The following is a 55,325-nucleotide window of genomic DNA, read 5'->3' on the forward strand; positions in this document are numbered from 1 at the left end:
TTCTGGTAGGGCGAGTACGGCAGCGTCGTCTGGTGCAGCACCCCCAGGCGGTTCAGACCCGATACCGTCTCGTCGGCGAGCATGGCCGCGCCGTTGTCGGTCATCAGCGCACGCGGCAGCCCACGCTTCATGAAGGCCTGGGACAGACCATGGACCAGGCTCTGCGCGCTCTCGTCCAGGTACCACTGCAGGTGGCAGACCAGGCGCGAGCGATCGTCCACGATGCCCAGCAGAAAGGGCTTCTCCAAGGTGCCGGCGCGGGTGAGCACGCGGCGCGCGCCGTGGTGGAAGTCCAGGTGCCACAGCGCCGAGACATGATCGAGCTCGAAGCTGCGCACCTCGCGGTGCTCGAGCCGGTCACGCGCGAGCACCGCGCCCGTGCTCGTGCGCTTCGGGGCCGCCTGGCGGAACATCCCCTGGGCCTTGAGGTAGCGGCGCACCGTCGGATAGGACGGCACGGTCAGCCCGCTGTTCTCGAGCGCGATGCGCAGATTGTCCACGTGCAGTTGCGCGGTCCAGCCGGGGTGTTCGCGGTACTGCTGCACCAAGGCGTCGATGACGCCCGGTGACAGGCTTGCGAAGCGCCCCCGGGGGCGTGGTCGGTTACGCAAGGTGGCGATCGGGTCGGCGGCGCTGCGCGCGGCGTAGTACCAGCGCTCGATCGTCGACAGCCCGAAGCGCACGTCCTGGCCGCTGATGGGATGGCGCCAGGTGCGGGCGGCGAGCGTGGCCAGCGCCCCGTGCACCTCGCCCGGCGCGGGCGGTGCGGCCAGCAAGGGGCCGATGATCGAGAAGCGCAACCGCGCCCAGCGATCGCGTTGCGGGGGATCGGTCGGTGTGTTCAAGAGGACTCCCGGTTCGGGCGCACCAGGGTGGTGGCGCCACGGGGAGTGCAGGCTACGAAGCCTCGGGCTCGGTGACGATCTGCATCCTCTGCGGGAACTCAGCGACCCTCGGGCAGCGTGAGCGCGCGCACCGTGAGTGGCGCCAGAAAGCACAGCACACGCGCCAGCGCCTCGGCCGCCTCACCGGCAAAGCGCGCGAGCAGATCGCCCGGCAGTTGCTCGGCCAACACCGGCGGCATGAAGCGGGCACACATCGCCTGCCACAGCGGCGTCTGCAGGAAGTCCTCACGCCACCACCGTCGCCAGCGCTGCAAGGTGCGCAGCGGAACCGCGAGTGCCTCGCACAGCGTCGCCGCCGCTGTGTTCTGCCCGGCATGCCGGGCAGAACACAGCACCACCACCAGGCCCAGATACACGCGCCGGCCCAGGAAACGCACCGACATCGAGGTGGTGCGCCGGCGGCAACGGCTGCAGCAAAAGCTCAGACGGGACGAGAAGGCTTCGCGGATCGCCAGGTTCGGGCAACCACGGGGCTTGCGAGGATAGTTGGCACGATGGAGCACGCCGCCACAGGTACAGCCCGTGGCCTGTGCCTGGGCTGCGAATTCTTCATCGAGGCGAGTCAGAAAGAGGAAAAACGGGCGTGTCTGCAGTTGAACATGGCACACTTGAACGGTCTCTTGGCTTGGTAACCAGAGACTCCCCCGAAGGGTGCGTTTGTTCAAGTTCCCTGAGGGGGATCCCCCCTCCACCATCACGCTGCTTGATCATTCCGCCGGGAAAAGGCATCAGCAGCAGTGACCATGCTCAGGAGGAGCCCCATCAAGGCCAGCGCGGTTGTCCACCCTGCACCATTTCCAGCCCACTTCCCGACCATCTTTTCGATTGAGATCAGGTCTCCCAGGTAGCGCCCAGGCCAGCCGTATTTCCAATGGCCATCCGAGAACCCGAATCGAAAAGAAGAAGCTTCCGTAACGCCCCTATCGCCGTAGTGAGCGAGCCGTCATCCTCCAACCGAAGGACCGCCACGACGAGCCGCCTAGCGGCGCTAAGATTGCGACTACCCGGACTCTCGAGCGCAGCCCGCAAGCGCGACTGGAGGCTACAAGGCCTCCCCGCCGACTCTGTCCGCCCTGAGTTCGATTACGCCTTAACCACCATCTTCGAGCCAAGCGACTCAAGCAGGCGGGCGTTCTGTACCTGAAGCGCCTCAACCTGTCCGGCAAAACGGGCCGTCGTCTCTCGCGCGGTCCTCGCTTCCTTCTCGGACTCGTCGCGCGCCTTCTCCGCAGCAATCACGCGCTCAGCACCGCGCTGCATCTCCTTCTCAACCTCCTTCCGATACTCTCGAAGGGAGCTTTCGGCGGCGACCAAGCGCTCGCGGAGTTGCGCAAGCTCTACTGCCTGGCGCTGCGACTCGATCTGCTTCTCAGCCAGCTGCGCTTTGAGCGTATCGCGCTCGCCGCTCATCTGCTCAAGGCTGGCCTCCAAGTCGTCGACGGTCTGCGCCGCATCGGCGAGCTCGAGTTCGGCTTGGGCACGCTGCGCGTCCGCAGAACGGATCACCTCCGCCACTCGCCGCTCTGCGGCTTTCACCGCCCGGCTGTTGAGATCGACCGCCAACTCGGAGACGCGTCGGCTGAGCGCGTCGGCGACCTGAGCGACAGTCTCGGCAACCTCGATCGGCAACTCAGCAACCGACTCGGCCTCCGCGATCCGCTTGCTGGCCACGTGCTCTTCCCAAACCTGCCGCAGACGCCGCACGTTGCCGCCACCGACCTCCTTCCGAAGCGCGAAAACAGTGACTTTGCTGCCCGTGGCTTCGATGGCCTCACCGGCAGCGATGATGGCTTCAGCGGTGTACTCAGCAGGACGCATGATGGAATCTCCCAGATATAAGACGCACCTTAACACAAATAAACTAACTAATAAACAAACCTACTAACAAATTAAAACCTAAAGGACCTTAGCGTCCTGGCGACGGGGATAAACGGCGGCTCATGGCGCACGAAGACGGGTTCCTCATCTGGTAGCAGTCTCGAGAGGAATTGGGTCGAACGGAGAGGACCTCGACGGCCAGACTTCTACGAGTGGCAACGAGGGCACTGAGCCAATAAGCGAGTGGTTGAATCAGCTCCCTCGTTCCTCACGTTGCCGAGCGGCTTCCCCACCGGATGCACCGCGAGCGCCGCCCCGGGACCGGCCTCACCAGCGCCTGTATCTGGTCTGCCTCAGTCGCCCCGTTCAACCACGCCCAGTAATCCCCCGGCGCCAAGATCACCGGCATGCGGTCGTGCAGTGGCCGCATCGCCGCGTTGGCCTCGGTGGTGACGATCGTGAACGTGTCGAGCTCTTCGCTGTCGGCCGGCCTCATCCAGCGTTCCCACAGCGCGGCGAAAGCGAAGAACTCGCTCCCGACCGGATGGATGTAAAACGCCTGCTTGCCGCCAGCGACTTGCTGCCACTCGTAGAAGCCGCTCGCCGGTGGGCCGCTGGCGCACCACCGGCAGCGACTGCATCGACGCCGCGTTCCAGCGCGGCTCGAAGTCGAAGCCCTCGGGCTCCGCGTCGAAGGCCTCGCGCAGGCGCGAGACCTGGCCGTAAAGCGCATCGCGTCCGCACATTGGCTTTTGCCTCCAGATCGGGCAGCCGACCGCCGCCCCAAACCGAACGGGTTGGGTAAAATTAGACTGTATTTTTTTACAGTCGCAACATGCACGTCAGAGTCGTCGAATTGATGGTGGCCGGGGTGCGCCGCCCGCGTGAGGAGTGCCTTGCCGACCTCGGCACGATCGGCACGTTGAGCATCGGCGACATCCCGATCGGAACCGCCGAGAAGCGGCCTCTGCATGCCGCGCAACTTTGGGAACGATGGGGAACCTCGGCCAAGCGCGGCCTCCTGCCGCCGCTGTTCGATGCCCAGGTGCTGCGGATCACGCCGCGCGGGCTGCTGCTGCGCGGGTTCCAGGTGAGTACGAAGAACGGGCGAGCAGCCACCCAGTACGCACAGGAATGGTGGGCCGTGCCGATCGACAAGCCGTAAGAGAATGGAGGCTCAGACAGGCTCGATCAGCCCCGCCCCTCGTTCCTCACGCTCCCCACCGCCTTCCCCACCGCATACGCCGCGAGCATCGCCTCGGGACACGACCTCACCAGCGCCTGCACCTGCTCGGCCGCCGTCGCCCCGTTCAGCCACGCCCACCAATCCCCCGGCGCCAGGATCACCGGCATCCGGTCGTGCAGCGGCCGCATCGCCGCATTCGCCTCAGTCGTGACGATCGTGAAGGTGTCGATTTCCTCGCCGTCGGCCGGCCGCGTCCAGCGCTCCCACAGCCCGGCGAGCGCGAAGAACTCATCCCCGACCGGATGGATGTAGAACGGCTGCTTCTCGCCCGCGACCTGCTGCCACTCATAGAAACCGTTCGCCGGCACGATGCAGCGCCGGCGGCGGAACGCCGCTCGGAACGAGGGCTTCTCCGCGACCGACTCGCCACGCGCGTTGATCAGCTTCGTGGCAATCGCCTCGTCTTTCGCCCACGACGGCACGAGGCCCCAGCGCAACCGATGGATCACCCGCTCGCCGTTCGGCCGCTGGCGCACCACCGGCAGCCACTGCATCGGCGCGGCGTTCCAGCGCGGCTCGAATTCGAAGCCTTCGGGCGCGGCGTCGAAGGCCTCGCGCAGGCGCGAGACCGGACCGTAGAGGGCGTAACGACCGCACATGCGCGCGCCCTCCCCGGCGGCCTCAGTGCAACGTCCTGCCAGCGGCGCCCTCGCCTTCCTTCACCGGCAGCAAATCCGTGAACCGCCCCTGCACCTCTGTGTAATGCCGGAACTCCGGCGCCCCGATCGTGCGCTTCTTCTTGCTGATCCCCTTCGGCTTGATCGGCACCTGGGCCACCCACACGCCGTGGCGGGTCTCGAGCGACAGGCTCACCACGTCGATCCGCCAGCTCGCCGGGCAGTCGGCCAGCGAGCCGTACTCCTCGAGGATCTCCTCGTAGCGGGCGACCTTGTCGGCACGCAGGCTGTAGGCCTCCATCAGCACGAAGACGAAGTCGGCGTCGAGCTGCTCGGCGAGCAGCTTCACCGCGCGCGCCGCTGCGTCCTTGTCGCTTGGCGAGCGCATGACGAGCGCCGTGGGGATCGTCGCCCCGGTGGTGAAGTTGCCGACGAAGGCCATCGGCGCGAGCGCCTCGCCCTTCTCGAGAAACTCGCGCGCCTTGTCGATCAGCGGCGCGATCGCCGCCCGGTAGCGTTCGGGGAGCTGGCTCATGTCGGGATCCTCGCCGGACTCAGCGCTCGCGGCGCATCTTCACCGCCGCCTCGTATTCGCGATCGAGCCCGGTCCCGGCGTCGCCCTTGGCGTCGAACATCCGGAAACCCACGTGCATGTACGCCAGCAGCGCCAGCCCGGAGAACTCGCCCTCGAGGTTCTGCAGCGTGTAGCGCACCGCCGGTTTGTTGATCTCGAGCCCGTTGCGCCCGAGCAGCGCGATCTCCATCACGATCTGCCCGACCTTCGCCTGGTCGAGCTTGGCGAAGCGCTCCAGCGCCGCCTGCATGTACATCACCGCGTCCATGCGCAGGCCACCGTCGACCGCCGCGCGCATCTCCTCGTGACCGATGCGCGTGAGCGCCTCCTCGGCCATCTCGCCGGCCTGGTGATCGGGGAAGCGCTTGACCACCGCCTTGTACTGCTCGGCCGCTTCCTTCACGTGCGACGGCCCGAGCTCTTCCAGGCACTGCGCGAGCCCGAGCTGCGCCCCCGGATCGGCCGGCGCCAGACTCGCCGCCTGGCGGAAGAACGGCAGCGCCTCGGCCGCCCGGCCGGCGCGCATCAGCACCGCCGCCAGGTTGCGCTTGGCGAAGGCGTTCTCCGGCTCGAGCTTGACCGCGTCGCGCAGCGCGTTGGCCGCCTCATCGGCGCGCCCGGTGCGCGCGAACGCTACCCCGAGCGCGATGAACGCGTTCGCGTGCGTGGGGTCGAGTTCGAGCGCCCGCTGCAGCGGGGCGACCGCCTCTGCCGGTCGCCCCAGTTCGGACAAACACAGCCCGTGGCTGTAGGCGATCTCGGCGTCGTCCAGCATGCCATCGAGCGCCTCGAGCACCGGCAACGCATCCTCCAGGAAGCCGTTTTGCAGCAGCCCCAGCACGTAGGCCTTGGGCTCGCCCCGCGCTCGGGGACCGCGACCACGCGCACGAACGCGTCATCGACCGCCACCACGGCCTGCCAGCCGCGCGCCGCGTAGTCGAGCGCATAGCGCCCGATCACCGCCTGCTCGAACTCGGGCGTGCCGCGCAGCGGCAGGCCCGCCGGATCGATGTCGTCGAGCGGGATCTGGAAGATTTCGGGGGCTTGGCGGGTGGTCATCGGGAGTAGCGTTTCTGAAAGGATGTATGCGGCCGCGATTGTCTCATACGGAAGCCCGCGCCTCGCCCGCAGTACACCGTGCGAACTGACGCCCGAGCAGCGAACGGTCCAGTGCCTCATCAATAGGCAAGGTTCGCACTTCCTTGGCTAGCATCGGATCGCGGCACTTATCCACAAGCCCGCTCACACCTCTATCCCCGATGACTGGGGACAAAACAGCCCACATGTGGCGCTACGCCATCTAGTCACGCGCACCCTTACCACGCCTGCGCAGTGGCTCAAGCAGTCCAACCAGATTGTTGTGGTCAAGCTCATGCATCAGGGCCAGCAACTGCCCGAGCTGCCCGGATGGCAAGCCCTGCCTTGCGAACCACGCGAGATAGTGCCCGGGCAGGTCAGCAATGATCCTGCCCTTGTACTTGCCGAAGGGCATCTCACGGGTGAGCAGCAGTTCAAGCAGTTCAGGGTTCATCGTGCCTCTACCGTTCGACACCAACACGTCCTCGACGCTTATACCGCCCGACCGAGACTGGACCCTAACGCAGATCCCAAGCGGCGGGCGGCAAGTTGTCGGCCAATGATGTCGCTCGAGTCCACTCGGCTATATGCGACAAGAATGACCGGTTGCCGAAATCGCCAATTCACACTACCGACCCAGAGCTGCCGTAGAGCTTTGGGAAAGCTGTCGTTCAACGTTCGAGTTAAGCCTCATTTCTTGCGAGTCGCCTTATGCCGATTGCCACAAGTGGCAATAGCGCCAGCGCCAGAGTTGAAGGTTCGGGTACTTCTCGAAAGAAGAATTCCAGTGTAGTTGTGGCTCGCACGCTGTGAGAAGCGTTGACAGTTCTACTCTCGAAGTAGTAATGCGCCTGAGGCAAATACTCTGGGTATGCCCAATTTGGCAGTTCGTATGCCTCCGTGTACACGAAGTCGCGATCTACCGAAAAATCAGCTCCATCGCCCGGCAGAAATTCAACCTGAGCTAGTTGATAGTCATTCGGGGACCATCCTGTAAAGAATGCGTGCCGAAGTCGAACGCTCTCTGTTGGGTCTGCGCGGGTGCCTTCTACCTGTGTCCGGACACGTACTTCGGTAAGCTGGCCCAGCCCTGGGTTCCAAGGCAAATAGGGTATGTAATGCCAGCGCATTGCCGCGACATCCCCGTAGTAGTCCCAGGGTTCAACTGTCCATTCCGAGTCGAAAGTTTGCTTTACGTAGCCAGCGTAGGCCGGAGCTGCAAATCCCATCAAGGTGAAGAGCAAAACGAGGATGTGTTTGCGCATAGCGGTGATCATGGTTTGGTGAGGCTTCAACGTGCAGCATAACCGGCAAACAAGAAGCGGGGCCTGAGCCCCGCTTCTTGTTTGTCCGTGTTGATGCGTTTGTTAGGCTCTTTGTTTCCGCCGTGCAAACCCCATTCCTGCAAGACCCAACCCCAACAAAGCGATCGAGGCAGGCTCAGGAACCTGGGCGGTGTTGAACTGGAAATTATCAAGAAGGATGCCGTCACCTGCGACATTCTGCACCTGATAAATTTCAACCCGCTTGATTAGGCTGCCAGTTGTGGCGACGGTAAAAAATTCACCAACCCCAACGCCGGAGCCAAAAATTTGTTCGAAATCGAGCAAACTGCCACCAACGAGAGAATCGTAAGCATCTATTCGCAAACCGTTTGACCCGACATCTATTCCGACAACGCTGACGTCGGTGACGCCTGAAGAGAAGGCGGCAACTAAAGGGTTAGAACTAAACCACTGATACGTGCCGGGCACTCTCACACCCAAACCCCCAGAAGTGCCTGGTAAGCTGAAATTGCCAGTCCATTCAGCATTGGAAAACGTGACTCCGAGAGACTGATAAAAATTGCCAACCAAACTTCCGTCTGTACCGTCATCAAAGTTAATTACGGTGGCTTGAGAAGTGAGTGGCAAGAAACCACAGATTATCGCTAGAAGAGCGCTACGTAACATGTTCATTTGGGAATCCACTCAGGGTTTGTTGAAGTGACGCTACTCATCAAGCAAATTATGTGCCATTAGCGTAATGCTCTGATTTGTAATGAGATGGCGCTCTACGCAATAGTGTGGTGTAAAAAAATCCGACACGCTCTTTGCGGACTACTTTGTTTTAGGGCGACTGCCCTGCTGCGTAACATCGTTGCTGCTCCATAACATCAAACATCGACCCACGGCGTAACGCGCTTGCTGCTTGGATGCCCGAGGCATAGACTGTACAAAAAAACAGTCATAACAAGCCATGAAAACCGCCACTGCGCCGTTACCACCGCTGCGTTCGGTCAAGGTTCTGGACCAGTTGCGTGAGCGCATACGCTACTTGCATTACAGCTTACGAACCGAACAGGCGTATGTCCACTGGGTTCGTGCCTTCATCCGTTTCCACGGTGTGCGTCACCCGGCAACCTTGGGCAGCAGCGAAGTCGAGGCATTTCTGTCCTGGCTGGCGAACGAGCGCAAGGTTTCGGTCTCCACGCATCGTCAGGCATTGGCGGCCTTGCTGTTCTTCTACGGCAAGGTGCTGTGCACGGATCTGCCCTGGCTTCAGGAGATCGGAAGACCTCGTCCGTCGCGGCGCTTGCCGGTGGTGCTGACCCCGGATGAAGTGGTTCGCACCCTCGGTTTTCTGGAAGGCGAGCATCGTTTGTTCGCCCAGCTTCTGTATGGAACGGGCATGCGGATCAGTGAGGGTTTGCAACTGCGGGTCAAGGATCTGGATTTCGATCACGGCACGATCATCGTGCGGGAGGGCAAGGGCTCCAAGGATCGGGCCTTGATGTTACCCGAGAGCTTGGCACCCAGCCTGCGCGAGCAGCTGTCGCGTGCACGGGCATGGTGGCTGAAGGACCAGGCCGAGGGCCGCAGCGGCGTTGCGCTTCCCGACGCCCTTGAGCGGAAGTATCCGCGCGCCGGGCATTCCTGGCCGTGGTTCTGGGTTTTTGCGCAGCACACGCATTCGACCGATCCACGGAGCGGTGTCGTGCGTCGCCATCACATGTATGACCAGACCTTTCAGCGCGCCTTCAAACGTGCCGTAGAACAAGCAGGCATCACGAAGCCCGCCACACCGCACACCCTCCGCCACTCGTTCGCGACGGCCTTGCTCCGCAGCGGTTACGACATTCGAACCGTGCAGGATCTGCTCGGCCATTCCGACGTCTCTACGACGATGATTTACACGCATGTGCTGAAAGTTGGCGGTGCCGGAGTGCGCTCACCGCTTGATGCGCTGCCGCCCCTCACTAGTGAGAGGTAGGGCAGCGCAAGTCAATCCTGGCGGATTCACTACCCCTGCGCGAAGGCCATCGGTGCCGCATCGAACGGCCGGTTGCGGAAAGTCCTCCCTGCGTCCGCTGATGGCCGGACCTAGACCTTCGAGCCTACGACCCGCACGCCAGCTTGGCAGATTGCCTGGACCCTCAAGGCCGCGCCACATGCACAGCCACAAGCGCAAGCATGCCCACGGCAAACCCCTCGATGATCCGACGAGCACGTCCATTGACGCCGCCGGATGCTCCCGATGCCGCGACGACGTAGCCCACCATCCCATACACCACGGCGCACAGGGCAACTAAGACCGCTGAGAGTGCAAGCGCTTGCACGGCCACGTCGTCACCGACAGTCATAAAGTTGGGCAGGATGGAGAAGTAGACCATCAAGCCCTTCGGGTTGAGAAAGCTGGTCAGGAAACCCTTGCACAGCGAGGCGGGTCGCGGGCTGGCGTGCAGTGCAAGGTTGCCTGGCTTCAAGGCCGAGCGCAGCATCTGGATGGCGAGATAGCTCAGGTATGCAATGCCGGTCCAGCGCAGTGCCTCGAATAGCCACGGCGAGGTGGCCACCACGGCGGCAACGCCTAGCGCGCCCAGGACCGCGTGCGCGACGTAACCCGCAATCACTCCGACATTGGCGCGCAAGGCGCCCTGAGGCCCGCCGGCGAGACCTGGCAATGAACAGCAGGTCGGGACCGGGTGTGCAGACCAAGGGCAGCACGGTGGCTGCGAAGAGCAGCAACTGCGATGTTCTATAACTTTCGTTTTCGGATTTGCGCCGCACGAGACCGTGCGGTGCGCGCATTCAGCCAGAACGAACGCGAGGCCCCTCGCCTTTGCAGGCGGAGGGGCCTCGCGAGAAGCGGGGCGAACGGAAGAAGCTCAGCGCTTGACGCGTGCGCGCTCGACGATGATGTCCGCCTGCGCCTGGCTCACACCCGGCCCGAGGGTGCCGAACATGGCGCCCCAGCTGTTGATGCTGCCGCCGAGCCGGGTCTTCATGAAGACGTCGATGACCTCGGGCGTCGAGTGGCGCAGCAGTTCGGCGCCTTGCAGCGAGCGGGCGATTGCTTCGGACGCCGGGCGGGCGAAGAACTCGTCCTCCAGCATGGCGTCGAGCACCGGCCCCATCGCACCGACGTAGGCATCGAAGCGCGCATCCTGCCCGCGCACGTCAGCCAGTTCGGCGAACAGGGCGTCGCGGCAGCTCGCGTCCTTTAGCATGGCCCGGCGCACGTCCATGCACATCATGTTTGCCGTGCCTTCCCACACACTGTTGAGCGGCGCTTCGCGGTAGAGACGGGCCATCGGGCCGTCCTCGACGAAGCCGTTGCCGCCGTGGCACTGCAAGGCTTCGTTGGAGACCGCGACCACGCGCGAGCAATTGAAGTATTTCGCCATCGGCGTCGTCACCCGGGCAAAGGCCTTCTTCTGCGGGTCGGCGTCGATGTAATCGGTCGCCTTGGCGATGCGCAGCGCCATCAGGGTGGCGGCCTCCACTTCCACCGCCATGTCGGCCAGCACGTTGGCCATCATGGGGCGCTTGGCCAGGCTGGAACCGAAGCCATTGCGGGTGGTGGCGTGGTTCAGCGCCAGCGTCAGGACCTGGCGCATCAGGCCGGCGGAGCCCACGGCGAAGTCCAGGCGGGTGAGGTGCGAGTGGGAGATGATCTCGCGGATGCCAGCGCCTTCCTGACCCACGCGGATCGCCAGCGTGCCGCTGTACTCGACCTCACTGCCCGCGTTGGAACGGTTGCCTGCCTTGTCCTTGAGTCGCTGGATGAAGAAGCGGTTGTAGCTGCCGTCGGGCAGCGTGCGCGGCAGGAAGAAGCAGGTAACGCCGCCATTGACCTTGGCCAGCGTGAAGAAGCCGTCCGACTGCGGCACGGAGCAGAACCACTTGTGGCCGGTCAGCTCGTACCAGTGCGCGGTGGCGCCGTGGTAGTCGGCGGTGTGCGAGAACGCCGCCGTGGTCTGCGTCTCGCGCAGGTCCGAGCCGCCCTGTTTCTCGGTCATCGCATACCCGATCACCACCGAAGGCTTGTCGCCCACTTCGCGGCGGCTGTTCTCGTAGACCGTGCCCAAGCACTTCTCGGCCCAGATCTTCAGCGCGGGCTCGTGGCTGAACCCCGCGTAGGAGGCATAGGCCATGCCGGTCGGGCAGCCGGTGCCCTGCTCGACCTGGTTCCACAGGTAGGAGAGCACCGCGCGCGCATAGTGCGGATGCTTCTCCTTGCTCGTCCACGACAGGGTCGGCACCTCGTGCTGCCAGGCGAGCGACATCAGCTCGTGCCAGGTCGGGTGGAAATCGACCCAGTCGATACGGTTGCCGAAGCGGTCGTGGGTCTTGAGCTCGGGAATATTGCGGTTGGCCTGTCGCGCCAGCTCCTGCACCGCGTCGTCGCCCGCCAGCTGGCCGATGGCGGCGCAGCGGGAAGCCGCCCACGGCGCTTCGCGCTCGATGGCGGCCTTCAGCACAACGTCGTCGTCGAAGGCGTTGAAGCCGCTCGGCATCGCCGCCTGGTTCTTGACGACGTGGGTCGAATAGCGGTCGGGGCTCGTCTTGAGGACGCTCTGGGCAGGGTTGGGTGCGTTCATGCGTGTCTCCTCTGGTGGGTGTCGAGTGAAGCGATCTTGTCGGGGTAGACCGCGACGGCCGCGCAGCACACTTCGGCGATCTGGCCTGCGAGGGCATGGACGGCCTCGGGACCCTCGCTGCCCGAACGGTCGAAATCGGTGTTGAGCGGCGAGAGTGGGCCGATAAGGCTTTCCATGAAGCCGCCCACGATCACCGTGGCGGCGATGCTGGGGTCCAGGTCGGCGCGGAAGTCACCCGAGGCCTGGCCGTCCTTGACGATGCGCATGATCTGTTTGCTGATGGCGTGGCGATACACCAACCGCGCCTCCTCGATCTCGCGGTCGCAGGGCTCGGCGATCAAGGCGTAGGCCAGGCGCCGGTTGCGCATCGCACGCTCGACGAAGGCCGAGACCGCCACATGCAGGGTCTGATAAGCCGCTTCGGCGTTGTTGGCGATGGCCTCGAGCACATCGACCTCGCGCTGCGACACGACCGACAGCACCTCGACGCACAGGTCCGCCTTGGAGGGGAAGTAGCGGTAAACCGAGCCGGTCGCGATCCCGGCTGCGGAGGCGACGTGACTGATCTGTGCCTCGCTCCAGCCCCCCTCGGAAACCAGCCGGCGGGCAGCGTCCAGGATGCGTTTGCGGTTATCGGCGAGGCGTGCCTCGACGCGTTCGGTCTTGCGATAGGCCATGATGAAGTGAACTTTAATTCAGCGAGTGAACCATAGTTCAGTTCTTTTTGGCGTGCAAGCCCCTGGCGAGGCGTTTGCGTGTGCTCAGGTGCGTGGTGCAGGGAGGCGCGCGAGGAGGGCGTCCATGTAGCGCTCGAAGAGCGTGTCCGGGTTTTGCTTGAACAGGCGGATGCGCCCGGTGTTGTTCAGCACGAGCACACCGACGATGTGCGCGAACACGGCTGTGGTCTCGGCGATGGCCTCGTCGACGCGCAGGCCCAATGCCGTGAGCTGAAGCTCGACGGGGCGCAGGGCCGCCATCAACTGTTCGTTGAGCGTCTGGTTCAGCTCGGGCGTCAGCCCCCGGGGCTTGACCCCATTGAACAGGTAGAAGCCGAGGTCCAGCTCCTTCGGGTTGTCGCGGTAGAACGTGTAGAAGGCGCGGGCCTTGGCCCGCAACAGCTCAGCGGGCGCGCCGGAACGCACATCGGCGGCAGCGACGACCGCGTTCAGGCGTTGCAGGGATTCGCCCAGCAGGGCGCCATAGATCTCTTCCAGATTGGCAAAGTAGCTGTAGATGGCGCCTGGGGTATAGCCCGCCCGCTTGGCGATCTCGCGCAGGCTCGCGCCATCCAGGCCGAGCTCGAAGAACGCAGCTCGCGCAGCATCGAGGATCAGCGTGCGGCGCGCCTCATTGAGCGTGCGTTCGCGGCGCGCGCGCGGTTCGCCCGGCGTCGTGCGAGCGCCGGCTCCTTCGTTACGGGCAATCGTTGACTTAGGCATGACACGAATTCTACACTGGCCTAATAATTGAACACTGTTCAATTTCATAAGCACGCCACCAGAGAGGAGTCGCCATGTCAGCCACGCTCACCAGCGGTTTGATGGACGGTCAGGAGTACCGGGAGTCCCTGAGAAAGTACAAACCCACCGTCTATGTCGATGGACAACGGATCGAGTCCGTCGCCGATGCGCCTTCTCTGCAACCCGGGATCAACGCCCTGGCGGTCACCTACGACTTCGCGCACGACCCGGCGCTGGCGCCGCTGATGCTCGCGAAGCAGTCGGTGTCGGGCAAGACGGTCAACCGGATGCTGCACATTAACGAATCGGCCGGCGACTTGCTCAACAAGCTCGAAGCGATCCGCGTGCTGTGCCAGGAGACGGGCTGCGCGCAGCGTTACCTCGCGCACGACGCCCTCAACGGCATCGGCCAGGCCATGGCCAAGCTGGACGACGCTAAGGGTTCGACGGAGTACCGCGCCAGGTTCGCCTCCTATCTCCAGCGCGTCCAGGATGAGGATCTGACACTGGGCATCGCGATGACCGACGCCAAGGGCGACCGCAGCAAGCGCCCCAGCCAGCAGCTGAACCAGGACGTCTATGTTCATGTGGTTGAGCGCAACACCAAGGGCATCGTGATCACTGGCACCAAGGCCATCGTTACCGGCGCACCATACGTGCATGAGTTCCTGGTCATGCCTTCGCGAAACATGCGCGCCGACGACAAGGATTTCGCGCTGTGCTGTGCCGTGCCAGTCGATGCGCCGGGGGTGACCATCGTCGCCCGGCCGGCCGGACGTCCCGGCGAGAAGCCAGAGCACGGCGCACCGCTCTTCTCACGCAAGTATGGCCAATCGACCGGCGTGGTGATCTTCGACAAGGTCTTCGTGCCGTGGGAGCGGGTGTTCCTCGCCGGGGAATGGGAGTTCTCGGGGGACGTCACCTACAACTACGCGACCCACCACCGCCACAGTTGCATCGCTGCGCGCGCCGGCTTCGGCGATCTGCTGATCGGCGCCGGAGCGCTGATGTGCGAAGCGAACGGCCTCGATCCGGACAAGAAGGCCAACCTGCGCGACCCAATGGTCGAGTTGATCAAGATCACCGAGGGTTTCTACGCCTGCGGCGTGGCGGCGAGCGTCTATGCGGTGCAGGACCCGCACTCAAGAAGCTTCATGCCCGAGCCGGTGTATTCGAACATCGGCAAGCTGCTGCTCTCGACCCAGATCTACGACATGCACCGGCTCGCGCACGAAGTCTCTGGCGGCCTGATCGTCGCCTTGCCCGGCCCCGACGAGGACCACAACCCGGCGACCGCTGCCACGCTTGCCGAAGTGCTGCGCGCCAACCCGAGCGTTCCCTACGACAAGCGGATCGAGGTGTCACGCTTCATCGAGGATCTCACCGCCTCCTACCAGGGGGGCTGGTACTCGCTGATAAGCCTGCACGGCGGCGGCTCGCCGACTGCGCTGAAGCAGGAGATCTGGCGCCACTACCCGGTCGGCAACAAGGTCGAGCTGGTCGAGCGTCTGCTGGATCGCGGCGTGCTGGCTGACGACACGCGGGCGATCAGCAAGAACAAGCAGCCTGGGCGCTGTTGTGACGCCGGGTGCAGTCAGCCGGGCCAGACCTTCATGGTCGATCTGCCGAAAGTGAGCAAGCCCGCGTGATCGACGTTGCCGCCTCAAGGCTTGAAAGCGGAGAGGCGGCAGCGTTCACTCCTGGCGCCACCCTCACGAAATCGGGTCCATGACGGGTTTCGGTGCTAACCGGTCGCTCGAGAGCTTGTGATTTAGCGATCACGAATGACGGCAGCTGGCCGGACTGAGACCTTCACCAGTAATGCGGCAAGACGGACCGCCCCCGAGCGTCTCGACCCGACCCCGTGCTGCCGTTCATTCAACCGAACGACCAATGACAAGTAACAGCATCAAGCCGCCGCCTGCTACGCAACGCTTACGAATAGCTAGCTGGCACGGCGGTAGCACAATTTGAATGTCGATGATGTAGGTCCGGGTAGTGCGGGCGCCCGGGGACTATCACCTTTTGGCGACTGGTTTGCCGCTGGCGCTGCGCTGCCCGAATTGTAGGCCGCCTGCATCTCCTGCCACCTGCTGGCAGTGGAGGGGTAAGGTTAAGAAGTGGCTGACCCGCGAGGCGGATTGAAGCTCATGGCATGCGGTTGCAAACACCCTACTTGGGCTGAAACGCGATGATGCTCATGCCCGCCAGCGTCACCACTACACCGGCGACGTCCCAGGCGGAGGGGCGGATTCCGTCCACCGTCCACAGCCATAGGATGGCGACGCTGATGTACATCCCGCCGTATGCGGCATAGACGCGGCCGGAGGCCGCCTCATGCAGCGTGAGTAACCACGCGAAGGCCGCCAGGCTCACCGCCGCAGGCAGAAGTAGCCAAACCGAGCCCCCCTTCTTGAGCCACAGCCAGGGCAGATAGCAGCCGACGATCTCGGCCATCGCTGTGACGAAGTAAAGTAGCAATGTCCTCACGCGGCTCCTCCGGCAGGGCTTTCCCGAAGCCCGGCGTGGTGATAGATCTCGATCGTTGAGTGGACGATCTCCTCGTGCACCGCCAAGCGGCTCCTCACAGCGTCGGGGGTGCGTGCGCGGTCATGCGTCACCACCGCGATGGCCAGCACCGAGGTGGCCGCGTCGGCGATCACGTGAAGGTAGGCGGATTTGAGCTTGAGGCCGTGATGATCGTGACCGTGTCCGTGTGAGTGGCCGTGATGGTGAGCCTTGCCCGGGATCAGCGCACAAACGACGGTGACGGCCAAGCCCAGGATGGCGACCGCGATGGCCTCCTTGTACTGGATGGGTTGCGGCGACACGATGCGTTCGATCGAACCGATGACCATCATCACTGCCACGCCGAGCAGGAAGATGGCGCTGGCGAAGCCTCCGAGGATCTCGATTTTCCAGGTGCCGAAAGCGAAGCGCGGATCGTTCGCGCAGCGGCATAGGCCAGCGCGGCAGACACGCCGATCGCGAAGGTATGCGGGCTCATATGCCAGCCGTCGGCCAGCAGCGCCATTGAGTTGAACCACCAGCCTGCGGTGATCTCGACAACCATCGCAACGGCAGTGATCCACATCACCACCGAGGTACTGCTTTTGGCAAGCGCATTGCCGCCATCGAAGACGTGATCATGGGTCCAGGTGGACGGGTTCTCGGTGGGCACGGCAAGGCTCACTTGAGGTAGCTGCGCAGGACGCCTATCAGATCCTCGGCACCCTTGTGCGTCGGCATCGTCGGTCATTGCGGAGTCTCCGAGGTGGGTGCTGACAGACACTTAGAACACGTCAGCCATCGGCGCCGCGCACGAAGGCGATCTGGTGCAAGTTCGTGGTGTCGAGCGCACTCTACCTGGCCACGTATCCATGTGACCCCAGCACTCTCGATAGTCAGTGCCGCAAAGAGGCAAAGTTCAGCCCTTTCAGCAATGCGCCTTATCTGTCATGAGGTGCTACCTCCATTTGGCTGCACCCGCACATGGCAAGGCCAACGCTCGTCGTTCCGGCAGCTGACCGCACAAAGGTGGCGCCGCCATGCATTCGCGCGATCGCAGCTACGATCGCCAAGCCGAGCCCGTGATTATGGTCGCGATGTTCGCGGGCCCCATCAACCCGATAAAAGCGGTCGAATAGACGAGGCAAATGCTCCGGGGGGATGACAGGGCCCGTGTTGCTGACAGACAGGCAAATGCGGCCATCTGCGTCCTGCTTGATATCGACCTCGATCACCGATCCGCGCTCTGCAAAACGGGTCGCATTGGCGAGCAGGTTCGAGAGCGCACGCCTAACCAACCCAGCATCGACTGTGCCCATGCCGTCACCGCGTAAGCGCGCAGTCACGCCGGCCTCCTGCATTGACGCTTCGTGGAATTCGATGACCTCGGACACCAGTTCGGCCAGGCTATCCACACGGTGGCGACGGGCGCGCTCCCCGCGATCGGCCCGGGACAAGAACAACATGTCATTGACCAGCCCCGCTAAAAGTTGAAGATCCTCGAGGTTCGATCCGAGCACATCGCGCAGTTCGGCGACATCGCGCTGACGACTCAGAGCTAGCTCGGTCTCACCAATCAAGGTCGCCAGCGGTGTGCGCAGCTCGTGAGCGACATCGGCGTTGAACCCTTCCAGTTGTTGATATGCGCGGTTCAATCGAACCAGGAGCGCGTTGAATTGTGTGACCAACGGCTGAAGCTCCTGTGCCTGGGCGGAGCCGTCAAGCGGCTGTCCAACGCTTTCCGGGCTTAGGGCCGCTGCTTGTCGAGCCAGGTCGCGAACAGGCAAGAGCGCTCTACGAACGAGCCATGCGCCGCCCACTGAGATGGCCGCCGCTCCACCAAGGGCGCTCGCGAGTAGCGTCCAGGCCAACTGCTCCAAAAGCAGCGCGTCGGCGCTGCTGTCGAGCATCAATTCGGCGCGCAGCATGGTTGTGGGCGACCATGGCACGGAGATTTCGAACTCATCCCGCCGCAGGATTGCGCCGGGGCTTGAACGCGCCGGAGTTGCGTACAGAAGAGCGTCAGATCCCTGGATCAGCCGTAACTCGAGGTTGGCATGGCCCACAAAGAAGTCGTCGAGCTTGTGACGCAGGCTCGGCAACGCGTCCCGCGTTGCAATCTCGCCGACGAGATGGCGCACTATGTCCCGCTTGTGCCGCAGTTCGTCCGTCTGCTTGTTGGAGAGATTTAGACTCGCGCCCACGTAAACGATCGAGCAGACCAAGCCGAGCCCCAGCGAGGCCAGCACGGCGAGCCACCACGATAACCAGCAGCTAAGCGAACGCGGATTGCGCATTCTCAGGGCTTCCGGTCCTCAAGGACGTATCCCATGCCGCGCACGGTATGCAACAACTTCTTCTCGAAAGCGTCGTCGATCTTGCCGCGCAACCGGCGCACCGCAACTTCGACCACGTTCGTATTGCTGTCGAAATTCATGTCCCACACCTGCGCTGCAAGCGCGGTACGGGAAAGGACCTGCCCTTGCCGGCGCAGCAGCAACGTCAGCAACGTGAACTCCTTGGCGGTCAGGTCGAGGCGCTGCCCGGATCGTGACGCCTTGCGCCGAACCAGGTCGAGTTCGAGGTCCGCCAAACGGAGCACCGTTGAATCCTGGCTATCCGAGCGCAAGGCACCGCGCCGCAACAAGGCCTGCACGCGAGCGAGCAACTCGGACAGAGCAAACGGCTTCACCAGGTAATCGTCGGCACCCGCCTGCAGGCCTCTGACCCGATCCTCGACCTCGTCCCGCGCGGTCAGCATCAGGACGGGTACGTGTTTGCCCCGACGCAGTTCTTGCAAGACGGCATAGCCATCCAGCCCCGGAAGCATGACGTCGAGGAGGACGAGGTCGTAATGCCCTTCGGTCGCGAGATAGCGGCCATCCGTGCCGCTGTGCGCGACATCCACGATGTAATTGCTTTCGGTGAGCGCCCTGCGTAGGTATTCGGCGAGCTTGGGTTCGTCTTCCACAACCAGAATCTTCATGCAGCGATTATCGCGGAGATGCCGAAACCATCACATTACGAAATCGTAATCTGGCAGTTCGCGATTCGACGAGGATGGACCTTTAAAGTCCGCGACGTGTTCGGTGCAAGGCGACGCCAAGCGGCTTATGCCGAACGCCACCTCTCACGTTGAACGAAGGAGTCTCGTCATGTCGAAAACCCGCACCACTGCCCTTTTTTCGCTTCTTGCTGCCGTCCTTGTCGTTCCTGCGGCTGCGCAAGCCAGCTCGCTGTGGCATCCCGCTCCCGGCGAGCAGGGGTTCACGTTCCATCCGGATCACTCCACGAGCACGAAAACCCGCGCCGAGGTGTTGCGCGAGCTCGAACAGGCAAAGGCCGATGGCAGCTATTTCTACCTGCAGCGTGGCCTCGCGGTGCCCTCGCGTGCTTCCGGACCCGGCAAGACCCGTGCAGAAGTCCTCAAGGAGCTGGTCGACATGACCCCGACAGAGCGCGCGTACATGAATGAACTGTACAGTGGCTCCTGAAGCCACCTATCGGCGCGAGACGTCGGGCCGTCCAGGCGTTTCGCCCAGCAGGTTCTCGTAAAGCGCCGTTTGGTCTGCCCATTGGTACCGTCGCTGTCGACGATAGCAAATCCTTATTGATAGAATCCGCGCCATGCGTCGTTGGCTTGCGATTTTCCTCTTGATCCTGCTGCCTGCCCAACTGAGTTGGGCGGCGGTGGGCGATTACTGCGCGCACGAATCCGGTGCCGCAGCCAATCATTTTGGTCATCACGCGCATCGTCACACCGAAGATGCAAAAGGCAAGGAAAAAGGGGGCTTGACGAAGGGCGCACACACAGACTGCGCATCGTGCCAGGTGGTGGGCTCTTCAGCAGTAACGAGTGAGTCCAGCGCGCTATTCACACAGCATCAGGCATCCCTCCCCATCGGCGTCACACCTGGGTGCTCACTTGCGGAGCATCCCGCAGAGCCCGAACGCCCTAAATGGGCCCGCCCAGCCTGATCGGCAGGGCGGTCGCCTTCATTCCCTCTTGATGTTCCTACCGCTTTGAGCGGTAGCGTCACGCGTCCATTGCGATCGGTCCGATCGCCCTCTGCCGATTCCCCGTGTCTTTCCATCAACGGAGAATTGGATGTTTCAGCAACTTCATCTCAAATGGCTGCCTGCGCTAATGCTCGGCCTTGCCGTCAACGGTGTCTGGGCGCAGCAGCTGACCCCCCCGGCCCCAAGTGCCGCCCTATCCCTCAAGCACGCTTTCGAGGCAGCATGGGCACGCCAGCCTGAAGCGCTGTCGCTCACGACTCAACAGGAAGCGGCGCAGGCGCGCCGCGACAGTGCCAACAGTTGGTTTGTCGAACCGCCCGCCCTTGAGGTAGCCGGTAAGACCGATCAGTTGGACAGCAATCGCGGGAGCCGTGAGTACGAGGTCGGTATCGCGGTTCCGATCTGGCTGTCGGGCGAACGTTCGAGCACTGCAGCCCTCGCCACTGCCGAAATAGCTGCCACGGCGAGCCGGGCTCGCGGCGCGCAGTTGCGCACCGCTGCAGCGGTACGCACAGCATATTGGGATTGGCAACGCGCGCGTGTAGATGTGACGCTGGCGAGGGCGGGTCTCGCGAACGCCCGCGAACTGGCCGCCGACGTGGCCAAGCGCATCAAGGCGGGTGATCTGGCGCGCGCAGATCAGCATCAGGCCGACGGTGTCCAAGCTACAGCTGAAGCCGCCGTCGCCGAGGCAGAAAGCGCCCTTGCAGATGCTGCACAGCAGTTGCGCACGCTCACTGGAATCGGGCCAGAACGCTCATCCGGCGGGGTGTCTGCGCCGGAGCCCGTCCCTTCCGCTGCGACACCGACACAGATTCTTGAGACGGCGCACCCTGCAGTGGCCGAGCTGCGTGATCGGGTCGACGTTGCGCGGCGCACGATGACCCTTGCCAGCGTTCAGGGCCGCGCGAATCCGGAGTTGAGTGTCACGACCACCCGCGAACGCGGCGCATCGGGTGAATCCTGGGAACAGACGGTCACGTTGGGCTTGCGCATTCCGCTTGGTTCCGGTTCGCGCAGCCGGTCCCGCGTTGCAAGCGCCAATGCAGAGGCCATCGAGGCCGAGGCGCAACTGCAGATCGAACTCGAACGACTGCTGGCCGAAACAGAGATGGCGCACCAGCGCGTCGAATCGAGACGGCAGCAGGTCGCCGCTGCTGAACGGCGCTCCGACCTCGCACAGGCTTCACGCGGCTTCTTCGAGAAGGCGTTCCGCCTCGGTGAGGCCGATCTGCCGACCCGTCTGCGCATCGAATTCGAGGCGGCCGAAGCCGAACGCGAGCTCGCTCGCGCGCGTATTGATCTGGCAGCCGCCATCTCGGCCCAGCGCCAAGCGTTGGGCCTGCTTCCCGAATGAATAACAGGATCCCCAAAATGAAATCCACTCATACCCTCGCGGCATGGAGCCTCGCTGCAGTGCTTGCCGGGCTTGCCCCGCAAACGCTGGCCGGTGACGGACACGACCATGGAGAAGCGCCCGCGACCACAGCGGGCCCGGCATTGCCGCGATTTACCGCCGTCTCGGAACTCTTCGAGCTGGTCGGCGTAGTGAATGGCAAGAACGTCACCGTCTATCTTGACCACTTCGCTGACAACAGTCCGGTCAAGGACGCAAAGGTCGATCTGGAACTCGATGGGAAGGCCGTTGCGCTCACGCCCCATGCCGACGGTGAGTTCGGGGCCACGCTCGAGGAGACGCTCAAGCCGGGTGTCGTCTCTGTCACGGCAACGGTGATTGCCGGCCAGGACGCCGATTTGCTCGCTGGTGAGCTCGACTTGCATGAGACCGCCGCCGAGGCGCACGAAGAGGTTGCCGAATTGGACATTAAACCCTACGCAATTGGGGCAGGCGCGGGGGGGCTTGTGCTAGGCCTCATCGGCTGGATTGTGCTTCGCAAGGGGAATTCGCGTAATCGCTCGACTGGAGGTGCCGCATGAAGCTGAGCGTACTGTTTGCTGCGCTGGCGCTGGTATCGGCCAGTGCCTCGTGGAATGCCTTTGCTGGCGAAGGCCATGATCATGGCGATGAAGGTCCAGTTGTGGCAGGAGGCAATGGGCCACAACGGCAAGCCGATGGCAGTGTCTTTCTGCCCAAGCCGGCACAACGCCAGATCGGTGTTCGCACGTTGGTTACGGAAGCCGGCGAATTGCCGCGTACCACCGCGCTGGCCGGCAAGGTGGTCATGGACCCGAATGCCGGCGGAAAGGTGCAGGCCATGGTGGCTGGGCGCCTGGAGGCGGGCCCGCAGGGGTTGCCAAGCGTCGGTCAGGCCGTGAAGAAGGGGGTCGTGCTGGCTTACGTCAGTCCTTCGACGGACCAGATCGAGCGGTCTAACCAGATGGCGCAATTGGCCGAGCTGCACGCGGCCAGGGCCCTTGTGGAAAAGCGCCTCGCGCGTCTGAAGGAACTCGCCGACACGGTACCGCGCAAGGAGATCGAAGCGGCCGAAAGCGAGCTTGCCAGCCTGAAGGCTAGATCGAAAGCGATCGGTGGTGGCCTCAATGCCCGTGATGTCCTGACCGCACCCGTGAGCGGTGTGATCGCATCGACTAACGCCGTGTCAGGCCAGGTGGTCGATGCGCGCGAGCTCGTGTTCGAGATCGTCGACCCGAAGCGGCTGCGCGTCGAGGCGCTCTCCTATGATCCAGAAATGGCGGCGGATGTCGCCTCTGCAAGTCTTGCGGTCGGCGACCAGCGGATCCCGCTCACCTTCATCGGCGCCGCCCGCAGCCTGCGCGAGCAGGCCTTGCCACTCACCTTTGCAGCCGAAGGTGAAGCGCTGGCCTTTCTTGCCGTGGGGCAGCCGGTCGAGGTCTTCGTCCAGTCGCGCAGCACGCAGCAGGGTGTAAGCGTTCCCGCAGCATCGGTGCTGAAGAATTCGGCAAACCAAACCATCGTCTGGGTAAAGACGGCGCCCGAACGTTTCGAGTCCCGGACCGTCACGATCGCGCCGCTGGACGGTGTGAATATTGGGGTGACGTCCGGCCTCGAAGCCGGCGAGCGGGTCGCCTCCCGTGCCGCCACGCTGATCAACCAGATCCGCTGACGGGGAGTCTATCCGATGTTCAAGTGGCTACTCGACAACAGCCTTGGTAACCGGCTGCTGGTGATTATCGCCAGCCTGGTACTGATGGCCTATGGGGCGTTCACGCTTTCGCGAACACCCGTGGACGTATTTCCGGATCTCAACAAGCCGACGGTCACGATCATGACCGAAGCCGGCGGCATGGCGGCGGAGGAGGTCGAGCAACTCATCACCTTTCCGCTCGAGACCACCATGAATGGTTTGCCCGGCGTGGAGTCAGTGCGCTCTACCTCGAGCTCGGGGCTGTCCTTCATCTACGTGACCTTCGACTGGAGTACCGAGATTTTCCGCGCCCGGCAGATGGTGTCGGAACGCCTCTCAGCCATGGAGGAAGGGTTGCCTGAAGACGTGATTCCGCGCATGGGGCCGATCAGCTCGGTCATGGGCGAGATCATGCAGATCGCGATCCCGATCGACACGGCGAAGATCTCGCCGATGCAGGTCCGAGAGTATGCGGACTGGGTTCTTCGTCCGCGCCTGATGGCGATCCCCGGCATCGCGCAAGTCATCCCGATTGGCGGGGAGGTGCGGCAGTTCCAGGTTCAGCCCGACACCCGCCGTATGGCTGAGCTCGGTGTTTCGTTGGAGCAGTTGGAAGGGGCGATTCGAGGCTTCTCGTCGAACACCTCGGGGGGCTTTCTCGAACTGAACGGGCGCGAGTATCTCATCCGCCATCTCGGTCGGACCTCGAGCCTGGAGGATCTGAAGAACCTCGCGATCACTGCGCGAGATGGCCAGCCGATCCTGCTGCGTCAGATCGCATCCGTGACCTTCGCAGCGGCGCCCAAACGGGGGGATGCGGGCTTCGAGGGCAAACCGGCCGTCATTCTCGGCATTCAGAAGCAGCCTACGGCGGACACCATTCACCTGACTCGCTCGATCGAAACCGCGCTCGAAGAGATGAAGATATCGCTCCCGGCCGGGATGGATGCGCCGGAGGTGACCTTCCGGCAGGCGACTTTCATCGAGGCATCGATCAGCACGCTCAAGGGTAAGCTGATTGGCGCATCGGTGTTCGTTGCGGCAATCCTCTTCTTTTTTCTCGGCACCCTGCGCCCGACGATCATCGCGCTCACCGCGATTCCGGTGTCCATCTTCATGACGGCGTTGGTCTTCAAGTATTTCGGGCAGTCGATCAACACGATGACCCTTGGTGGTCTCGCGATTGCGATTGGCGGCTTGGTCGACGATGCGGTTGTGGGCGTAGAGAACGTGCTGCGCCGATTGAAGGAGGACCGCGCAAAGCATCACGACCATCGGCTTCACCCGATCGAACTCGTGGCGCGCGCAACGATGGAAGTGCGCTCGGCCATCCTTTACGCGACGATCATCATCGTGCTGGTGTTCTTGCCGCTGTTCGCGCTGCCTGGCATGGAGGGGCGGCTGTTCGTGCCGCTCGGCGTGGCGTTCATCGTCTCCACGCTCGCCTCGTTGGTCGTCTCGGTGACCGTGACGCCGGTGCTGTCCTTTTACCTGCTTCCCCGGATGAAGTCCCTCGATCACGGTGACACGCGCTTGCTCGCCTGGCTCAAGGCACGTTATCGCGGGGCGTTGCAGGGGGTGCTCGAGCACCCCAGGGCGGCCGTCACAGCGGGTGCGGTTGCGGTGGCAATTGCTGCCGCTGCGGTACCGTTCTTCCCCACGACCTTTCTGCCGCCGTTCAACGAAGGCACCTTGCTGATCGGCATGCGGCTCAACCCGGGCGTTACCCTGGCGGAGTCGACCGCGCTCGCGCAGCAAGCGGAAGTGCTCGTGAAACAGGTTCCCGAAGTGACGCACGTCGGGCGCCGAAGCGGGCGGGCCGAGCTTGACGAGCATGCGGAAGGTGTCCACGTCAGCGAGCTCGATGTGGGGCTGAAACCCGCCGGTGAGCTGAGCCGCTCAATGGGTGAGATCACCGCAGACATCCGGTCGCGACTGGTCAATCTGCCAGCTGCGATCGCGATCGGGCAACCGATCTCACATCGCATCGACCACATGCTGTCGGGCGTGCGCTCGCAGATCGCGATCAAAATCTTCGGCGAGGATCTCGACACCCTGCGCGGTCAGGCTGACCTATTGCGAACGCGGCTTGCCGCCATTCCGGGGCTCGCCGACCTGGAGATCGAGAAGCAAGTGCTCGCGCCGCAGATCAAGGTGCGGATCGACTATGCGGCCGCTGCCCGTTACGGGGTGCCGGCACCGCAGATTCTGGCCGCGCTGCAAAACCTCGTCGAGGGCGAGAAGGTCACCCAGATCGTCGAGGGTGGTCGACGGTTCCCATTGGTCGTTCGCCTACCGGAAACGGCGCGCTCGGTCGACGGGCTGGCTCAGATCCTGATCGAAACGCCGACCGGACATGTGCCCTTGTCGAAGCTGGCGTCGATCGAGGATGGTGACGGTCCGAACCAAGTGAGCCGGGACGACGGTAAGCGCCGCATCGTGCTTTCGGCCAATGCGCAACAGCGTCCGCTATCGGAGGTCGTCGAGGACATCCGTGCCGTCGTGGCCGACCTTAAGTTGCCCGAGGGCTACTTCATCACCCTCGGCGGGCAGTTCCAAGCTCAGGAAGAGGCATCCCGTTTAGTCGGGTTGCTTTCGATCATCTCACTCGTGCTGATGTTCGTCGTGCTTTACAGCCGCTACAAGTCGGTTCGACTCTCGGCGCTCATCATGGCGAACATTCCGCTCGCACTGGTCGGGGCGGTGATTGGACTGTGGATCTCCGGTCAGCCGTTGTCGGTGGCGGCACTCGTCGGCTTCATCACGCTTGCAGGTATTTCGGTGCGAAACGGCATCCTCAAGGTGAGCCATTACCTCAACCTGATGCGTATCGAGGGCGAGAGCTTCGACCACACGATGATCCTGCGGGGCTCGATCGAGCGCCTGTCGCCGGTGCTGATGACCGCACTGGTAACCGCGTTTGCGCTTGCACCGCTGCTGTTCGAGGCCGAGCGCCCGGGTACCGAGATCCTGCATCCGGTGGCCGTGGTGATCTTCTCGGGCCTCATCAGTTCGACCCTGCTGGATACCTTCCTTACCCCTGCAATGTTCTGGCTCTTCGGCCGCCGCGATGCAGAGAGTCTGCTCGACGATCGAAATGCCGAAGCATTCTGACGCTGCTTAACCCGCCTCATGCAAACCAGAAAGGAAAAACCATGAAGTTCTCAAAAGTCGTCGCCCTCGCTGCTCTCGTGTCTGTGGGCCCCACCTTTGCAGCCGACAAGCATGACCATGCTCACGAGCATGAATCGATGCATGGAGGCGTGGTGGTCGAGGTCAAGGATCTCGATCTCGAACTCGTTGCCAAGCCCGAGGTGATCCAGTTGCATCTTCGCGATCACGGCAAGCCTGTTGATGTGGCAAACGGCAGTGCCAAGCTCACGCTGCTGTCTGGCGCAAACAAGCAAGATGTCGAACTCAGGCCTGCAGGTGATCGACTCGAAGCCAAGGGTAGCTTCAAGGTCGGCGCCGGCACCAAGCTGGTCGCGGTTGTCACCCTTCCGGGCAAGCCTTCCACCACGGCACGCTTCACACTGAAGTGACTCCGCCCGACCGCCTGCGGCAACGGCGCGCAGGCGGTCACCTCAGGCGCTCGGCGGTAGCAAGATGAAAGCATTGATTGGGCCAGGACTGGCCTTGGTCGTCGCTGGTGGCTTGACCGGATGTGCGGCCGCCGTCGTGTATGAAGATAAGTACGCGCAGGGCGATGGCTGGCGCAAAGGTACTGTCGTCGAGATCGGCTTGGGCAAAGAGCTTCAACGGCCATCGTTCTATGACTGCAGAGATGAGACAGTCGGAGAGGCAAGTAACGTCACCTACGTGACAATCGCGTTCAAACGCAACGGCCATCCGTATGCGCGGACTGCGAGGCTGCCAGCTGAGCCGAAGTTGCAGGTGGGGGACAAGGTTTACGTGAACTTCAGGGACTGCACGGCAGCGATCCCGAAACGTAGTTCCTGATTTGCTCGGATCGGTCGAGCTCATCTGCGTTTTGTTCTCGGGCAAACCGGAGTCGTGCCTGTAAAGCTCGCCCCCGGTTTGCGGCCGCTGCTATCACGGAAAGCAGGCCAGCGAGCCCGAACGCTTCGATCACCGCTGTAATTTCCCCACTTCCTCGGCCACGAGGCGTGTGAGTTGTTCCGGACCGAAGCTGGGCAGACTGCGTCCGTTGACAAAGAAGGTCGGCGTCTTGCTGACCTGCAACGCGGTCAGATCCTCGATGTCCTGCGCGAGCACGGCCTGGATCTCGGGCGTTTCCATGTCCTGCCGGGCGCGTTCCATGTCCAGGCCGGCCCGAGCGGCTGCTTCGAAGGCGATGCCGATGTTGGGCGCCGCGTGGTCGGCCCACTCGGGCTGTGCGGCCAGCAGCGCCTCGAGCACCGGGGTATAGAGTCCCTGCTTGCGCGCAGCCTCGATCAGTTTCACCACCTGGTCCGAGCCGTGATGGAAGGGTGCATAGCGCAGCGCAAGCCGAACCTTGTCCGGATGCTGGGCCATGATCTGCTTGACGATCGGATAGAAGGCGCGGCAGGTCTCGCAGGCGGGATCGAAGAACTCGACGATGGTGACCGGCGCGTTCTGCGGCCCGATGATCGGGGTATGCATCCGCACGAGGCGGCTTCCTTCCACAGCGATGCGCGTGTCCTGTTCGGCCTGTGTGCGGTCGCGATAGGCATCCATGCCGAAGTAAAAGGCCAGGCCGAGGATCAGCAACACGGCGAGTGCCAGGAGTTTTCGTGTGTTCATTTACGGGTCCTTATCAGATAAATCGTCAAGGCGGCGGCGATGGCGAGGAAGGCCGCCAGCGATAGCCAGGGAATCTGGATGTCGCCAAGGATGACCAGGGCTTGCTGGCTGCACGAGGGGCCAGTGCCGCACGGCACCCACCACTGTGGCACCCAGCCGGCGATCAGTGCGCTGTGATAGGCGGCCAGCGCGAGACCAGCGAGCGCGAATGGGAGCGCATACACCGCACCGCGCCGGTCCTCGGCGAACACGGCCATGCCCAGAATGAGGGCGAGCGGGAACATGGCGATCCGCTGGTACCAGCACAGCACGCAGGGCGTCATGCCCATCACTTCACCGATGAAGAGCGCGCCCAGCGTGGATACCAGAGCCACGGCCCAGGCGGCCATCAGCCACCACCATTGGGTTCGTTTGTCGTGCATCGAGTCGATCTCGAGGGTTGGTTCCCAGGCTTCGGGAGGGGCGGACGCCATAGGCAGTGCCCGGACGTCCGCAATGGAGCACACCGCCGCTACCGTGCGGCGCGCACTCGAAGAAGAGGGGAAGACAGGGGTGGGCTGCCGCTCAGGCAGCGAGGCGCCACTTGGGGCGTTCAGGCTCGGTGACCAGCGCAGACGCGTTGAAGTCCCGCCCGGCGTCGACGAGGACATGGCCCAGTCCTGTCAATGGCAGACGACCCGCATCGAGCAGTGCAGCGCTCGCAAGGATCTGGCAGAAACCGCAGTCGGCGTGAAGTTGCCCTTTCATCCCTTCATCGCCTTCATCCACCTGACAGGTATGTGGATGGTGGTCGCCGTGGCTGGTCGCGAAACCGGCCGATTCCAAGCAGTACGCCTCCAGGCCCGCCGACGCGAACTGAAGCGGAACGAGCAGCAGGAAGAAAATGGCAAGCCAACGGTGCATGGGCGACGATTTTAACCCCAGCCCGTTGGCTGACGGCTCATATCGCGACCATGAACGTACCGGAGCGCTGGCACCCCACATTGTGGTCACTCCGCCACCGAACCGCAGATCATTGCGCATGCTCATCGTGGCACACACAGACATCCCCCCGCGTCGGCGCCTCGAGCTCATGCAGGATGCCGCATTGCGCCGCACGATCGGGTGCACAGCACTGGCTGCGCAGGGCGACGAGTTGGCGCTCGAGCATTTGCAGGGTGTCGAGACGCGCGCGGACACGGGTGAGTTGGGTGTCGATCAACGCGTCGACCTCAGCACAGTCGGTTGTGGGGTCGTCCACGAAGCGCAGCAGCTGCGCGACGTCGGCCAAGGCAATGTCCAGTGCCCGGCAGTGGCGGATGAACGCGAGGCGCTCAAGGTGCCCACCCGCGTAGGCCCGATATCCATTGGGGCTGCGGGAAGGCGCCGGGAGCAGACCGATCCGTTCGTAGTAGCGGATGGTTTCGGCCTCGACGTGCGCGGCCTTGGCCAATTCACCGATCTTCATCGCCTGCATCTCCTCATTGCGACCGCCCAACAGCTTAACCGCTTGACCCTGTAGTGGCTACAGGGTGTGTGATGCACCCCTCGCCCACGTTAAGGAGAAAACCATGGCCGGCTGTTGTTCCCACTCCACCTGCGATGCCAGCGCAGCGAGCCCGCGCTTGCGCCTGGCACTGTGGATTGCATTGATCGTGAATGCGGTGATGTTCCTGGTCGAATTCTTCGCCGGCCTTGCAGTCGGTTCGGTCGCCCTGTGGGCCGACGCCCTCGATTTCGCAGGAGATGCCGCCAACTATGCGCTGTCGCTGACGGTGCTGTCTTGGGGATTGATATGGCGGGCACGCGCGGCCTTGCTCAAGGGCGTGGCGATGGTGCTTTTCGGCGCCGTTGTAATGGCACGCGCCCTGTGGGCCTTCCAGCACGGCGTGACGCCTGAGCCGATCACGATGGGCGTGGTCGGCATCCTCGCACTGCTCGCCAACGCAGGGGTGGCGATGATGTTGTATCGCTTTCGCGCGGGCGACGCGAACATGCGTTCGGTATGGCTGTGCAGCCGCAACGATGCGATCGGCAATCTCGCGGTGATCCTGGCGGCGGCAGGCGTCTTCGGTACCGGAAGCGCGTTGCCGGACCTTGTCGTTGCACTGGTGATGTCCGGGCTCGCGCTGTGGTCGGGGCTTGTCATCGTCGCTCACGCCCGGCGCGACATCGGCGACGCACGACAAGTCCATCAGAAGGGATGAGGACAGCGGAGCGACGTGCTTGAGGCAATGACAGCTTTCGAGGCCCAGCGGCCATCAGGATGGCTGCATTGTGGAGAGGAGGACGGGCAGCTGATGGCCGGACTGAGACTTCCAGTTCACACCTGCGCGGGAGCGCGGCAAGCCGACTGCGGCTGTCTCGACCCGACCCAATCCAGCCGTCGGGCTCTTCGTGGTGCGAACGGCAAGTAACCGAGTGAAGCCGTCACCTCGCATGACATGTTGGGGGACGTGAAATTGGTGCTTCGTTCACGCGTCTGCCGTTCGGTCAAGGCCTTGGACTGACGAAACCCGGCCCGCCAACCCTGACCGTACCCTTTCATTCTTATGACTTAAACGTAATTGCAGGGTCACTGCCCTGTCAGTCGCTGGCTCCTATGATCGAGTCCATGGTTGCTCAAGCATGAGCAGCCAATCTGGACAAGGAGCCCATCATGAAAAAGTCGATCATCGCCGTTCTCGCCGTCTCGGCCATCAGCACCCTTGGATCTTCCGCTGCGTTCGCACACGAAGACTATTCCGAGGGCGGTGCGCTGCACTGGCTCGAGCATGTCCAGGCACGCGCTTCGAGCCCGACTGAGCGAGAGCTGGCCACATATGGCTACGCGAGCAACGCCACGCCCTCCCGCACCGTGATCGTCAATGCGGACACGCGCTACATCAACGTCACGCGGCTCGAGACGGTTGCCCTGAAGGTCGGTGACAAGACGATCAACTGGACCTTCGACACCCTCGGCACAAACAGCTTTCCGCTTTCGAAGGTGGTCCAAGGGGGCGACAAGGTGACTGTCTATCTCGAAGAAAGCCCCCTTTACCGCAGCGGCTCCTGATAGCACCAAGCTTCCCCAGGAACCAAGGCGGGTAAGGCATCGGGCAATCTTCTATGGAAGAGGCCTGATGCAATGTTCAGCAATTATTTGTAGTTGATTCAAGGAGACGAGCATGTTGAAGAAAGCACTGATGGTCGCGGCACTTGGGATTGCCACCACATCGGCCTTCGCGGTCGATGTCGAGCGGGTCGAAAAGTCCATCCCCTTGAAGGATGGCTCGACGGTCTACATCTTCAAGGATGGGAAAATGGGCATGGAGGACAAGATGGGCCGTGCGGTGAGGATGAAACACGGCGAAGTGATGGAGACCAAGGATGGACAGAAGATCATGATGCACGGCGACGAGGTCATGCGTCTCGACAGCATCCTTCGCCACGACACCCGTAACTGATTCGCACGTTTCAGGATGAACTTGCCCCCGGTGTCGATCCCGGGGGCTTTTCTGTCGACCTTTTTCAGGATCGGCGGGTTTGATTGATCAAACTCACTCTGCCCCGCGCGCATGCATGGTGCCCCAAACTCAAAGGCGCCTTGCTTGCAGGCAATGAGGAATCTGCGCGTCGGCATCTCCCTCTACTTCGCAAGCGGCGCTCTGGACCAAACGATCCGTCGAACTACCGCAGGCGAGGAATGAACGCCGGCGTGCGGTCGCGGTATGAGCGATAGGCATCACCGAATGCCTCGATCGCATCGAGTTCTTCCCGGCGGGCGAGCCTGGCGTACACGATCAACAGAACCGGGAACATGATCAGCGTGATCAAGGTCGGCCATTGCAGCAAAAAGCCGAACATGACCGGAACGAAAGCGACGTATTGCGGGTGTCGAATGCGTGCGTACGGGCCACTGTCGGCGACGCGGCGGGTGCGCTGAGCCTCGAGGAGTACGGGCCAGGCCTTTGCCAAGAGCCAGAAGCCACCGACGATGAACACCGTGCTCAAGAGGTGAAACGGGCCGAAGTGCGGGTTACTGCTCCATCCGAACATCACCTCCAAGAGGTGCCCCGAGTCGTGGGCAAAAAAATCGATTCCCGGAAATTTCGAAGACAGCCACCCCGAGAGCAGGTAGATCGTCAACGGAAAGCCGTACATCTCGGTGAAGAGCGCGAGGATGAAGGCCGAGTAAGCGCCCAAGGATCGCCAGTCCTGGCTTGTGCGGGGACGCGTGAAGCTGAATGCGAAGGCGATGAAGAACAGCGAGTTGATGATAACCAGTGACCACAAGCCGTAACTCGACGTCTCATTCATCTCGATCTCCCGTGGCATTACGCATCATGGTTACCTTGGTCTTCAGTCGGCGTGTGTTTTCCCTTGTGGCCGTGACCGTGATGCATGAAGACGTGCATCAGGGGGCACGCAAGCAAGATGAGCCACGGTAGGTAGCCGAGCACATGGAGCCGGTGCTCGGCGATAAGGAGAACGGCCGCCAGTACGACGAAGACCGGAAATACGCGGCGAACCCTTAAGTTCGATTCAGCCCGACCGGATGGACGGGGCTCGGCTTCCGTCTCGGCTTTCATGAGACAGCTCCTTGTGCGCAAACATCGACACGCTGACGCCGGCATGCCTCCCAACGAACGAAGTACCCGTCACGCAGTTCGTCTGCCCAGCTTTCCGTGCGGGCGGATTGAGGTCGATCAGATCCTTTTCCGTCCGAGGCGCAACGCGTTGCCGACCACGGACGCCGAACTGAAGCTCATCGCCAGGGCGGCAATCAGCGGTGAAAGAAGCAGCCCGAACGCTGGATAGAGCACCCCGGCTGCGATCGGCACACCCGCTGCGTTGTACAGGAAGGCGAACACGAGGTTCTGGTGCATGTTGCGCACGGTGGCGACGGAGATGCTGCGTGCGGTGGCGATGCCCCGGAGATCACCCTTGACCAAAGTCAGATGGGCACTGTTCATCGCGACGTCGGTCCCCGTGCCCATCGCGATACCCACATTCGCGCGCGCGAGCGCCGGCGCGTCGTTGATGCCGTCGCCGGCCATGGCGACGATGTGCCCCTCGGCCTGCAGTTTGCCGACGAGCTCATTCTTGTCGGCGGGCTTCACTTCGCCATAGACCTCGTCGATGCCCAGGCGGGCACCGACCGCACGCGCCGTGGTGAGCCCATCGCCCGTGGCCATGATGATCCTGAGCCCGCTCGCCCGCAGCGCATCGAGCGCTTCCGGGGTCGAAGCCTTGATCGGATCTGCAACGGCGATGAGGCCGACGAGCACGCCCTCTGCGGCGAGGTACATCACGCTTGCGCCCTCAAGGCGCAGAGCCTCGGCGCGTTCCGCGAGCCCGCGCCAATCGATGCGCTCATCGTCCATCAGGGCGGTGTTCCCCAGAACCACACGTTGGCCATCGACTGTACCGCGCACGCCGATGCCGGACGAGGACTCGAAAGTCTCGGGCGTGCTGAGCGAGAGACCACGCGCGCGGGCCTCGGCCACGATGGCGTGGGCGAGCGGGTGCTCGCTACCCTGGTCGAGGCTGGCTGCGATGCGAAGCACGTCGGCTTCCGTCCCGCCCGGTGCCGCCACCACACTGTGGAAGGCGGGGCGCCCTTCAGTCAGGGTGCCGGTCTTGTCCACGATCAGCGTGTCGACCTTGCGCAACGACTCGATCGCCGCCGCATCGCGAAACAGCACGCCCTGGGTGGCGGCCTTGCCGGTGGCCACCATCACCGACATCGGCGTGGCCAGGCCCAGTGCGCAGGGGCAGGCGATGATCAGCACCGCTACCGCGTTGATGAGGCCGTAGGCCCAACTCGGCTGGGGTCCGAAGAGTCCCCACACCACGAACGTGGTGAGGGCGATGAGCACGACGACGATGACGAACCAGCCCGCGACGACATCGGCCAGGCGTTGCATCGGCGCGCGCGAACGCTGGGCCTGCGCGACCATCTGCACGATCTGCGACAACATGGTCTGCGCCCCGATCTTCTCGGCGACCATGACCAGGGCGCCGCTGGTGTTGAGCGTGGCGCCGATCACCTTGTCGCCGGGGCGCTTGGTCACCGGGATCGGTTCACCCGTCAGCATTGACTCGTCGACCGCGCTTTCGCCTTCGGCAACGGCGCCATCGACCGGCACCTTTTCACCCGGACGAATGCGCAACCGGTCGCCGGGGTGGACGTGCGTCAACGGGATGTCCTCTTCCGTGCCATCCGCGCGAATACGCCGCGCGGTCTTGGGCGCGAGGCCGAGCAGCGCCTTGATCGCGGCGCCGGTCTCCGAGCGCGCCTTCAGCTCCAGCACCTGGCCGAGCAGCGTCAGCGAGATGATCACCGCTGCTGCCTCGAAATACACCGCCACGTGTTCGCCCATGCGGAAAGAGGCCGGAAACACTTCGGGCGCAACCGTAGCGACGACGCTATATAGATAGGCCGCCCCAACTCCCAGTCCAATCAGCGTCCACATGTTCGGGCTGCGGTTGCCGATCGACTGCGCGCAGCGCACGAAGAACGGCCAACCGGACCACAGCACGACCGGTGTCGCCAGGGCCAGCTCGACCCAGGGGCGCGCCGCACCCAGCATCGGATCGAAGACGCCACCGGACATGGCGATCGCGGTGACGATCACCGTCAGCGGCAGCGTCCACCAGAAGCGGCGGCGCAAGTCGGCGAGCTCGGGATTGTCCTCCTCGTCGAGGCCCGGCATCACCGGCTCGAGCGTCATGCCGCATTTCGGGCAGGTACCGGGCCCAATCTGGCGGATCTCCGGATGCATCGGGCAGGTGTACTCCGTGCCGGGCACCGGTGCGGGCTCCGTTGACGGCTGACTTGTCTCCGGTGCCAGATACCGCGCCGGATCGGTCTCGAACTTGCCTTGGCACTTCGCACTGCAGAACCGGTATTCGTGTCCGGCGTGAATGACCCGATACGGAGAGTCGGGCTTCACGGTCATGCCGCAGACCGGATCGGTATCCTGGCCTGGTGATGCATGATCGTGGCGATGAATGTGGCCAGAATGGCCGCCCTGCGAATGCTCGTGGGTCATGATGCCTCTCCCCGGCGATTGTTGTTATCGAATGCCGACCTTGCGCTGTTCCCCCCGGATGAATGCCGTGACATGAGCGACCTCGTCCGGCGTCAGGCCGGGAACAGGTGCCATGTCGCCGAACTGCCAGTGGTGGGCGCGCACACCGTTCGCCACCGCCAGCTGAAAGGCGATATCGGCGTGATGACTGGGTTCGTAGACCTTATGGAGCATGGGCGGCCCCTTGTCCGAGCCCTTGAGGTCGGTCCCATGGCAAGCGGCACAGTGCTGTGCGTAGAGTCCCTTTCCCTGCCCCGGATTGGGCATCAGCCCCGGAGAGGGCTGCGGGATCTTCCAGCCTTGCGCCGCTGCGCTCGAAATCAAGACGCCCGAAAGCGCCGCAATGACGACGCCACGGCCTAGGCACGCCTCTGTCATCGGCATCTCAGCGCTTCTCCGAGTCGGTGTCGTTACTGTGGTGCCCGCCGTGATGTCCGCCATGGCCAAACAAGTGCATCAGGGGACACAGCAACAGGATCAGATACACCCAGTTGCCCGACACATGCGCCCAGTGTTCGCGCAGCAGGAAGAACAGTGCGATCGCCGCCAGCATCAGGCCAGCGATGACGCCGGGGGAGCGATACCAGGCGACAGATCGAGGGTGTCCAGGATCATGAGCAGGCTTCGTGTTCATGGCTTCATACCTTGCGGGTCGGCGAACGGTGAACGGCTGCGGGCGGCTTCGAGCAGCACGGCGAGAGCGGGGCATCCCGGTGGGCTCGCTCGTTCTCGCGACACCAATTCTTGAAGGATTGCCAGAGGGATTTCAGCCAGGCAAGCATCGCAATGCTCCTCGTCACGTTCAGCGGCGGCCTCGGGAACGGGGCCTTGGAAACAGGCTACGCCCCCGATGCTGTCGCGCCGCTGACCGGTGCATTACAAATTCGACACCGTGACCAGCGCCTGCGCGGGTGCTCGCTTGGCGCTTCGGCGCAGCTCCCACTGCTTGACCAGCGCGTAGAGCGCCGGAATCACCGCCAGCGTCAGCACGGTCGAGGACACCATGCCGCCCACCATCGGCGCGGCGATGCGACTCATCACCTCGCTGCCGGTGCCGGTGCTCCACATGATCGGCAAGAGGCCGGCCATGATCGCCACCACGGTCATCATCTTCGGTCGCACGCGCTCGACCGCGCCCTCCATGATCGCCGCATACAGATCGGCGACGCCGGCCTCGCGGCCTTCCGCCTCCCTGCGCTCGCGAACCTCCTTCCATGCATGATCGAGGTAGATCAGCATGATCACGCCGGTCTCCGCCGCCACCCCGGCGAGCGCGATGAAGCCCACCGCCACCGCCACGCTCATCTGGTAGCCCAGCCACCACATCAGCCACACCCCGCCCACCAGCGCGAAGGGCACCGACAGCATCACGATCAGCGTCTCGGTCAGGCGGCGGAAGTTGAGGTAGAGCAGCACGAAGATGAGTGCGAGGGTCACCGGCACCACGATCTTCATCTTCTCCTTGGCGCGCTCCATGTTCTCGAACTGGCCGCTCCAGGTGGCGTAGTAGCCCTGCGGGAATTCGACATCTTCGGCCACCGCCTGCTGCGCGCGCTTGACGAAGGCGCCGAGGTCGGACTCCCGGGTGTCGACATACACATAGGCCGCAAGCAGCGCGTTCTCGGTACGGATGCCGGGCGCGCCGCGCGTCAGCTTCACCTCGGCCACCTGGCCGAGCGGGATCGGGCCGTTCATGGTCGGCACGAAGACGTCGGACGCGAGCCGCGCCGGGTCGTCGCGCAGGCCGCGCGCATAGCGCACCGACACGCCGTAGCGCTCCAGGCCCTCGACCGTGGTCGTCACCATCTCGCCGCCGAGCGCGGTGGCGATCACGTCCTGCACCATGTCGATGGTGAGCCCGTAGCGCGCGAGCTGATCGCGACGCGGCACGATGTCCACGTAGTAGCCGCCCGCCACGCGCTCGGCGTAGGCGCTGCTCGCGCCCGGCACCTTGCGCACGGCGGCCTCCACCGCCTGCGCCACCTTCTCCAGCGTCTCCAGGTCCGTGCCGAACACCTTGACCCCCACCGGGGTGCGGATGCCGGTGCTGAGCATGTCGATGCGGGCCTTGATCGGCATCGTCCACGAGTTGGCCAGGCCGGGGAACTTGAGCGCTGCGTCCATCTCGGCGATCAGCTTGTCGGTGCTCATCCCCGGGCGCCACTGGTCCTGTGGCTTGAGGTTGATGACGGTCTCGAACATCTCGAGCGGCGCCGGGTCGGTCGCGGTGTTGGCGCGGCCGGCCTTGCCATAGACCGATTCGACCTCTGGGAAGGTCTTGATGATGCGGTTCGTCGTCGCAAGCAGGCGCCCGGCCTCGGTCACCGACATGCCCGGCAGCGCCGCAGGCATGTAGAACAGCGTGCCTTCGTTGAGCGTCGGCATGAACTCCGAGCCGATCTGGCGCGCGGGCACGATGGTGGCGGCCATCGCCAGCACCGCGAGCACGAGCGTGAGGACCTTGAAGCGCAGCACGCCCTGGATGATCGGCCGGTAGAGCCAGATCAGCAGCCGATTCACCGGGTTCTTCGCCTCGGGCAGGATGCGCCCGCGCACGAAGAACAGCATCAGCACCGGCACCAGGGTCACCGACAGCAGCGCGGCACCGGCCATGGCGAAGGTCTTGGTGAAGGCGAGCGGCGAGAACAGCCGGCCCTCCTGGCCTTCGAGCGCGAACACCGGCAGGAAGGACACGGTGATGATCAGCAGCGAGAAGAACAGCGCCGGCCCGACCTCCTTGCAGGCGAGCACGATCGCGGCGCCGCGCGCCTTCTGGTCCGCCCCTGCGGGCAGGCGCTCGATGTGCTTGTGCGCGTTCTCGATCATCACGATCGCCGCGTCCACCATCGCCCCGATCGCGATCGCGATGCCGCCCAGGCTCATGATGTTGGAGCCCAGGCCGAGCGCGCGCATGGCGATGAAGGCGAACAGGATGCCGAGCGGCAGCGTGATGATCGCCACCAGCGCGCTCCTCACATGGAGCAGGAAGATCACGCACACGGCAGCGACGATCAGGCTCTCCTCGAGCAGCGTCCATTGCAGGTTGCCGATCGCACGCTCGATCAGCTCGGAGCGGTCGTAGACCGGCACGATCTCGGCGCCCGCCGGCAGCCCGGGGGCGATCTCGGCGATCTTGGCCTTGACGTTGGCGATCACGTCGAGCGCGTTCTGGCCGAAGCGTGCCATCACGATGCCGGAGGCCACCTCGCCCTCGCCGTTCAGCTCGGCGATGCCGCGCCGCTCGGCGGGCACCAGCTCGACGCGGGCGACGTCGGCCACCCGCACCGGCGTGCCGCGCTCGGCCTTGAGCACGATGCCGGCGATGTCCTCCACGCTTTGCAGGTAGCCCCGGCCGCGCACCATGTATTCCTTCTCGGCCAGTTCCACCACGCGGCCGCCGACGTCGCGATTGGAAGCGCGGATCGCCTGCGCGACCTGATCGAGCGTGATGCCGTAGCCCGCGAGGCGCAGCGGATCGATGGTGACCTGGTACTCGCGCACGAAGCCGCCGATGCTGGCGACCTCGGACACGCCCTGCGCCTTGGTGAGCTGATAGCGCACGTACCAGTCCTGCAGGCTGCGGGTGTCGGCGAGGCTCATGTCCTTGCCCAGCACCGCATATTGATAGACCCAGCCCACGCCGGTGGCGTCCGGCCCGATCTGCGGCGCCACGCCCTGCGGCAGGCGGCTGGCGGCGGTGCTCAGGTACTCGAGCACGCGCGAGCGCGCCCAGTAGATGTCGGTACCGTCCTCGAAGATCACATACACGTAGGACGCGCCGAACATCGAGAAGCCGCGCACCACCTTCGCACGCGGCACCGCCAGCATCGAGGTGGTGAGCGGATAGGTGACCTGATCCTCGACCACCTGCGGCGCCTGGCCGGGGTAGTCGGTGTAGACGATCACCTGCACGTCCGAGAGGTCGGGCAGCGCGTCGAGCGGGGTGTGCTTGACTGCGTAGAGGCCGCCGCCGATCAGGAACAGCGTGGCGAGCAGCACCAGGAAGACGTTGCGCGCGGACCAGTCGATGACGCGATCGAGCAGGCCGGGTGCTGCCGGTCTGGCTGCCGCGTCGGTTGGCACGACGTTCGAAGAGTCTGTCACAGGGGCATGCATCTCAGTGCCCCCCGTGACCGCCGGCGCTCGGTGCAGGCGCAGTGCCTGCAACCGGCTCGATGCCTGTGATGATGTACTCGCCTGGCTCACCCGCCTCGAAGACGAACCGCACCGGCGAGCCTGGGGCGATGCTCTTCACCAGCGCCGGATCGGCAATCTTGAAGTCCATGGTCATCGCCGGCCACTGGAGGGCCGGGATCTCGCCATGCGTCATCGTCACGCTGCCGCCTTCGGCGTCGAGCGCATCGAACGTCCCTTGCGCTTCGTAACGGGTCGGGCTCGCTTGAGCCTGATCGCGGGCATCGGGCTCAACCAGGTTGGAGAGTGCCGCCTTGAGCTGGCTCTCCGAGTCGATCAGGAAGTTGGCCGAAACCACCACGCGATCACCCGCAGTCACGCCGTCGAGCACCTCGACCACATCCCGGCCGCGCTGGCCGAGCTTCACTGGCTGCGGCTTGAAGCGGCCTTCGCCGAGCGCAATCAGCACGACCCGCCGTTCGCCATCGTCGATGATCGCCGAGGTCGGCACGGCGACCCTCGGGGTGGCATCACCTGCCGCCAGCGCGATCTGGGCGAACATGCCTGGGCGCAACAGGCCCTCCGGATTGTCCAGTTCCAGACGCACGCGGGTGCTGCGCGTGGCGGCGTCGAGGGTTGGATAGAGGTAATCGACCCGCGCCGCGAAGCCGCGACCGGGATAGGCCTCGAGCGTCACCTGCGCGCTCTGGCCGACCTGCACGCGGGCGAGATCCTGCTCGAAGACGTCGGCGATGATCCACACCTTCGACAGGTCTGCGATGCGGAACAGTGCCTCGCCCGGCATGAAGCGTCCGCCTTCGATGGCCTCCTTCTCCAGCACCACGCCGCTCGCCGGGGCGTGGAACACCTGGCGCGCGCCGGCCTGGCCGGCCACCTGCAGGTTGCGCAGGCGCGCACGGGTCGCCTCGGCCAGCCGACGGGCGGATTCGCTCGCCAGCGGATCATGGGCCGCGTTCTGGCTGGCCAGGCGCTCGGCAATGCGCAGTTCCTCGCCGGTGGATTGCAGTTCCGGGCTGTAGGCGGTGAACAGTGGCTGGCCCTTCTTCACCGGGTCGCCGACCGCATTCACATGCAGGCGCTCGATCCAGCCCTCGAAGCGCGGTGCCACCACCACCTGCCTGCGCTCGTCGAGCTCAATCCGGCCGCTCGCGCGCACCGCCGAATCCACGGCGCGCAGTTCAACCTCGGCAGTCTTCACCCCCAGGGTCTGGATGCGCGCGGGGCTGACCACCACTGCGCCACTGTCGTCCGGCTGGTCGTCGGCATAGACGGGGATGTAGTCCATGCCCATCGAATCCTTCTTCGGCACGGGCGAGGTGTCGGGCAGGCCCATCGGGTTGCGGTAGTAGAGGATCTTGCGTTCGCCGTCGGCCGGGGCTGCGCTATCGCTTTGCGCCTGGCTTTCGGTGATCAGCGGAACTGGATTTCCAGCATTTTGCAGGTGCGCAATCCAGTACCCCGCACCTATGGCAATCGCCACGCCCGCAGCGATCGCCGTCATTCGAATGGCTGAGCTCACTTCAGATCCCCTGTCAGTTTCTTGATTTCTGTCAGCGCCAGGCGCGTGTCGAGCTCGGTCTTCAAGCGTTGAGTCCGGATGTCGATGAGCTGGCGCTCGGCTTCGATCACGCTGTCGAAGTCGACCTTGCCGCTGCTGAGCGCGGCCTGACTTGCATCCCGGGTGGCCTGGGCCTGCGGCAGCAGCGTATGTTCGAGCAGGCGCAAGGTCTCGCGGCCCTGCGCGTACATCGACCAGGCGATACCCAGTTCGCCGGATGCGCGCGCCTTGGCATCCTCCCGCCGCGCCTCGGCCGCCATCAGCATGTATTCGGCTTCGCGCTCCTTGGCGCGACGGCTGGACTGTTGCAGCGGGATCATCACCTCGAACATCACGTCCCAGGACGACTTACCTTCATCAGGACGGTTGTTGCGCACGCCAACAGCGAAGTCCGGCAAGCGTTCCTGATACGTTCGTTCGCGCTCGGCACGCGCCACATCGATGCCGTAGGTCGCGGCATTCACTTCCGGATTAGCGCTCGCCGCCGACTCAAAAAGGGCGCCCGCCTCCAGCTGCTCGGGCAAGGGGGCTGGATCTGCGGGTGTGGCGAGCGGCGCATCATGCGCCCGGCCGAGCAGGCCGTTGAGCCCCGCTGCCAGCCCCTTGCGCCGCTGTTCGACCTCCACGAGCGCGAGGCGCTGGGCAGTGATTTCGCGCTGCATGCGCAGCACCGCCTGCTGCGGCAGCAGACCCAGCTCGTAACGGGTGAGGCTCAGCGCCTCCAGGCTTTGCAGCAGGGTCAAGCCCTCGCGGTTGAGGACGAGTTCGCGGTCGGCGGCGTAGTAGCGCAACCACAGCGTCTCGATCTTTGCCGCGAGCTCAGCCCAGGAGGTATCGCGCATCGCATCAGCCTGGGTCGCCTGGGCTTCGGCGGCCTTCACCGCCAGCTCGCGCTTACCCCACCCGGGTAGCGGCTGGGTGATGCGGTAGCGGGTCTCGCCCACCTGGCCGGGCAGCAACGACGCCGAGCGCCCGCTCATGGTGTTGGTGGCGTCCATCAGCTCGACCTCGAACGTCGGGTCGGGCAGCGCACCGGCGGGCGTCACGCGCTCCTGCGCTGCGGACGCTTCCGCGCGGGCAGCGGCAAAGCCGGGGTTGCTGTGGCGCGCATATTCAATCAGCGCCTGGGGGCTCGAGCCGAGCGTTGGAGTGTCGGGCGAACCCTGTGTCCAGGCACTGCCACTTCCCAGCGTGAGCGCGACCACCAGTGCAAGCGCTGCAGGACGTAGCAGGTGAGATGAGGGTACTGCGAACGGGGATTTCATCGAGAAACGATTCCGGCAGGCGGTGAAGTGCATGCGCAGGCCCTTCGCCACCCGCCTCGTCGTTCAGCCACTCAGTGGGGCATCCCCACGGCTGGCCGGTCAGAGTGGAACGCGACGCACCTGCGGGATAGGCGTCACTGGGCGGGCTCGAGAGACGTCACGGTCAGCGCACCGCCGACCTTCTCGACCGCGAACCGGATCTTGTCGCCCGCCTTGACCTGATCAAGCATGCCCGGCTCGGCCGCGCGGAACACCATGGTCATCGCCGGCATGCCGAGCGACTCGAGCGGGCCGTGCGCGATGGTGAGCTTGCCGGCGGATTTGTCGATCTTCTTGACCGTGCCCTCGGCCAACTTGGCATCGGTCTCGGCCGGGGCGCTGGCACCATCGTGATGGGCAGCGTGATCGGCCTGCGCGAACGCCACCGGGGCCGTACCACCCAGCAGGGCCAGGAGCGCAGTGGTGATGAGAGTCTTCTTCATGATGGGCTTCTCCAAGGGTTGAATTTCTGTGTGAATTCGAAAGTCAGCACGATTATGCGAAGCGCTCACCGACAGGGCGCTGACGCACGGATTACATTTCTGTCAGCCAACCTTGATCGTGCCGATCATCCCGGCCTGGAAGTGGCCCGGAATCAGGCAGGCGAACTGGAATTCGCCCGCGCGGTTGAAGTGCCAGCGCATTTCCCCCCGCCCACCCGGCGCGACGTGGGCCATCCAGGGCTCGTCATGCTCCATGCCGGGGAAGCGCTGCATCAGCTCCGCGTGCTCGGCAAGCGACTTGGGTGTACCGACCACCATCTCGTGCATCACGGCGCCTCGATTCTCGTGAGTGAAACGGATCGTCTCGCCCAGGCGCACCTCGATACGGTCGGGGATGAAGCGCATTTCATCGGTCATCACGATGGCGATCGTTCTCGAGACGGATTTCGCGTCCCCCGCAATCCCCCATTCCTGCTGCTCCTTGGGGATATCGGACGCTGCCTTGTCGGCATGCTCGGCATTGCCATGGGCGAACGCGCTGCGGTGAACGGCAAGCACACCGGCGGCAAGGCTGGTGGCAAGAAATCGACGACGACTTTTCATGGGAATCTCCTTCTCTGTGGGTTGAATCTTGTTGGTGTTGTCGTGGGGGCTGATTACGAGGCGATCGACTTCAATGCCCCTGATGGCCGGCAGGCTTGCGAACCGTCATCTCGACCGATCGCGCAGGCTCGGTGCGCGGCATGCTCGAGGGTCCGGCTGCAGCACTGCGCGCCGGTTCGGGTAGCGCCGCGCCCGCCCACTCGTAGGCCACCGTCCCCTTCGGGTGCTTGAACCAGCCCGGGTCGCGGTAGTCGCCCCGCTGCTGCTCGCGGCGCACCTTGAGCACGGTGAACATGCCGCCCATCTCGACGGCGCCGAACGGCCCCTGCCCGGTCATCATCGGCAGGGTGTTGTCGGGCAGGGGCATCTCCATCTCGCCCATGTCGGCCATGCCGCGCTCGCCCATCAGCATGTAATCGGGCACCAGCTTCTGGATGCCCTCGACCAGGCCGCGATGGTCGACGCCGATCATGGTCGGCACGTCGTGGCCCATCGCATTCATGGTGTGGTGCGACTTGTGACAGTGCATCGCCCAGTCGCCCTCCTCGTCGGCGATGAACTCGATCTGGCGCATCTGGCCGACGGCGACGTCGGTGGTGACCTCGGGCCAGCGCGACTCCGGCCGCGTCGGCCCGCCGTCGGTGCCGGTAACCTCGAACTCGTGGCCGTGGATGTGGATCGGGTGGTTGGTCATGGTCAGGTTGCCGATGCGCACCCGCACCCGGTCGCCCTTCCTGACATTGAGCGAGTCGATGCCCGGAAAGGCGCGGCTGTTCCAGGTCCACAGGTTGAAGTCGAGCATCGTGTTGATCTTGGGCACGTAGCTGCCGGGCTCGATGTCGTAGGCGTTGAGCAGGAAGCAGAAGTCGCGGTCCACGCCCGCGATGTGCGGGTGCGGCGCGCGCGGATGCGTGACCCACATGCCCATCATGCCCATCGCCATCTGCACCATCTCGTCGGCGTGCGGGTGGTACATGAAGGTGCCGGGGCGGCGGGCGACGAACTCATAGACGAAGGTCTTGCCCGGCGGGATCTGCGGCTGGTTGAGGCCGCCGACCCCGTCCATGCCGTTGGGCAGGCGCTGGCCGTGCCAGTGGATGGTGGTGTGCTCGGGCAGGCGGTTGGTGACGAAGATGCGCACGCGGTCGCCCTCGACGACCTCGATCGTCGGCCCGGGCGACTGGCCGTTGTAGCCCCACAGCCGCGCCACCATGCCGGGGGCGATCTCGCGCTCGACCGGCTCGGCGACGAGGTGGAACTCCTTCACGCCGTTGCGCATGCGCCAGGGGGCGGTCCAGCCGTTCAAGGTGACGACCGGGTCGTAGGGGCGTCCGTCTGGTGGCGACAGTGGGGCCGCCGTTACGGCGCTGGTCTGGATCACGGGCTCGGGCAGCGCCGCGAGCGCGGCGCGGTTGACGGTTCCGGCAGCGGCCAGCAGGCCTGCCCCGGCGAGAAAGCTGCGTCGGGTGGTCATGATCGTCTCCGGATAGGTCAGTGGCCACCACCGGCTTGCGCCGGTGATGCGCTTGATTGAAGGCTGAGCGGCGCGATCGGCTGGCCGAGCAGGCTGGCCTTGAGCCCAGCCTCGGCGCGCCAGAAGTCGCGTTCGGCCTCGATCGCCTGCACCACGCTCGCCGACTGCGCGCGCGCGGCGGCAAGCAGCTCGAACACGCCGATCAGCATCCCGTTGTACTGGAGCACCGACTCTTCGGTGATGTTCTGACGCAGCGGGACCACCTCGTTGCGGTAGTGGCGCGCGAGATCGTATGCACTGCGATAGCCCTCGTAGGCTACCCGGACCTGGGAGCTGGCGTTACTGGCAAGCTCGAGCGTGCGATTGAAGGCCGCGAGATAGCGGGCCTCGCCGCCGGCGCGCGCCGCGTCGCCGAGGTCGAACAGCGGCAAGGGCAGCTCGAGCTCGAAGCCGCGCTGGGTCGATTCGCCGGTCTCGCTGTTGCGCACGCCGGCCACATGCAGGCCATTGACGACGCTGGTGACCCGCGTGAGGCCCAGGCTCTTCGCCGTCCGGTCGAGATCGGTGCGGGCGATGCGCACGTCGAGCCGGTTCTCCAGCAACGCCGCACCGGCGGTGGCTTCGTCCATCGGCGCCTCGGGCAAGGCCGGCAACTGATCGGGCAGACGCAGCGCCTGCGCCTGGCTCGGAGTGAGGCCCAGACGCTGGATCAGGGTTTCGCGTGCGGCGGTGGCGTTCTGGCGGGCGCGGATCAGGTTGGCCGTTTCCTCGGCGGCGAGCGCCTGTTCGCGCGCGCGCTGCAGGCGGCTGAAGTTGCCGGTGGCCTGCATCCGACGGGCGAGCTCGGCAGCGGTCCCGGCGGCCGTGGCCACCTCCTCGCGGTAGCGCGCGACCTGTCGCGCCGCGACCGCATCGACCCAGGCCTGGCGCACTTCAGTGACGGTGCTCAACAGCGCAATCGAGGACTGCAGCCGGGTCTGCTGCTGGCGGAACTCGGCCTGCTCCAGCCGCGCGGGCAGAAACAGCAGGTCGAACAGCGAGATGCCGAGCGAACGGCCGATGTCGAGTTCGCGCCCCTCGGCGCCCGAGCGAAACAACCGCTCGAAGGTGAACACCGGATTGCCGATGCGGGCCGAACCGGTCGCATCCGCCGAGGCCACGGCGGCTTCCGCCAGCAGGGACTGGAACGCCGGGCTGTAGCCCAGCGCGATGCGCACCGCGTCGTCGATCGCCAGCGGCTGTGCGAGCAGGCGATCGACCTCGGCGCGCATCGCCTCGCGCTCAGGGTCCGAGCGCAGCCAGCGCACCTCGCTACCCGTCTGCTCGCGCGCAAAGCGCTCGACCTCAGCGAAGTTCTCATCGATCGCAACGCTGGCGCACCCGGTCAGCACGGTGGCGGCCAGCAAGGATATGGGGAGACTGGCTCTCATCGCTCGCCCCCTTTCGAAGTCGGCGTGAGGTGGCCCATGTGCCCGCCGAGACGTCCAGCCTCGTCGTTGGCATCCTTCCACGACCGCAAGGGCTCATCGACACGGTAGGGCCGATATTCGTTCAGGGGCGAGCGATAGACCGGAAGGGGCTGAGGCTTGGGTTGCTCACTCGCTGGGGCAGTCTGGGTCGCGCCGAGCGCGGGGTCAGCGGGGCTTGATGGCGAGGAGGACTCGGCCTGCGCGCCCGACACGAGCGCCACGGCGACGGCCAATCCTCCACCGAGGTGGATGATTCGTCTCTGCATGGGGAATGTCTCTTTGTTGGTCTTGTGTTGAACCGGACGCAGAGCGACCGACGAACTCGCCGCTCCGCGTCTCAATGCTCAGTTGGGCATCGCCGGCTTGGCGGCCGGGTGCATCTTCATCATGTTCTGCATCATGCCCATGTGCTCTTGCATCATCTTCATGTGCTCCTGCATGAGCTTGGGATCCATCATCATGCCGCCCATGGGTCCAGCCCCGGGTCCAGGGCCACTACCCTTCATCATCGGACCAGCCCCCATCTGCCCCCCCATCATCGGGCAACCAGCGGGGGTGCCCTGCGATGCAGCCTCCAGGGCCTTGACCTGCTCTTCCATCAGGGCCATGCGACGTTCCGGGTTGGTCTCGGCACGGATCGACTTCATACGTTCCTGAAGCGCGGGGACACTCGCTGCGGGCGGCCAGGCCTGCGCCGGATCGGTCGTCTGAGCGACGACCGGGCTGCCATGCAGGGCTGCAGCCAGAGCGACGACGGGCATGAGCCCGGCGAGACGGTACAAACGCAGTTTCATGATCGATCTCCCATTGTTTGCGGGGTTCCGTCGCGGTACGGAACGCTGTGCCACGCAGAGCATCTTGCGCCCGCCTGCCTGTCGTTGGCCTGACCTGGAAATTACATTTCTGTAAGCCCGGGGGTTATCCAGCACCCCGGGCGCAAAATCGGGCACAGTCAGCACGAAGCGCGTAGGAGCGAAACAATGAAAATTCTGATCGTCGAAGACGAAGTGAAGACCGGCGACTACCTCCGCCAGGGGCTCACCGAAGCCGGGTTCGTCGTCGACCTTGCAAGAGATGGCCTCGATGGGCTCCACCTCGCACTCAATGGCGATTACGACCTCATCGTGCTGGATGTGATGCTTCCGTCGCTGGACGGCTGGGGCATCCTGCAAACACTGCGTCGCAGCAGTCGTGAGACCCCCGTGTTGTTCCTGACTGCCCGTGACCAAGTTGAGGATCGGGTCCGTGGTCTTGAGCTTGGCGCCGACGATTACCTGGTCAAGCCCTTCGCGTTTTCCGAGTTTCTCGCGCGGGTCCGCACCCTGCTGCGCAGGGGACGGGGTCATGAACCGGAGATCCTGCGCTCGGCAAACCTGGAACTCGATCTGCTTCGCCGCAGGGTGACGCGATGCGGGCAGCGTATCGATCTGACCGCCAAGGAGTTTGCCCTGCTGGAACTGCTGCTGCGCCGCAAAGGTGAAGTGTTGCCGCGCTCCCTGATCGCTTCGCAGGTGTGGGATATGAACTTCGACAGTGACACCAACGTGATCGAGGTCGCAGTGCGCAGGCTACGGGTGAAAGTCGACGACCCCTTCGAGCCCAAGCTGATCCGCACCGTGCGCGGCATGGGCTACGTGCTCGAAGCGATGGAGCCGAGCTAACGATGATCCGTATTCACTCGCTGACGGCGCGATTGGCAACGCTCTTTGCGGCCCTCACCGCAAGCCTGCTGGTGCTGGTAGCGGTACTGTTTGGCCGCATGCTGGACGCGCATTTCCAGGAGCTAGACCTGCACGAATTGCAGGGCAAGGCCGCACTCATACGCAACGCGCTGCAGGATGACACTGCGACTGGGGGGCGATCGGAACGCATCCAGGCACTCGCTCGCTCTTTCGTTGGACACGAGAGTGTGGGTGTCCTGCTTCGCGACGTCGAGGGACGCGTCATCCACGTTATCCACCCCGAGCACTTCACCGCTGCCCAGCGGGCTGGAGAACGACTTTCGGGCGGGCTGACTGACTGGACGGTCGACGGGCATCCACATCGAGGGGTTGAGGTCAGCATCACGCTACCGCCCCTCGAATCGAGGGACCAGTCGATCGAGGCGCTGGTCGCACTCGATCTGTCGCATCACGTCCATTTCCTCGCGTCGGTGCGAAATGCGACGTGGGCGGGCGTCGTCGTCGCAGCATTGGCGGCGGCGCTCTTCGGCTGGTTTGCTGCGCACCGTGGCCTCGCCCCGCTGCGCCAGGTCACCGAAACCGCCCGCAAGCTGTCTGCACGGCAACTGGCCGAGCGTCTCGCCATCGATGATGCACCGCTGGAGGTACGCGACCACATCGAAGCCTTCAATGGCATGCTCGCCCGGCTCGAGGCTGCTTTCCAGCGCCTCGGTGACTATTCGGCGGACATTGCCCACGAACTGCGTACGCCGATCTCGAACCTGATGACGCAGACCCAGGTGGCGCTGTCGCGGCCACGCACGAATGACGAATATCAGGACATCCTGGCGTCGAACCTCGAGGAATACGAGCGCATCGCACGCATGGTCAGCGACATGTTGTTTCTCGCCAAGGCCGAGGAGAACACCCTCGCGCATGCCGGCGAACCTGTCGACCTTGCCCTCGAGGCGGATGCGCTGATCGATTTCTACGAAGCCTTGGCCGAAGAGGGCCAAGTCCGCATCGTGCGCCAAGGCCAGGCGAGCGTTCAGGGTGATCGCCTGATGCTGCGGCGCGCCTTGTCGAACCTGATTTCGAATGCGCTTCGTCACACACCGAAAGAGGGACAGATCACGATCAGGATCGACGCGGACGCAGCCGGCGTAGGTCTCGCCGTGTGCAATGTCGGCGACCCCATCCCCGCCGATCAGATCGAGCGGATCTTCGAACGCTTCCATCGCGGTAGCGCCCAGCGCGAATCTCGCGGTGAAGGCGCAGGGCTCGGACTTGCGATCACGCGTTCCATCGTCCAGGCCCACGGGGGTCACATCACTGCGCGCTCCGCTGAAGGTGTCACCTGCTTCACGATCACCTTGCCTCGCAATGAAGCCTCATCACCTTCCTGATCCTGCAAAGTCGACCGGGGTCCCGGCTGTCTGACGGAAATGTAATTTTGAGGTCAGCTTCCCGTTGGGCTCAAAGTGCCAAACTATGCCTCGACGCCATCAACCGGAAGACGAACATGAAGACGAAAACTTTGCTCGGCGGGCTCGTGGCAAGCCTGATGATCGTGAGCGGCGCAGCGTTTGCGCAGGGGCCCGTACGCGTTGAGGTCTACAAGAGCGCTTACTGCGGGTGCTGCGGGAAATGGGTCGAGCACCTGAGAAAGAACGGCTTCGATGTCGTGACGAAAGACGTCGATGATGTCCCCGCAGCCCGCAAGGCACTGGGCATGCCGGACCAATACGGCTCGTGTCACACGGCCAAGGTAGGTTCCTATTCCGTCGAGGGGCACGTCCCTGCGGACGACATCCGACGGCTTCTCGCCGAGTCCCCAAAGGCAATCGGACTGGCTACGCCAGGCATGCCGCAGGGGTCGCCCGGCATGGAGACCTCGACCCCGCAACCCTATGAGACGCTTCTGGTCGGGCTTGACGGAAGCGCGAGGGTTTTTGCCCGACACTGACGGCAGAGCTGGTGAGTATCGACTTTATGAGCGCAGTGCCGGCCGATTTACGAACCACGCTGGCCTCAGCTCGCTCTAGGGCTGGTTTCGGATCTCACCGGTCGCTCGAATGACGACTCTGCTACTACCATGTGTGGCAGCAAATGGCCGGCTGCCGCTATTGGAAACCGCATCCGCATAGCGGCCGTTGATCGCCGATCAAGGCAAGTCGTGGGCGTCAGGTTCGGCCGACAAGCCGATATCCGTATCCGACACGCCTCACCCGCCGAACTCGAAAGATCATCACGACACTCGAATTTTTCTCACAACACCGAGCTTTCGCAGCACTCGAGTCGAAAAGCACGAAAAACTAGCCCTCCTCGGCCCCCTCCCTCGCGATGAGGCCAAACGACTCACGTACCACTTCCTCAACACGGTCCAGCACATCGGCAGGCAGATGGAAATACTGCTTTCGCCGCCTCGCAGAGAGCCGCCCCTGACTCGACTGCGCCATGCGGATCAAGGCCGACAGGTCCTTCCTGGGCAGATCCAACTCTGCATCCAGCTGCGCGAAGGCCTTGTCATAGCCACTCAGCCAAGCCAGTTCGCGGGGGATCTCGTCTTCCACAGCCTGCTGGATCATGCGGTGCAGGAAAGCCACTTCCTTGCTGGCATCGAAGAACCGGTAGGCTCTGCCCCCCGGATGCGCGCTTACATGCGGAGCATCCTCGGCACGCACGTAGCGCCACAGCCGCGTCACCGGCTGGGAGAATGCCGAAAGCACCTCGAGGTAGGCCGGGATGTTCTTCAGGATGACGGCGGATACGGGCACCACCGTTCCAGTCGGCAGCAGCCCCGAGTGCGTCAGCACGTGGTGGATGAGAAACCGGTGCAGGCGCCCGTTGCCATCCATGAAGGGGTGCAGGTAGACGAAGCCGAACGCGGCGGCCGCCGCCTTGACCAGTCCATCGGTACAGCGGTGATCGTCGTTGATGAAGGCCTCCCAGCCCCTCATCGCACGCGTAAGCTCGCCCGGCGGCACCGGAAAGAAGGTGACGCGGCCGGTAGCGTCCTCCAGCCAGTTCTGCCGTGTCCGGTAGGAGGCTTCCTGACTGTAGACGTCGCGCACGACGGCGTTCTGCAAGCTCACCAGCCAATCCTCGGTGACCTGCGTCGTTTCGCCGGCACGCCGGAGCAGTTGAACGAAGCGCTCCTGCTTGTCCGAGCTCGGATGCTCGCGCTCGATCTCGAAGCTGCTGCGGGTCTCTGAAAGGTACAGGTAGCTCAACGCGCGCTCATGGAGCGACGGGTCCGTCACGGATGCCAGGGTCTCGCGCGCCTTGTCGAGGAGTTCTGCCAAGGAAGGCGTGCTCGGTACTGCCGCGCGCCGCACCACCGGGGAGAAATCGGCCGTTCCCAGTGCGTTGTTGCGCACGCGGAACTTGCGGTCGTTGGTGGGCTGCCCAGCGGTGACGTAATCGTCGCCAGGAAAGAGGTCGACGTAGCCTCCCGCCGGCAAGGCCTCCGCCGGGAGTTCCTGTCCCGTCAGCCACTCCCAAAGATGACACGCCCGCCGGATGTGCGCGCCGTTGGGCGCCGCATTCAACCGGGCCAGCAACTCCTGCGGCGGGAGATGCTCGAACAGGGCGTCGATGACCTCAAGATTCACGCCCTCATGGCGCAGGGCAAATTCGAGATGGCCGACCAGCGTGTCCTCGATGGCCACGCCGCGCGGGAAAAGGACGCGGTCGGCCGAATCCACTCGCCGATTGACCGAACCGCTGATCTCCGCCGGCTTCGTCAGCGGTCGGACGGCCAGAGAGAGTCGGCTGATGAGTTGTGCGTAGCCAATCGTGGGCATCGAATCCTCGAAATCTGTTTGCTCGACTCGAAATTTATTAACGGACGTCAGTCTTTAAAACAGTCTATTCGAGAATTTATCGTTACCGCCGATCAATCAGCACTGCCGAACAGGTCACGCCACCCGGCTCTTCGCTTCCGCAAGCTCTAGCACCGCCGCCAGATCGCGCCGCAATGCAGCTTCCAGCGCCGCCGGCACCCGTCCGCCAAAGGCCTCGACCAACTCCGCGTAGTACCACAGCGATCCATCCTTACCTCCGGTGAAGCGCGTCCACACCGACTCACCGATCTCCGTCAGATCGAGCAGGATTGCCTGCAGGTTTGCCAGCTTGTCGCAGGCAGAGACGAGAACGCCCTCACCTTCCGCCGCGCGCAGGTGGGCGAGGTAGAGCTCCTTCCGCTCACGCCAGGGGCTTTTCTGCCCCTGGGCATCCGGCAGGCCATCGGTACAGAACTGCACGAGGTCGAGGACCTGGCCACCGAAGGCTTCGCGGATCGGCTCCGCCCACTGCGGACCACCGTCCTCAAGGACGTCATGCAGCAGCGCCGCGATGACTTGGTCCTCGTTGCCACCATAGCGTTGAACCAAAGTCGCCACCGCAACCGGGTGCGTGATGTAGGGCAATGGCAAGCCAAGAGCGTTCTCGGTCCCTTTGCGGATCTGGCCCGCGTGAGCTTCGAGGGCGAGCAACAGGGCGGTGTCGAACTTCTGGGTCATGAAATGGGCTCCTGAGTGGTCGTTTTTTCGATTGGCATTTTCCGAAATCCAGGGCTCACCCGGTGCGCCCAGTTCGATAGCTGATGCTCCCCTCCACCAGGCAGTCTGGATAGCCGAACTCACTCGATGGATGCGTATGCTTTCCAGAATCCAGTTTGGGAATCTGCTCGAAGCCGTATCGTTTCAAGAGCTAGCGAACTGCCTTCCGAAAAGGGGGCTCCCCGTGACCAGCGAACATCAGCCCATCTCTGGAACGTACTCGCAGACCTCCCGACTCACAGCCTGAAGGTCTTGATCTCTTCCACATCTCCATGCGTGAGCTGAAACCACTCTCCATTAAGCCGTTTTGTTCTGAAACGCCGATGCAACTCCAGCTCTGCTCGGGAGTAGTCGTCGAACCAAGCGTAGTGAACGACCTCTATCTCGAACGGAAGCTTCACGGAAAAAAGCTGCGAGCGTTGCTTCATCCGCTTTGTCTTGCCGATCTTGTACCCATAGGACGAGCGGATCAGGTAGACGAAACCCGCTCGATCGTTGTCAACGTCAAAGGCCTTCAGCTCGGGTCTGCTCCCAACGGCGGACACCTCGGTCCTGCCTGCGCTGCGCTTGGTTTCTGAACGTAGCGTCTGCAAGGCCGGTTGTGTCTGCTGTCCGAAGTACCGCTGGAACATCTCCGGGAGGCGATAGCCCTTGATCACTGACGCGGCAAAGCGGAAGTACGGCTTTGTCTGTCGCCAGAAACGCATTCCCTGTGTCGATGGGTGAAGGGTCTCGGTCGCACGAATCCAATTGACACCGAGCGCGCCATGACTACCGGGAGAGTTCGTAACGACGCCGAGCGCCCGGACCTCACCCGACTGGGTGCTTTCGTTAAAACGGGCCAGGACGATCCCATCGCCAACCTCTACTTCCATGGAGAGATCGGGGTCAGAGCACGAGACGGTTCCAGTCTTGAGCATCAACTCAAGCGCGGCGGCATCCGAGTAGTTCAAGCGGAAAAAACGTTTCGGCTCTTTCATTGCTGCGGGCTCTCCGGTTTCGAGCGGTACGGCGTCGTTTGCTGATCTTCAATACGGCGCTCTGCTTCTTGAAGCTCAAGACCCCGGTGGAACTGGCGCACATACTCTCGCTCCCGCGCCCTTTCCTCCTTCATCTTCATGAAGGGGTTGCTCTTGAGCCAGGGAGCCGTCCGGCGAAGTCCCTCTAGAATCACTTTGGGCTGCCCCGGGAGGTAGCCGATCAGGCGTTTTATCCGCACGAGGAATTCCTCAACTTCGCCGTCCGGCGCCACCCAAAAAGCATCGCGCAGAGCGGCCAGCGTCACGACATCGAGAGGAATCAACACCGGGCCACACTCCTCGACTGGCACGAGGAGCATCGGCATCAAGCACGAATTGTCGGGCGACGGATATGCGATAAGCCAAGCGTGGTAGTGCGCCATAGCGTCATCCATGGAGGATGTCTGCCCCCTCGGCCTCTGCGCCACCTCGTCCCAGTCATCATCTGGAGCAGGGCCATACTTCTCGAACACCCGCAGTGCATCATTCCTCAGCTTCTCAACCGCGACCGCGTGCTCGCCATAGCCGAGGGTCGGGTCAATGGGGTTGATCACGCCTTCGCCGTACCCGAGGTAGACATGCGGCACATAAAAGAACTCGTCATCCATCATGCAGCCCGACGGCGTGGGGCCGTAGAGCCATACCCCATGCGCGCTGTTGCGCTTCGTCACCGCTTCCTGCCAGTAGGCGCGGGTCTGATCCATGGCCGCCTCGCGCTCAGCCGCACGGGCCATCACATCCGCTGCTCTTTCCTCCTCGAAGGTGCGCCCAGGGGTTTCCCATGGAACAGGCTCGCGGGAAAAGTATCGATCAAGATTCTCTTTTATCTGATCTCCCGATAGCGAGGCTGCGGGTGGCTCGAATTCGCTGGCACGTAGCTCTGCGTCGAATTGAGGCCACCGGCACGATCCGCCTTCGGCGGCATGCTTGGCCTTGAACGCAGCTGTTTCCATGAACAATGAAAATAAGCCGAACTCTTGATCGACTCTATTCACCAGTCCCTGGAGCATGCCCTGCACCTCTTCCGCCTCTTCACGAACCTCCGAATTGGCTGGGTGAAGAGACATGCCGGACATCAGCTGGTGGGCCAGAGTTGAACAACTGACGTTGAAGACTCGAGCCATCGCCTCGAGCAACCACCGGTACTTGCTTGCGCTCCGGCGGACACGGACCTTCTCCGGCTGCGCATCCGACGCTAGCATCATCCGATGAAGCTCCTTGGAGTAGTTCCCCACCGCCCCGAGACCTGCCTCCTCGCAAAACCTCCCGAGCTTGACACCCTGGCTCTTCAGTTCGCTCTTGAGGCGTGGAAACTCGCGGTACAGGTTCCGGGCAAGGATAACCTCGTCGCCACGCGGCAGATCCTTCGCACCAAGTCGTTTCAGCGCCGACCATGCATCCTTGCCGTCGGCTTCCCACTTCCTGCTTTCATCCTGAACCCGCAGCAGGATCGTCTGGACAGCATTCCGAGCACTTGAGACTAGCGTTTCCTTTGTCATGACAAATCTCCTCAGTGCCGGTTGATTCGCTTGAAGCGATGGCCGATCGTGATCACCACTCCGTCATTGCTCATGACGGCGTACATATCGAGCAGTTGTCCCAGAAGATCCACAACCTTGTGACCGACTGCTCTGGAAAGGCGACGGCGGGCCGCATGGTCGAAGTAGCGGAGCTCTGCTCCGTGCTGATCAGGTTGTGTCGCTCCATACTCAACGAGCCATTCCAGAATCAATGGCGGCACACCGCGCTGCTGAGCCCGTACCTGTGCGTGGGCAGTCAAGAGTTTGCTGTTCATCTTCGCCTCCAATCCGTTTGTGCGTTTCGTGTGGCCACACTATGCAGCACTCAGGAATGGTTTGCCGCCCCCGTTTTCCTATGCTTATAGAATTTTCTGGGGATGTTTTGCATTTTTCTGGGGAAGTTTTTACATCTTCAATGACTCTCGATTGGAATTTTCAGACATTCAAGGCTCACCCGGTGCGCCCGCTTCGGTATGCTCTCCGTATTTCACCGAACGGTCTCCCCCATGAACCGCAGCGAACGCTTCTACAGGATCGATCAGTTGCTAACCGCCCGGAAGGTGGTCACGCGACAGGAACTGCTCGATGAGCTCGAGATTT

General features: G+C 63.7%; 55 protein-coding genes and 2 pseudogenes (1 of these 57 running past the window's edge). 18 read left to right on the forward strand and 39 right to left on the reverse strand.

Going from position 1 to position 55,325, the window contains the following annotated elements; genetic code table 11:
* The 4 genes and pseudogenes from ACMV5O_RS18350 to ACMV5O_RS18365 all read right to left on the reverse strand — a co-directional run.
* Window positions 1–845: DDE-type integrase/transposase/recombinase (locus tag ACMV5O_RS18350; protein ID WP_416164834.1), on the reverse strand; the 845-nt coding region annotated here is incomplete at its 3' end.
* A 98-nt stretch (window positions 846–943) separates the two neighbouring features.
* Window positions 944–1,288, reverse strand: coding sequence for a hypothetical protein (locus ACMV5O_RS18355; RefSeq protein WP_416164835.1), 345 nt, complete (start codon window positions 1,286–1,288; stop codon window positions 944–946).
* Between the two features lie 700 nt (window positions 1,289–1,988).
* Complete coding sequence (locus ACMV5O_RS18360) at window positions 1,989–2,723, reverse strand: DNA-binding protein (RefSeq protein ID WP_416164836.1); 735 nt, start codon at window positions 2,721–2,723, stop codon at window positions 1,989–1,991.
* A gap of 206 nt (window positions 2,724–2,929) precedes the next feature.
* Window positions 2,930–3,469 (reverse strand): annotated as a pseudogene (locus tag ACMV5O_RS18365) (SOS response-associated peptidase).
* Window positions 3,470–3,558: 89 nt separating this feature from the next.
* Between ACMV5O_RS18365 and ACMV5O_RS18370 the strand changes: the two are divergent.
* Window positions 3,559–3,888 (forward strand): hypothetical protein, encoded by a 330-nt coding sequence (locus ACMV5O_RS18370; protein WP_416164837.1) that lies wholly within the window; start codon window positions 3,559–3,561, stop codon window positions 3,886–3,888.
* Between the two features lie 26 nt (window positions 3,889–3,914).
* Here the strand turns inward: ACMV5O_RS18370 and ACMV5O_RS18375 are convergent, their stop codons facing one another.
* From ACMV5O_RS18375 to ACMV5O_RS18400, 6 genes are all read right to left on the reverse strand, one after another.
* Window positions 3,915–4,568 carry an SOS response-associated peptidase gene (locus ACMV5O_RS18375; RefSeq protein WP_416164838.1) on the reverse strand — a complete coding sequence of 218 codons (654 nt, stop codon included), beginning with the start codon at window positions 4,566–4,568 and terminating at the stop codon, window positions 3,915–3,917.
* A 22-nt stretch (window positions 4,569–4,590) separates the two neighbouring features.
* On the reverse strand, window positions 4,591–5,121 hold the full coding sequence (locus ACMV5O_RS18380) for a hypothetical protein (RefSeq protein ID WP_416164839.1): 531 nt from the start codon (window positions 5,119–5,121) through the stop codon (window positions 4,591–4,593).
* Between the two features lie 19 nt (window positions 5,122–5,140).
* Window positions 5,141–6,001 carry a tetratricopeptide repeat protein gene (locus ACMV5O_RS18385; RefSeq protein ID WP_416164840.1) on the reverse strand — a complete coding sequence of 287 codons (861 nt, stop codon included), beginning with the start codon at window positions 5,999–6,001 and terminating at the stop codon, window positions 5,141–5,143.
* Between the two features lie 459 nt (window positions 6,002–6,460).
* Complete coding sequence (locus tag ACMV5O_RS18390; RefSeq protein WP_416164841.1) at window positions 6,461–6,691, reverse strand: DUF3820 family protein; 231 nt, start codon at window positions 6,689–6,691, stop codon at window positions 6,461–6,463.
* A 229-nt stretch (window positions 6,692–6,920) separates the two neighbouring features.
* On the reverse strand, window positions 6,921–7,502 hold the full coding sequence (locus tag ACMV5O_RS18395) for a hypothetical protein (RefSeq protein ID WP_416164842.1): 582 nt from the start codon (window positions 7,500–7,502) through the stop codon (window positions 6,921–6,923).
* Between the two features lie 102 nt (window positions 7,503–7,604).
* Window positions 7,605–8,195, reverse strand: a complete 591-nt coding sequence (locus ACMV5O_RS18400) for a PEP-CTERM sorting domain-containing protein (protein ID WP_416164843.1) — start codon at window positions 8,193–8,195, stop codon at window positions 7,605–7,607.
* Between the two features lie 280 nt (window positions 8,196–8,475).
* Between ACMV5O_RS18400 and intI1 the strand changes: the two genes are divergently transcribed.
* A complete protein-coding gene (gene intI1 / locus ACMV5O_RS18405) occupies window positions 8,476–9,489 on the forward strand; it encodes a class 1 integron integrase IntI1 (protein ID WP_253562938.1) in 1,014 nt (337 codons plus the stop codon).
* Window positions 9,490–9,652: 163 nt separating this feature from the next.
* Here intI1 and ACMV5O_RS18410 read toward each other — a convergent pair whose 3' ends face one another.
* The 4 genes from ACMV5O_RS18410 to ACMV5O_RS18425 form a co-directional block, all read right to left on the reverse strand.
* Window positions 9,653–10,180: a LysE family translocator gene (locus ACMV5O_RS18410; protein WP_324544226.1), complete on the reverse strand. Its 528-nt coding sequence runs from the start codon at window positions 10,178–10,180 to the stop codon at window positions 9,653–9,655.
* A 204-nt stretch (window positions 10,181–10,384) separates the two neighbouring features.
* Complete coding sequence (locus tag ACMV5O_RS18415) at window positions 10,385–12,100, reverse strand: acyl-CoA dehydrogenase family protein (RefSeq protein WP_416164844.1); 1,716 nt, start codon at window positions 12,098–12,100, stop codon at window positions 10,385–10,387.
* Window positions 12,097–12,777 (reverse strand): TetR/AcrR family transcriptional regulator, encoded by a 681-nt coding sequence (locus tag ACMV5O_RS18420; RefSeq protein ID WP_138861353.1) that lies wholly within the window; start codon window positions 12,775–12,777, stop codon window positions 12,097–12,099. Before ACMV5O_RS18420 ends, ACMV5O_RS18415 begins: the two co-directional genes overlap by 4 nt.
* Before the next feature lie 84 nt (window positions 12,778–12,861).
* Complete coding sequence (locus ACMV5O_RS18425; protein WP_416164845.1) at window positions 12,862–13,581, reverse strand: TetR/AcrR family transcriptional regulator; 720 nt, start codon at window positions 13,579–13,581, stop codon at window positions 12,862–12,864.
* A gap of 32 nt (window positions 13,582–13,613) precedes the next feature.
* Between ACMV5O_RS18425 and ACMV5O_RS18430 the strand changes: the two genes are divergently transcribed.
* Window positions 13,614–15,209: a 4-hydroxyphenylacetate 3-hydroxylase family protein gene (locus ACMV5O_RS18430; protein ID WP_138861354.1), complete on the forward strand. Its 1,596-nt coding sequence runs from the start codon at window positions 13,614–13,616 to the stop codon at window positions 15,207–15,209.
* Between the two features lie 523 nt (window positions 15,210–15,732).
* On the opposite strand, the gene ACMV5O_RS18435 is transcribed toward ACMV5O_RS18430, so the two are convergent.
* The 4 genes and pseudogenes from ACMV5O_RS18435 to ACMV5O_RS18450 all read right to left on the reverse strand — a co-directional run bounded on the left by ACMV5O_RS18435 (window position 15,733) and on the right by ACMV5O_RS18450 (window position 19,054).
* A complete protein-coding gene (locus ACMV5O_RS18435; protein WP_222948386.1) occupies window positions 15,733–16,017 on the reverse strand; it encodes a YnfA family protein in 285 nt (94 codons plus the stop codon).
* A 29-nt stretch (window positions 16,018–16,046) separates the two neighbouring features.
* Window positions 16,047–16,819: pseudogene (locus ACMV5O_RS18440) on the reverse strand (cation diffusion facilitator family transporter).
* Window positions 16,820–17,009: 190 nt separating this feature from the next.
* Window positions 17,010–18,365 carry a heavy metal sensor histidine kinase gene (locus tag ACMV5O_RS18445; protein WP_270068838.1) on the reverse strand — a complete coding sequence of 452 codons (1,356 nt, stop codon included), beginning with the start codon at window positions 18,363–18,365 and terminating at the stop codon, window positions 17,010–17,012.
* Window positions 18,366–18,367: 2 nt separating this feature from the next.
* On the reverse strand, window positions 18,368–19,054 hold the full coding sequence (locus ACMV5O_RS18450; RefSeq protein WP_002924878.1) for a heavy metal response regulator transcription factor: 687 nt from the start codon (window positions 19,052–19,054) through the stop codon (window positions 18,368–18,370).
* Between the two features lie 169 nt (window positions 19,055–19,223).
* On the opposite strand from ACMV5O_RS18450, the gene ACMV5O_RS18455 reads away from it, so the two are divergent.
* The 7 genes from ACMV5O_RS18455 (at window position 19,224) to ACMV5O_RS18485 (ending at window position 27,116) form a co-directional block, all read left to right on the forward strand.
* Complete coding sequence (locus ACMV5O_RS18455; RefSeq protein WP_004248732.1) at window positions 19,224–19,562, forward strand: DUF4148 domain-containing protein; 339 nt, start codon at window positions 19,224–19,226, stop codon at window positions 19,560–19,562.
* Between the two features lie 614 nt (window positions 19,563–20,176).
* Entirely contained in the window at window positions 20,177–21,445 is a 1,269-nt protein-coding gene (locus tag ACMV5O_RS18460; RefSeq protein ID WP_187719102.1) for a TolC family protein, read from the forward strand.
* A 17-nt stretch (window positions 21,446–21,462) separates the two neighbouring features.
* Window positions 21,463–22,026: a hypothetical protein gene (locus ACMV5O_RS18465; RefSeq protein ID WP_002931009.1), complete on the forward strand. Its 564-nt coding sequence runs from the start codon at window positions 21,463–21,465 to the stop codon at window positions 22,024–22,026.
* A complete protein-coding gene (locus tag ACMV5O_RS18470) occupies window positions 22,023–23,135 on the forward strand; it encodes an efflux RND transporter periplasmic adaptor subunit (RefSeq protein ID WP_002931006.1) in 1,113 nt (370 codons plus the stop codon). The genes ACMV5O_RS18465 and ACMV5O_RS18470 overlap by 4 nt, the downstream gene beginning before the upstream one ends.
* Window positions 23,136–23,150: 15 nt before the next feature.
* Complete coding sequence (locus ACMV5O_RS18475; protein ID WP_187719101.1) at window positions 23,151–26,270, forward strand: efflux RND transporter permease subunit; 3,120 nt, start codon at window positions 23,151–23,153, stop codon at window positions 26,268–26,270.
* Window positions 26,271–26,311: 41 nt separating this feature from the next.
* Window positions 26,312–26,698, forward strand: coding sequence for a hypothetical protein (locus ACMV5O_RS18480; RefSeq protein WP_002931002.1), 387 nt, complete (start codon window positions 26,312–26,314; stop codon window positions 26,696–26,698).
* A 64-nt stretch (window positions 26,699–26,762) separates the two neighbouring features.
* Window positions 26,763–27,116, forward strand: coding sequence for a hypothetical protein (locus ACMV5O_RS18485; protein ID WP_002931000.1), 354 nt, complete (start codon window positions 26,763–26,765; stop codon window positions 27,114–27,116).
* Window positions 27,117–27,245: 129 nt separating this feature from the next.
* On the opposite strand, the gene ACMV5O_RS18490 is transcribed toward ACMV5O_RS18485, so the two are convergent.
* Together ACMV5O_RS18490 and ACMV5O_RS18495 are read right to left on the reverse strand one after the other, a co-directional pair.
* Window positions 27,246–27,902, reverse strand: coding sequence for a DsbA family protein (locus tag ACMV5O_RS18490; RefSeq protein ID WP_002930999.1), 657 nt, complete (start codon window positions 27,900–27,902; stop codon window positions 27,246–27,248).
* Window positions 27,899–28,375 carry a disulfide bond formation protein B gene (locus tag ACMV5O_RS18495; RefSeq protein ID WP_002930998.1) on the reverse strand — a complete coding sequence of 159 codons (477 nt, stop codon included), beginning with the start codon at window positions 28,373–28,375 and terminating at the stop codon, window positions 27,899–27,901. The genes ACMV5O_RS18490 and ACMV5O_RS18495 overlap by 4 nt, the downstream gene beginning before the upstream one ends.
* Before the next feature lie 22 nt (window positions 28,376–28,397).
* Here ACMV5O_RS18495 and ACMV5O_RS18500 point away from each other — a divergent pair, with 22 nt between their 5' ends.
* Window positions 28,398–28,820, forward strand: a complete 423-nt coding sequence (locus tag ACMV5O_RS18500) for a hypothetical protein (RefSeq protein WP_021249911.1) — start codon at window positions 28,398–28,400, stop codon at window positions 28,818–28,820.
* Window positions 28,821–28,914: 94 nt separating this feature from the next.
* Here ACMV5O_RS18500 and cadR read toward each other — a convergent pair whose 3' ends face one another.
* Entirely contained in the window at window positions 28,915–29,349 is a 435-nt protein-coding gene (cadR, locus tag ACMV5O_RS18505) for a Cd(II)/Pb(II)-responsive transcriptional regulator (RefSeq protein WP_002930997.1), read from the reverse strand.
* A 103-nt stretch (window positions 29,350–29,452) separates the two neighbouring features.
* On the opposite strand from cadR, the gene ACMV5O_RS18510 reads away from it, so the two are divergent.
* The 3 genes from ACMV5O_RS18510 (at window position 29,453) to copK (ending at window position 31,327) form a co-directional block, all read left to right on the forward strand.
* Entirely contained in the window at window positions 29,453–30,088 is a 636-nt protein-coding gene (locus ACMV5O_RS18510) for a cation transporter (protein ID WP_002930995.1), read from the forward strand.
* A 452-nt stretch (window positions 30,089–30,540) separates the two neighbouring features.
* Window positions 30,541–30,936 carry a CzcE family metal-binding protein gene (locus ACMV5O_RS18515; RefSeq protein ID WP_043742024.1) on the forward strand — a complete coding sequence of 132 codons (396 nt, stop codon included), beginning with the start codon at window positions 30,541–30,543 and terminating at the stop codon, window positions 30,934–30,936.
* Window positions 30,937–31,048: 112 nt separating this feature from the next.
* The gene (copK, locus tag ACMV5O_RS18520) at window positions 31,049–31,327 is read left to right on the forward strand and encodes a periplasmic Cu(I)/Cu(II)-binding protein CopK (protein WP_168940888.1); all 279 of its coding nucleotides are present in this window, start codon (window positions 31,049–31,051) and stop codon (window positions 31,325–31,327) included.
* A 223-nt stretch (window positions 31,328–31,550) separates the two neighbouring features.
* On the opposite strand, the gene ACMV5O_RS18525 is transcribed toward copK, so the two are convergent.
* The 13 genes from ACMV5O_RS18525 to ACMV5O_RS18585 form a co-directional block, all read right to left on the reverse strand.
* Window positions 31,551–32,180: a methyltransferase family protein gene (locus ACMV5O_RS18525; RefSeq protein WP_416164846.1), complete on the reverse strand. Its 630-nt coding sequence runs from the start codon at window positions 32,178–32,180 to the stop codon at window positions 31,551–31,553.
* Between the two features lie 17 nt (window positions 32,181–32,197).
* Window positions 32,198–32,452, reverse strand: coding sequence for a DUF2933 domain-containing protein (locus tag ACMV5O_RS18530; protein ID WP_002943399.1), 255 nt, complete (start codon window positions 32,450–32,452; stop codon window positions 32,198–32,200).
* Between the two features lie 117 nt (window positions 32,453–32,569).
* Window positions 32,570–34,918, reverse strand: a complete 2,349-nt coding sequence (locus tag ACMV5O_RS18535; RefSeq protein WP_416164847.1) for a heavy metal translocating P-type ATPase — start codon at window positions 34,916–34,918, stop codon at window positions 32,570–32,572.
* Window positions 34,919–34,942: 24 nt separating this feature from the next.
* Window positions 34,943–35,341 (reverse strand): cytochrome c, encoded by a 399-nt coding sequence (locus ACMV5O_RS18540; protein WP_324545071.1) that lies wholly within the window; start codon window positions 35,339–35,341, stop codon window positions 34,943–34,945.
* A 1-nt stretch (window position 35,342) separates the two neighbouring features.
* Window positions 35,343–35,591 (reverse strand): DUF2933 domain-containing protein, encoded by a 249-nt coding sequence (locus tag ACMV5O_RS18545; protein ID WP_141020262.1) that lies wholly within the window; start codon window positions 35,589–35,591, stop codon window positions 35,343–35,345.
* Between the two features lie 242 nt (window positions 35,592–35,833).
* Window positions 35,834–39,073, reverse strand: a complete 3,240-nt coding sequence (locus tag ACMV5O_RS18550) for an efflux RND transporter permease subunit (RefSeq protein WP_416164848.1) — start codon at window positions 39,071–39,073, stop codon at window positions 35,834–35,836.
* A gap of 1 nt (window position 39,074) precedes the next feature.
* Window positions 39,075–40,613 (reverse strand): efflux RND transporter periplasmic adaptor subunit, encoded by a 1,539-nt coding sequence (locus ACMV5O_RS18555; RefSeq protein ID WP_002943415.1) that lies wholly within the window; start codon window positions 40,611–40,613, stop codon window positions 39,075–39,077.
* A gap of 14 nt (window positions 40,614–40,627) precedes the next feature.
* Window positions 40,628–41,935: a TolC family protein gene (locus ACMV5O_RS18560; protein ID WP_232431664.1), complete on the reverse strand. Its 1,308-nt coding sequence runs from the start codon at window positions 41,933–41,935 to the stop codon at window positions 40,628–40,630.
* Between the two features lie 134 nt (window positions 41,936–42,069).
* Entirely contained in the window at window positions 42,070–42,417 is a 348-nt protein-coding gene (locus ACMV5O_RS18565) for a copper-binding protein (RefSeq protein WP_416164849.1), read from the reverse strand.
* 102 nt (window positions 42,418–42,519) lie between these two features.
* Window positions 42,520–43,020 (reverse strand): cupredoxin domain-containing protein, encoded by a 501-nt coding sequence (locus ACMV5O_RS18570; protein WP_416164850.1) that lies wholly within the window; start codon window positions 43,018–43,020, stop codon window positions 42,520–42,522.
* Between the two features lie 70 nt (window positions 43,021–43,090).
* On the reverse strand, window positions 43,091–44,494 hold the full coding sequence (locus tag ACMV5O_RS18575; protein ID WP_075146732.1) for a multicopper oxidase family protein: 1,404 nt from the start codon (window positions 44,492–44,494) through the stop codon (window positions 43,091–43,093).
* Window positions 44,495–44,511: 17 nt separating this feature from the next.
* A complete protein-coding gene (locus tag ACMV5O_RS18580) occupies window positions 44,512–45,924 on the reverse strand; it encodes a TolC family protein (protein WP_075146731.1) in 1,413 nt (470 codons plus the stop codon).
* A gap of 383 nt (window positions 45,925–46,307) precedes the next feature.
* Window positions 46,308–46,757 carry a hypothetical protein gene (locus ACMV5O_RS18585; protein ID WP_002943433.1) on the reverse strand — a complete coding sequence of 150 codons (450 nt, stop codon included), beginning with the start codon at window positions 46,755–46,757 and terminating at the stop codon, window positions 46,308–46,310.
* Window positions 46,758–46,943: 186 nt separating this feature from the next.
* On the opposite strand from ACMV5O_RS18585, the gene ACMV5O_RS18590 reads away from it, so the two are divergent.
* The 3 genes from ACMV5O_RS18590 (at window position 46,944) to ACMV5O_RS18600 (ending at window position 49,590) form a co-directional block, all read left to right on the forward strand.
* The gene (locus tag ACMV5O_RS18590) at window positions 46,944–47,624 is read left to right on the forward strand and encodes a heavy metal response regulator transcription factor (protein WP_141020261.1); all 681 of its coding nucleotides are present in this window, start codon (window positions 46,944–46,946) and stop codon (window positions 47,622–47,624) included.
* Window positions 47,625–47,626: 2 nt separating this feature from the next.
* Window positions 47,627–49,030 (forward strand): heavy metal sensor histidine kinase, encoded by a 1,404-nt coding sequence (locus tag ACMV5O_RS18595; protein WP_043742053.1) that lies wholly within the window; start codon window positions 47,627–47,629, stop codon window positions 49,028–49,030.
* A 116-nt stretch (window positions 49,031–49,146) separates the two neighbouring features.
* A complete protein-coding gene (locus ACMV5O_RS18600; protein ID WP_002943438.1) occupies window positions 49,147–49,590 on the forward strand; it encodes a DUF411 domain-containing protein in 444 nt (147 codons plus the stop codon).
* 349 nt (window positions 49,591–49,939) lie between these two features.
* On the opposite strand, the gene ACMV5O_RS18605 is transcribed toward ACMV5O_RS18600, so the two are convergent.
* The 5 genes from ACMV5O_RS18605 to ACMV5O_RS18625 form a co-directional block, all read right to left on the reverse strand.
* Complete coding sequence (locus tag ACMV5O_RS18605; RefSeq protein WP_416164851.1) at window positions 49,940–51,430, reverse strand: Fic family protein; 1,491 nt, start codon at window positions 51,428–51,430, stop codon at window positions 49,940–49,942.
* A gap of 114 nt (window positions 51,431–51,544) precedes the next feature.
* Window positions 51,545–52,147, reverse strand: a complete 603-nt coding sequence (locus ACMV5O_RS18610; RefSeq protein WP_416164852.1) for an HD domain-containing protein — start codon at window positions 52,145–52,147, stop codon at window positions 51,545–51,547.
* 275 nt (window positions 52,148–52,422) lie between these two features.
* Window positions 52,423–53,166, reverse strand: a complete 744-nt coding sequence (locus ACMV5O_RS18615; RefSeq protein ID WP_416164853.1) for a GIY-YIG nuclease family protein — start codon at window positions 53,164–53,166, stop codon at window positions 52,423–52,425.
* Window positions 53,163–54,704 (reverse strand): hypothetical protein, encoded by a 1,542-nt coding sequence (locus ACMV5O_RS18620; protein ID WP_416164854.1) that lies wholly within the window; start codon window positions 54,702–54,704, stop codon window positions 53,163–53,165. Before ACMV5O_RS18620 ends, ACMV5O_RS18615 begins: the two co-directional genes overlap by 4 nt.
* Before the next feature lie 11 nt (window positions 54,705–54,715).
* Complete coding sequence (locus tag ACMV5O_RS18625) at window positions 54,716–55,000, reverse strand: hypothetical protein (RefSeq protein ID WP_416164855.1); 285 nt, start codon at window positions 54,998–55,000, stop codon at window positions 54,716–54,718.
* A 231-nt stretch (window positions 55,001–55,231) separates the two neighbouring features.
* On the opposite strand from ACMV5O_RS18625, the gene ACMV5O_RS18630 reads away from it, so the two are divergent.
* Window positions 55,232–55,325: the beginning of a helix-turn-helix transcriptional regulator gene (locus ACMV5O_RS18630; RefSeq protein ID WP_416164856.1), read on the forward strand. Its footprint extends 878 nt past the window's final position; 94 of the gene's 972 nt are visible here — the first part of the coding sequence; the start codon lies at window positions 55,232–55,234; the stop codon falls past the right edge of the window.

Origin of the sequence: Thauera sp. WH-1 (assembly GCF_047806685.1) — a bacterium.
Lineage (GTDB): Bacteria > Pseudomonadota > Gammaproteobacteria > Burkholderiales > Rhodocyclaceae > Thauera.

Excerpts from the sequence above, each read along its gene's own strand:
- ACMV5O_RS18355 (WP_416164835.1), bottom strand. The coding sequence starts at position 1,288 with ATGTCGGTGCGTTTCCTGGGCCGGCGCGTGTATCTGGGCCTGGTGGTG.
- ACMV5O_RS18360 (WP_416164836.1), bottom strand. The coding sequence starts at position 2,723 with ATGCGTCCTGCTGAGTACACCGCTGAAGCCATCATCGCTGCCGGTGAG.
- ACMV5O_RS18370 (WP_416164837.1), top strand. The coding sequence starts at position 3,559 with ATGCACGTCAGAGTCGTCGAATTGATGGTGGCCGGGGTGCGCCGCCCG.
- ACMV5O_RS18375 (WP_416164838.1), bottom strand. The coding sequence starts at position 4,568 with ATGTGCGGTCGTTACGCCCTCTACGGTCCGGTCTCGCGCCTGCGCGAG.
- ACMV5O_RS18380 (WP_416164839.1), bottom strand. The coding sequence starts at position 5,121 with ATGAGCCAGCTCCCCGAACGCTACCGGGCGGCGATCGCGCCGCTGATC.
- ACMV5O_RS18390 (WP_416164841.1), bottom strand. The coding sequence starts at position 6,691 with ATGAACCCTGAACTGCTTGAACTGCTGCTCACCCGTGAGATGCCCTTC.
- ACMV5O_RS18395 (WP_416164842.1), bottom strand. The coding sequence starts at position 7,502 with ATGCGCAAACACATCCTCGTTTTGCTCTTCACCTTGATGGGATTTGCA.
- ACMV5O_RS18400 (WP_416164843.1), bottom strand. The coding sequence starts at position 8,195 with ATGAACATGTTACGTAGCGCTCTTCTAGCGATAATCTGTGGTTTCTTG.
- intI1 (WP_253562938.1), top strand. The coding sequence starts at position 8,476 with ATGAAAACCGCCACTGCGCCGTTACCACCGCTGCGTTCGGTCAAGGTT.
- ACMV5O_RS18415 (WP_416164844.1), bottom strand. The coding sequence starts at position 12,100 with ATGAACGCACCCAACCCTGCCCAGAGCGTCCTCAAGACGAGCCCCGAC.
- ACMV5O_RS18420 (WP_138861353.1), bottom strand. The coding sequence starts at position 12,777 with ATGGCCTATCGCAAGACCGAACGCGTCGAGGCACGCCTCGCCGATAAC.
- ACMV5O_RS18430 (WP_138861354.1), top strand. The coding sequence starts at position 13,614 with ATGTCAGCCACGCTCACCAGCGGTTTGATGGACGGTCAGGAGTACCGG.
- ACMV5O_RS18435 (WP_222948386.1), bottom strand. The coding sequence starts at position 16,017 with ATGGCCGAGATCGTCGGCTGCTATCTGCCCTGGCTGTGGCTCAAGAAG.
- ACMV5O_RS18445 (WP_270068838.1), bottom strand. The coding sequence starts at position 18,365 with ATGCGCAATCCGCGTTCGCTTAGCTGCTGGTTATCGTGGTGGCTCGCC.
- ACMV5O_RS18450 (WP_002924878.1), bottom strand. The coding sequence starts at position 19,054 with ATGAAGATTCTGGTTGTGGAAGACGAACCCAAGCTCGCCGAATACCTA.
- ACMV5O_RS18455 (WP_004248732.1), top strand. The coding sequence starts at position 19,224 with ATGTCGAAAACCCGCACCACTGCCCTTTTTTCGCTTCTTGCTGCCGTC.
- ACMV5O_RS18460 (WP_187719102.1), top strand. The coding sequence starts at position 20,177 with ATGTTTCAGCAACTTCATCTCAAATGGCTGCCTGCGCTAATGCTCGGC.
- ACMV5O_RS18465 (WP_002931009.1), top strand. The coding sequence starts at position 21,463 with ATGAAATCCACTCATACCCTCGCGGCATGGAGCCTCGCTGCAGTGCTT.
- ACMV5O_RS18470 (WP_002931006.1), top strand. The coding sequence starts at position 22,023 with ATGAAGCTGAGCGTACTGTTTGCTGCGCTGGCGCTGGTATCGGCCAGT.
- ACMV5O_RS18475 (WP_187719101.1), top strand. The coding sequence starts at position 23,151 with ATGTTCAAGTGGCTACTCGACAACAGCCTTGGTAACCGGCTGCTGGTG.
- ACMV5O_RS18480 (WP_002931002.1), top strand. The coding sequence starts at position 26,312 with ATGAAGTTCTCAAAAGTCGTCGCCCTCGCTGCTCTCGTGTCTGTGGGC.
- ACMV5O_RS18485 (WP_002931000.1), top strand. The coding sequence starts at position 26,763 with ATGAAAGCATTGATTGGGCCAGGACTGGCCTTGGTCGTCGCTGGTGGC.
- ACMV5O_RS18490 (WP_002930999.1), bottom strand. The coding sequence starts at position 27,902 with ATGAACACACGAAAACTCCTGGCACTCGCCGTGTTGCTGATCCTCGGC.
- ACMV5O_RS18495 (WP_002930998.1), bottom strand. The coding sequence starts at position 28,375 with ATGGCGTCCGCCCCTCCCGAAGCCTGGGAACCAACCCTCGAGATCGAC.
- ACMV5O_RS18500 (WP_021249911.1), top strand. The coding sequence starts at position 28,398 with ATGGAGCACACCGCCGCTACCGTGCGGCGCGCACTCGAAGAAGAGGGG.
- cadR (WP_002930997.1), bottom strand. The coding sequence starts at position 29,349 with ATGAAGATCGGTGAATTGGCCAAGGCCGCGCACGTCGAGGCCGAAACC.
- ACMV5O_RS18510 (WP_002930995.1), top strand. The coding sequence starts at position 29,453 with ATGGCCGGCTGTTGTTCCCACTCCACCTGCGATGCCAGCGCAGCGAGC.
- ACMV5O_RS18515 (WP_043742024.1), top strand. The coding sequence starts at position 30,541 with ATGAAAAAGTCGATCATCGCCGTTCTCGCCGTCTCGGCCATCAGCACC.
- copK (WP_168940888.1), top strand. The coding sequence starts at position 31,049 with ATGTTGAAGAAAGCACTGATGGTCGCGGCACTTGGGATTGCCACCACA.
- ACMV5O_RS18525 (WP_416164846.1), bottom strand. The coding sequence starts at position 32,180 with ATGAATGAGACGTCGAGTTACGGCTTGTGGTCACTGGTTATCATCAAC.
- ACMV5O_RS18530 (WP_002943399.1), bottom strand. The coding sequence starts at position 32,452 with ATGAAAGCCGAGACGGAAGCCGAGCCCCGTCCATCCGGTCGGGCTGAA.
- ACMV5O_RS18535 (WP_416164847.1), bottom strand. The coding sequence starts at position 34,918 with ATGACCCACGAGCATTCGCAGGGCGGCCATTCTGGCCACATTCATCGC.
- ACMV5O_RS18540 (WP_324545071.1), bottom strand. The coding sequence starts at position 35,341 with ATGCCGATGACAGAGGCGTGCCTAGGCCGTGGCGTCGTCATTGCGGCG.
- ACMV5O_RS18545 (WP_141020262.1), bottom strand. The coding sequence starts at position 35,591 with ATGAACACGAAGCCTGCTCATGATCCTGGACACCCTCGATCTGTCGCC.
- ACMV5O_RS18550 (WP_416164848.1), bottom strand. The coding sequence starts at position 39,073 with ATGCATGCCCCTGTGACAGACTCTTCGAACGTCGTGCCAACCGACGCG.
- ACMV5O_RS18555 (WP_002943415.1), bottom strand. The coding sequence starts at position 40,613 with ATGACGGCGATCGCTGCGGGCGTGGCGATTGCCATAGGTGCGGGGTAC.
- ACMV5O_RS18560 (WP_232431664.1), bottom strand. The coding sequence starts at position 41,935 with ATGAAATCCCCGTTCGCAGTACCCTCATCTCACCTGCTACGTCCTGCA.
- ACMV5O_RS18565 (WP_416164849.1), bottom strand. The coding sequence starts at position 42,417 with ATGAAGAAGACTCTCATCACCACTGCGCTCCTGGCCCTGCTGGGTGGT.
- ACMV5O_RS18570 (WP_416164850.1), bottom strand. The coding sequence starts at position 43,020 with ATGAAAAGTCGTCGTCGATTTCTTGCCACCAGCCTTGCCGCCGGTGTG.
- ACMV5O_RS18575 (WP_075146732.1), bottom strand. The coding sequence starts at position 44,494 with ATGACCACCCGACGCAGCTTTCTCGCCGGGGCAGGCCTGCTGGCCGCT.
- ACMV5O_RS18580 (WP_075146731.1), bottom strand. The coding sequence starts at position 45,924 with ATGAGAGCCAGTCTCCCCATATCCTTGCTGGCCGCCACCGTGCTGACC.
- ACMV5O_RS18585 (WP_002943433.1), bottom strand. The coding sequence starts at position 46,757 with ATGAAACTGCGTTTGTACCGTCTCGCCGGGCTCATGCCCGTCGTCGCT.
- ACMV5O_RS18590 (WP_141020261.1), top strand. The coding sequence starts at position 46,944 with ATGAAAATTCTGATCGTCGAAGACGAAGTGAAGACCGGCGACTACCTC.
- ACMV5O_RS18595 (WP_043742053.1), top strand. The coding sequence starts at position 47,627 with ATGATCCGTATTCACTCGCTGACGGCGCGATTGGCAACGCTCTTTGCG.
- ACMV5O_RS18600 (WP_002943438.1), top strand. The coding sequence starts at position 49,147 with ATGAAGACGAAAACTTTGCTCGGCGGGCTCGTGGCAAGCCTGATGATC.
- ACMV5O_RS18605 (WP_416164851.1), bottom strand. The coding sequence starts at position 51,430 with ATGCCCACGATTGGCTACGCACAACTCATCAGCCGACTCTCTCTGGCC.
- ACMV5O_RS18610 (WP_416164852.1), bottom strand. The coding sequence starts at position 52,147 with ATGACCCAGAAGTTCGACACCGCCCTGTTGCTCGCCCTCGAAGCTCAC.
- ACMV5O_RS18615 (WP_416164853.1), bottom strand. The coding sequence starts at position 53,166 with ATGAAAGAGCCGAAACGTTTTTTCCGCTTGAACTACTCGGATGCCGCC.
- ACMV5O_RS18620 (WP_416164854.1), bottom strand. The coding sequence starts at position 54,704 with ATGACAAAGGAAACGCTAGTCTCAAGTGCTCGGAATGCTGTCCAGACG.
- ACMV5O_RS18625 (WP_416164855.1), bottom strand. The coding sequence starts at position 55,000 with ATGAACAGCAAACTCTTGACTGCCCACGCACAGGTACGGGCTCAGCAG.